Annotated in this window: 55 protein-coding genes and 2 pseudogenes (2 of these 57 only partly in view); 34 read left to right on the top strand and 23 right to left on the bottom strand. The window is 68.6% G+C overall.

Going from position 1 to position 56,609, the window contains the following annotated elements:
• On the bottom strand, positions 1-490 hold the 5' portion of the coding sequence (locus ABZV91_RS00890) for a DUF308 domain-containing protein (protein WP_355233567.1). The gene continues 158 nt to the left of window position 1, outside the view; 490 of the gene's 648 nt are visible here — the first part of the coding sequence; its start codon is at positions 488-490; the stop codon falls past the left edge of the window.
• A 280-nt stretch (positions 491-770) separates the two neighbouring features.
• Here ABZV91_RS00890 and ABZV91_RS00885 point away from each other — a divergent pair, with 280 nt between their 5' ends.
• Positions 771-1,988: a TerC/Alx family metal homeostasis membrane protein gene (locus ABZV91_RS00885; RefSeq protein WP_355233565.1), complete on the top strand. Its 1,218-nt coding sequence runs from the start codon at positions 771-773 to the stop codon at positions 1,986-1,988.
• 62 nt (positions 1,989-2,050) lie between these two features.
• Here the strand turns inward: ABZV91_RS00885 and ABZV91_RS00880 are convergent, their stop codons facing one another.
• Together ABZV91_RS00880 and ABZV91_RS00875 are read right to left on the bottom strand one after the other, a co-directional pair.
• The gene (locus tag ABZV91_RS00880) at positions 2,051-2,680 is read right to left on the bottom strand and encodes a 1,4-alpha-glucan branching protein (RefSeq protein ID WP_355233563.1); all 630 of its coding nucleotides are present in this window, start codon (positions 2,678-2,680) and stop codon (positions 2,051-2,053) included.
• Between the two features lie 18 nt (positions 2,681-2,698).
• Entirely contained in the window at positions 2,699-3,841 is a 1,143-nt protein-coding gene (locus tag ABZV91_RS00875) for a hypothetical protein (RefSeq protein ID WP_355233561.1), read from the bottom strand.
• Positions 3,842-4,069: 228 nt separating this feature from the next.
• On the opposite strand from ABZV91_RS00875, the gene ABZV91_RS00870 reads away from it, so the two are divergent.
• The 3 genes from ABZV91_RS00870 (at position 4,070) to ABZV91_RS00860 (ending at position 7,251) form a co-directional block, all read left to right on the top strand.
• Positions 4,070-5,272: a site-specific integrase gene (locus tag ABZV91_RS00870; RefSeq protein ID WP_355233559.1), complete on the top strand. Its 1,203-nt coding sequence runs from the start codon at positions 4,070-4,072 to the stop codon at positions 5,270-5,272.
• Positions 5,273-5,341: 69 nt separating this feature from the next.
• Positions 5,342-6,397 (top strand): low specificity L-threonine aldolase, encoded by a 1,056-nt coding sequence (locus ABZV91_RS00865; protein WP_355233557.1) that lies wholly within the window; start codon positions 5,342-5,344, stop codon positions 6,395-6,397.
• A gap of 353 nt (positions 6,398-6,750) precedes the next feature.
• Positions 6,751-7,251: a hypothetical protein gene (locus ABZV91_RS00860; RefSeq protein ID WP_051164593.1), complete on the top strand. Its 501-nt coding sequence runs from the start codon at positions 6,751-6,753 to the stop codon at positions 7,249-7,251.
• Positions 7,252-7,837: 586 nt separating this feature from the next.
• Here ABZV91_RS00860 and ABZV91_RS00855 read toward each other — a convergent pair.
• Positions 7,838-8,383 carry a helix-turn-helix domain-containing protein gene (locus tag ABZV91_RS00855; RefSeq protein WP_355233615.1) on the bottom strand — a complete coding sequence of 182 codons (546 nt, stop codon included), beginning with the start codon at positions 8,381-8,383 and terminating at the stop codon, positions 7,838-7,840.
• A gap of 111 nt (positions 8,384-8,494) precedes the next feature.
• Between ABZV91_RS00855 and ABZV91_RS00850 the strand changes: the two genes are divergently transcribed.
• A complete protein-coding gene (locus ABZV91_RS00850) occupies positions 8,495-9,760 on the top strand; it encodes an alpha/beta fold hydrolase (protein ID WP_355233555.1) in 1,266 nt (421 codons plus the stop codon).
• A gap of 25 nt (positions 9,761-9,785) precedes the next feature.
• Here the strand turns inward: ABZV91_RS00850 and ABZV91_RS00845 are convergent, their stop codons facing one another.
• Positions 9,786-10,556 (bottom strand): glucose 1-dehydrogenase, encoded by a 771-nt coding sequence (locus ABZV91_RS00845; RefSeq protein WP_355233553.1) that lies wholly within the window; start codon positions 10,554-10,556, stop codon positions 9,786-9,788.
• Between the two features lie 363 nt (positions 10,557-10,919).
• On the opposite strand from ABZV91_RS00845, the gene ABZV91_RS00840 reads away from it, so the two are divergent.
• A complete protein-coding gene (locus ABZV91_RS00840) occupies positions 10,920-11,711 on the top strand; it encodes an SDR family NAD(P)-dependent oxidoreductase (RefSeq protein WP_355233551.1) in 792 nt (263 codons plus the stop codon).
• A 27-nt stretch (positions 11,712-11,738) separates the two neighbouring features.
• Here the strand turns inward: ABZV91_RS00840 and ABZV91_RS00835 are convergent, their stop codons facing one another.
• The gene (locus ABZV91_RS00835) at positions 11,739-14,372 is read right to left on the bottom strand and encodes an ATPase (protein WP_355233549.1); all 2,634 of its coding nucleotides are present in this window, start codon (positions 14,370-14,372) and stop codon (positions 11,739-11,741) included.
• Positions 14,373-14,438: 66 nt separating this feature from the next.
• On the opposite strand from ABZV91_RS00835, the gene ABZV91_RS00830 reads away from it, so the two are divergent.
• Positions 14,439-14,795, top strand: a complete 357-nt coding sequence (locus ABZV91_RS00830; RefSeq protein ID WP_355233547.1) for a VOC family protein — start codon at positions 14,439-14,441, stop codon at positions 14,793-14,795.
• 64 nt (positions 14,796-14,859) lie between these two features.
• Positions 14,860-15,318 carry a DUF1801 domain-containing protein gene (locus ABZV91_RS00825; protein ID WP_355233545.1) on the top strand — a complete coding sequence of 153 codons (459 nt, stop codon included), beginning with the start codon at positions 14,860-14,862 and terminating at the stop codon, positions 15,316-15,318.
• Between the two features lie 392 nt (positions 15,319-15,710).
• Here ABZV91_RS00825 and ABZV91_RS00820 read toward each other — a convergent pair whose 3' ends face one another.
• Entirely contained in the window at positions 15,711-16,088 is a 378-nt protein-coding gene (locus tag ABZV91_RS00820) for a helix-turn-helix domain-containing protein (RefSeq protein WP_355233543.1), read from the bottom strand.
• 90 nt (positions 16,089-16,178) lie between these two features.
• Between ABZV91_RS00820 and ABZV91_RS00815 the strand changes: the two genes are divergently transcribed.
• Positions 16,179-16,997, top strand: a complete 819-nt coding sequence (locus ABZV91_RS00815; protein ID WP_355233541.1) for an NAD(P)H-binding protein — start codon at positions 16,179-16,181, stop codon at positions 16,995-16,997.
• Between the two features lie 178 nt (positions 16,998-17,175).
• On the opposite strand, the gene ABZV91_RS00810 is transcribed toward ABZV91_RS00815, so the two are convergent.
• Complete coding sequence (locus tag ABZV91_RS00810) at positions 17,176-17,613, bottom strand: MarR family transcriptional regulator (RefSeq protein WP_355233539.1); 438 nt, start codon at positions 17,611-17,613, stop codon at positions 17,176-17,178.
• 81 nt (positions 17,614-17,694) lie between these two features.
• Here ABZV91_RS00810 and ABZV91_RS00805 point away from each other — a divergent pair, with 81 nt between their 5' ends.
• The gene (locus ABZV91_RS00805; RefSeq protein ID WP_355233537.1) at positions 17,695-18,960 is read left to right on the top strand and encodes an epoxide hydrolase family protein; all 1,266 of its coding nucleotides are present in this window, start codon (positions 17,695-17,697) and stop codon (positions 18,958-18,960) included.
• A 540-nt stretch (positions 18,961-19,500) separates the two neighbouring features.
• Here the strand turns inward: ABZV91_RS00805 and ABZV91_RS00800 are convergent.
• The 3 genes from ABZV91_RS00800 to ABZV91_RS00790 all read right to left on the bottom strand — a co-directional run bounded on the left by ABZV91_RS00800 (position 19,501) and on the right by ABZV91_RS00790 (position 21,898).
• On the bottom strand, positions 19,501-19,956 hold the full coding sequence (locus ABZV91_RS00800) for a DUF4440 domain-containing protein (protein ID WP_355233535.1): 456 nt from the start codon (positions 19,954-19,956) through the stop codon (positions 19,501-19,503).
• A gap of 22 nt (positions 19,957-19,978) precedes the next feature.
• Positions 19,979-21,088 carry an NADH:flavin oxidoreductase gene (locus ABZV91_RS00795; RefSeq protein ID WP_355233533.1) on the bottom strand — a complete coding sequence of 370 codons (1,110 nt, stop codon included), beginning with the start codon at positions 21,086-21,088 and terminating at the stop codon, positions 19,979-19,981.
• Between the two features lie 246 nt (positions 21,089-21,334).
• Complete coding sequence (locus ABZV91_RS00790; RefSeq protein WP_355233531.1) at positions 21,335-21,898, bottom strand: NAD(P)H-dependent oxidoreductase; 564 nt, start codon at positions 21,896-21,898, stop codon at positions 21,335-21,337.
• Between the two features lie 154 nt (positions 21,899-22,052).
• Here ABZV91_RS00790 and ABZV91_RS00785 point away from each other — a divergent pair, with 154 nt between their 5' ends.
• Both ABZV91_RS00785 and ABZV91_RS00780 read left to right on the top strand, forming a co-directional pair.
• Positions 22,053-22,790: a TetR/AcrR family transcriptional regulator gene (locus ABZV91_RS00785; RefSeq protein ID WP_355233529.1), complete on the top strand. Its 738-nt coding sequence runs from the start codon at positions 22,053-22,055 to the stop codon at positions 22,788-22,790.
• A 489-nt stretch (positions 22,791-23,279) separates the two neighbouring features.
• Positions 23,280-24,605, top strand: a pseudogene (locus ABZV91_RS00780) (family 1 glycosylhydrolase).
• 45 nt (positions 24,606-24,650) lie between these two features.
• On the opposite strand, the gene ABZV91_RS00775 reads toward ABZV91_RS00780, so the two are convergent.
• Complete coding sequence (locus ABZV91_RS00775) at positions 24,651-25,715, bottom strand: MFS transporter (protein WP_355233527.1); 1,065 nt, start codon at positions 25,713-25,715, stop codon at positions 24,651-24,653.
• On the opposite strand from ABZV91_RS00775, the pseudogene ABZV91_RS00770 reads away from it, so the two are divergent.
• The 4 genes and pseudogenes from ABZV91_RS00770 to ABZV91_RS00755 form a co-directional block, all read left to right on the top strand.
• Positions 25,715-26,152, top strand: a pseudogene (locus ABZV91_RS00770) (thiolase domain-containing protein); the annotation flags it as partial. The gene ABZV91_RS00775 and the pseudogene ABZV91_RS00770 overlap by 1 nt on opposite strands.
• 23 nt (positions 26,153-26,175) lie before the next feature.
• Positions 26,176-27,771, top strand: a complete 1,596-nt coding sequence (locus ABZV91_RS00765) for an AMP-binding protein (protein WP_355233525.1) — start codon at positions 26,176-26,178, stop codon at positions 27,769-27,771.
• Positions 27,768-29,027: an FAD-linked oxidase C-terminal domain-containing protein gene (locus ABZV91_RS00760; protein WP_355233524.1), complete on the top strand. Its 1,260-nt coding sequence runs from the start codon at positions 27,768-27,770 to the stop codon at positions 29,025-29,027. The genes ABZV91_RS00765 and ABZV91_RS00760 overlap by 4 nt, the downstream gene beginning before the upstream one ends.
• A 58-nt stretch (positions 29,028-29,085) precedes the next feature.
• A complete protein-coding gene (locus ABZV91_RS00755; RefSeq protein ID WP_355233522.1) occupies positions 29,086-30,288 on the top strand; it encodes an AI-2E family transporter in 1,203 nt (400 codons plus the stop codon).
• A gap of 25 nt (positions 30,289-30,313) precedes the next feature.
• Here ABZV91_RS00755 and ABZV91_RS00750 read toward each other — a convergent pair whose 3' ends face one another.
• Positions 30,314-31,009: a WHG domain-containing protein gene (locus ABZV91_RS00750; protein ID WP_355233520.1), complete on the bottom strand. Its 696-nt coding sequence runs from the start codon at positions 31,007-31,009 to the stop codon at positions 30,314-30,316.
• Between the two features lie 117 nt (positions 31,010-31,126).
• On the opposite strand from ABZV91_RS00750, the gene ABZV91_RS00745 reads away from it, so the two are divergent.
• Positions 31,127-32,845, top strand: coding sequence for a GMC family oxidoreductase (locus tag ABZV91_RS00745; RefSeq protein ID WP_355233518.1), 1,719 nt, complete (start codon positions 31,127-31,129; stop codon positions 32,843-32,845).
• A gap of 8 nt (positions 32,846-32,853) precedes the next feature.
• Here the strand turns inward: ABZV91_RS00745 and ABZV91_RS00740 are convergent, their stop codons facing one another.
• Complete coding sequence (locus tag ABZV91_RS00740; RefSeq protein ID WP_355233613.1) at positions 32,854-33,651, bottom strand: thioesterase family protein; 798 nt, start codon at positions 33,649-33,651, stop codon at positions 32,854-32,856.
• Positions 33,652-33,787: 136 nt separating this feature from the next.
• Between ABZV91_RS00740 and ABZV91_RS00735 the strand changes: the two genes are divergently transcribed.
• On the top strand, positions 33,788-34,369 hold the full coding sequence (locus ABZV91_RS00735) for a TetR/AcrR family transcriptional regulator (RefSeq protein ID WP_355233516.1): 582 nt from the start codon (positions 33,788-33,790) through the stop codon (positions 34,367-34,369).
• A 5-nt stretch (positions 34,370-34,374) separates the two neighbouring features.
• Here the strand turns inward: ABZV91_RS00735 and ABZV91_RS00730 are convergent, their stop codons facing one another.
• Complete coding sequence (locus ABZV91_RS00730; RefSeq protein WP_355233514.1) at positions 34,375-35,016, bottom strand: hypothetical protein; 642 nt, start codon at positions 35,014-35,016, stop codon at positions 34,375-34,377.
• A gap of 139 nt (positions 35,017-35,155) precedes the next feature.
• On the opposite strand from ABZV91_RS00730, the gene ABZV91_RS00725 reads away from it, so the two are divergent.
• A complete protein-coding gene (locus ABZV91_RS00725; RefSeq protein ID WP_355233512.1) occupies positions 35,156-36,742 on the top strand; it encodes a GMC family oxidoreductase N-terminal domain-containing protein in 1,587 nt (528 codons plus the stop codon).
• Positions 36,743-36,964: 222 nt separating this feature from the next.
• On the opposite strand, the gene ABZV91_RS00720 is transcribed toward ABZV91_RS00725, so the two are convergent.
• The 4 genes from ABZV91_RS00720 to ABZV91_RS00705 form a co-directional block, all read right to left on the bottom strand.
• A complete protein-coding gene (locus ABZV91_RS00720) occupies positions 36,965-38,164 on the bottom strand; it encodes an alpha/beta fold hydrolase (RefSeq protein ID WP_355233510.1) in 1,200 nt (399 codons plus the stop codon).
• A 419-nt stretch (positions 38,165-38,583) separates the two neighbouring features.
• The gene (locus ABZV91_RS00715) at positions 38,584-39,615 is read right to left on the bottom strand and encodes an alpha/beta hydrolase family protein (protein WP_355233509.1); all 1,032 of its coding nucleotides are present in this window, start codon (positions 39,613-39,615) and stop codon (positions 38,584-38,586) included.
• Between the two features lie 40 nt (positions 39,616-39,655).
• Positions 39,656-40,681, bottom strand: a complete 1,026-nt coding sequence (locus ABZV91_RS00710) for a transcriptional regulator (protein ID WP_355233507.1) — start codon at positions 40,679-40,681, stop codon at positions 39,656-39,658.
• Positions 40,682-40,866: 185 nt separating this feature from the next.
• Complete coding sequence (locus ABZV91_RS00705; RefSeq protein WP_355233611.1) at positions 40,867-41,742, bottom strand: helix-turn-helix transcriptional regulator; 876 nt, start codon at positions 41,740-41,742, stop codon at positions 40,867-40,869.
• A 359-nt stretch (positions 41,743-42,101) separates the two neighbouring features.
• Here ABZV91_RS00705 and ABZV91_RS00700 point away from each other — a divergent pair, with 359 nt between their 5' ends.
• The 4 genes from ABZV91_RS00700 (at position 42,102) to ABZV91_RS00685 (ending at position 44,188) form a co-directional block, all read left to right on the top strand.
• Positions 42,102-42,395, top strand: coding sequence for a hypothetical protein (locus ABZV91_RS00700; RefSeq protein WP_355233505.1), 294 nt, complete (start codon positions 42,102-42,104; stop codon positions 42,393-42,395).
• A 123-nt stretch (positions 42,396-42,518) separates the two neighbouring features.
• A complete protein-coding gene (locus ABZV91_RS00695) occupies positions 42,519-43,022 on the top strand; it encodes a DUF2599 domain-containing protein (RefSeq protein ID WP_355233503.1) in 504 nt (167 codons plus the stop codon).
• 17 nt (positions 43,023-43,039) lie between these two features.
• The gene (locus tag ABZV91_RS00690) at positions 43,040-43,699 is read left to right on the top strand and encodes an NAD(P)H-binding protein (protein ID WP_355233501.1); all 660 of its coding nucleotides are present in this window, start codon (positions 43,040-43,042) and stop codon (positions 43,697-43,699) included.
• 123 nt (positions 43,700-43,822) lie between these two features.
• A complete protein-coding gene (locus ABZV91_RS00685) occupies positions 43,823-44,188 on the top strand; it encodes a hypothetical protein (protein WP_245563992.1) in 366 nt (121 codons plus the stop codon).
• Between the two features lie 75 nt (positions 44,189-44,263).
• Here the strand turns inward: ABZV91_RS00685 and ABZV91_RS00680 are convergent, their stop codons facing one another.
• Complete coding sequence (locus ABZV91_RS00680) at positions 44,264-45,151, bottom strand: helix-turn-helix transcriptional regulator (protein ID WP_355233499.1); 888 nt, start codon at positions 45,149-45,151, stop codon at positions 44,264-44,266.
• Positions 45,152-45,233: 82 nt separating this feature from the next.
• Positions 45,234-45,452 (bottom strand): DUF397 domain-containing protein, encoded by a 219-nt coding sequence (locus ABZV91_RS00675; RefSeq protein ID WP_355233497.1) that lies wholly within the window; start codon positions 45,450-45,452, stop codon positions 45,234-45,236.
• A gap of 331 nt (positions 45,453-45,783) precedes the next feature.
• Here ABZV91_RS00675 and ABZV91_RS00670 point away from each other — a divergent pair, with 331 nt between their 5' ends.
• From ABZV91_RS00670 to ABZV91_RS00660, 3 genes are all read left to right on the top strand, one after another.
• Positions 45,784-46,581 carry an SAM-dependent methyltransferase gene (locus ABZV91_RS00670; protein WP_355233495.1) on the top strand — a complete coding sequence of 266 codons (798 nt, stop codon included), beginning with the start codon at positions 45,784-45,786 and terminating at the stop codon, positions 46,579-46,581.
• A gap of 254 nt (positions 46,582-46,835) precedes the next feature.
• Complete coding sequence (locus ABZV91_RS00665) at positions 46,836-47,090, top strand: hypothetical protein (protein ID WP_355233493.1); 255 nt, start codon at positions 46,836-46,838, stop codon at positions 47,088-47,090.
• A 119-nt stretch (positions 47,091-47,209) separates the two neighbouring features.
• Positions 47,210-47,644 (top strand): CBS domain-containing protein, encoded by a 435-nt coding sequence (locus tag ABZV91_RS00660; RefSeq protein ID WP_355233609.1) that lies wholly within the window; start codon positions 47,210-47,212, stop codon positions 47,642-47,644.
• Positions 47,645-47,647: 3 nt separating this feature from the next.
• Here ABZV91_RS00660 and ABZV91_RS00655 read toward each other — a convergent pair whose 3' ends face one another.
• The gene (locus ABZV91_RS00655; RefSeq protein WP_355233491.1) at positions 47,648-48,067 is read right to left on the bottom strand and encodes a pyridoxamine 5'-phosphate oxidase family protein; all 420 of its coding nucleotides are present in this window, start codon (positions 48,065-48,067) and stop codon (positions 47,648-47,650) included.
• Between the two features lie 157 nt (positions 48,068-48,224).
• Between ABZV91_RS00655 and ABZV91_RS00650 the strand changes: the two genes are divergently transcribed.
• From ABZV91_RS00650 to ABZV91_RS00635, 4 genes are read left to right on the top strand one after another with little or no spacing between them, the layout of a single operon-like run.
• Positions 48,225-49,523 (top strand): aminotransferase class V-fold PLP-dependent enzyme, encoded by a 1,299-nt coding sequence (locus ABZV91_RS00650; RefSeq protein WP_355233489.1) that lies wholly within the window; start codon positions 48,225-48,227, stop codon positions 49,521-49,523.
• Positions 49,520-50,797, top strand: a complete 1,278-nt coding sequence (locus tag ABZV91_RS00645; protein ID WP_355233487.1) for a heavy-metal-associated domain-containing protein — start codon at positions 49,520-49,522, stop codon at positions 50,795-50,797. Before ABZV91_RS00650 ends, ABZV91_RS00645 begins: the two co-directional genes overlap by 4 nt.
• The gene (locus ABZV91_RS00640) at positions 50,794-52,269 is read left to right on the top strand and encodes a decarboxylase (RefSeq protein WP_355233485.1); all 1,476 of its coding nucleotides are present in this window, start codon (positions 50,794-50,796) and stop codon (positions 52,267-52,269) included. The genes ABZV91_RS00645 and ABZV91_RS00640 overlap by 4 nt, the downstream gene beginning before the upstream one ends.
• On the top strand, positions 52,266-53,585 hold the full coding sequence (locus ABZV91_RS00635; RefSeq protein WP_355233483.1) for a pyridoxal-phosphate dependent enzyme: 1,320 nt from the start codon (positions 52,266-52,268) through the stop codon (positions 53,583-53,585). Before ABZV91_RS00640 ends, ABZV91_RS00635 begins: the two co-directional genes overlap by 4 nt.
• A gap of 9 nt (positions 53,586-53,594) precedes the next feature.
• Here ABZV91_RS00635 and ABZV91_RS00630 read toward each other — a convergent pair whose 3' ends face one another.
• Complete coding sequence (locus tag ABZV91_RS00630; RefSeq protein ID WP_355233481.1) at positions 53,595-54,278, bottom strand: phosphatase PAP2 family protein; 684 nt, start codon at positions 54,276-54,278, stop codon at positions 53,595-53,597.
• A gap of 92 nt (positions 54,279-54,370) precedes the next feature.
• Between ABZV91_RS00630 and ABZV91_RS00625 the strand changes: the two genes are divergently transcribed.
• The 4 genes in view from ABZV91_RS00625 to ABZV91_RS00610 are tightly spaced (at most 60 nt apart) and all read left to right on the top strand, a layout consistent with a single transcriptional unit that may run on beyond the window.
• A complete protein-coding gene (locus tag ABZV91_RS00625) occupies positions 54,371-54,877 on the top strand; it encodes a DUF6191 domain-containing protein (protein WP_355233479.1) in 507 nt (168 codons plus the stop codon).
• Complete coding sequence (locus ABZV91_RS00620) at positions 54,763-55,386, top strand: TetR/AcrR family transcriptional regulator (RefSeq protein WP_355233477.1); 624 nt, start codon at positions 54,763-54,765, stop codon at positions 55,384-55,386. The genes ABZV91_RS00625 and ABZV91_RS00620 overlap by 115 nt, the downstream gene beginning before the upstream one ends.
• A gap of 60 nt (positions 55,387-55,446) precedes the next feature.
• Positions 55,447-55,674, top strand: a complete 228-nt coding sequence (locus ABZV91_RS00615; RefSeq protein ID WP_355233475.1) for a hypothetical protein — start codon at positions 55,447-55,449, stop codon at positions 55,672-55,674.
• Between the two features lie 23 nt (positions 55,675-55,697).
• Positions 55,698-56,609 carry the 5' portion of an SPFH domain-containing protein gene (locus ABZV91_RS00610; protein ID WP_355233473.1) on the top strand. The gene runs 195 nt beyond the window's last position, so the window shows 912 of its 1,107 coding nt (coding positions 1-912); its start codon is at positions 55,698-55,700; the stop codon falls past the right edge of the window.

Here is a 56,609-nt window from a genome sequence, read left to right as displayed (position 1 = left end):
CCGCGACCAACGCCAGCGTCGCGATATCGTCGAACGGCGCGATCGCGACCACCAGCCCCGCGGTGAGCGTCGCCAGACCGAACACTTCCTGTTTCCCGCTGCCGGTGATGGCGTCGTCGTCCCACACCCCCGCCACCGCGTGCGCGATCCCCCGCACCGCCCATGCCAGCCCCAACCACATGGCCAGCAGCAGCGTCCAATCCCCCGCCCGGAAACACAGCATCGCGGTCACCAGCGACGCCACCGCCGCGACCAGCAGCAGCAGCCGCGGGAACCGCCCCAACCGGCTGCCGAACGCCACCGCCGCGAGCGTCACCGCACTGCACAGCAGCGAGAACATGAACAGATTGCCGACCGTGCTCAAGGATTTGTCCGGCCAGATCACCGTGGCCACCCCGATCACCACCGAACAGACCCCCATCGCCAGCACCGTCTGGCGGACACCGCGACCGAACACCGGAGCGGCGTCCGCTTCCTCGTAGGTCGGCATAGCAAAATGATATGGGTACGGACCGCGGATCGCCGCGCGGTTGCCGGGAGTGTCCGTTCAGCCCCCTGACACCGCCGTGACCAGCGCACCGTCCGCACCCCGCGGACAATCCCGCCCTGGGAGCCGTGTGGGCGATGACAGTGCCAGGCCTGGTGTGCCGCCGCGACCACGCCCGCCCCGCACCCGCAATAACCCCGACGCCACCTGCGGAGGCCCGGTAGTCCGTGGATCCGGGGCTACAGTCGCCCCAGCACCACCACGCGACCGTCAGGAGGCCGAGGTGACCGTTCCCGCGCTGGCATGGGCGTGCGCACTCGCACTGATCGCGGGCCTGCTGCTGTTCGATTTCTACTTCCATGTCCGTACCGCGCACACGCCGTCGCTGACCGAGGCCGCGATCTGGTCGGCGGCCTACGTGGGTGTCGCCGTCCTGTTCGGTTTCGGGGTGTGGGTTTTCGGTGGCACGACCATGGGTGTCGAGTACTTCGCCGGATACATCACCGAAAAAGCGCTGTCGATGGACAACCTGTTCGTCTTCCTCATCATCTTGACCACCTTCCGGGTGCCCGGCGCGGCCCAGCAAAAGGTGCTGCTGGTCGGGATTGTTTTCTCGCTGGTGGTCCGCACCGGATTCATTTTCGTCGGCGCCACCCTCATCAATCGTTTCGCCTGGGTGTTCTACGTGTTCGGCGCCGCCCTGCTGATCACCGCCGGGAACATACTGAAACCGGAGAGCGAGGACAGCCACTCCGGGGACACCGTCGTGCTCCGCCTGGCCCGCCGGTTCCTGCACACCACCGACCGCTACGACGGCGACAAACTGGTCACCGTCGTCGGCGGCCGCCGACAACTCACCCCGATGCTGCTGGCCATGGTCGCCATCGGCGGCACCGACGTGCTGTTCGCGCTGGACTCGATCCCCGCCATCTTCGGCCTCACCCAGAACGTCTTCCTCGTCTTCACCGCCACCGCCTTCTCCCTGCTCGGGCTGCGCCAACTGTTCTTCCTGCTCGAAGGCCTGCTGGACCGACTGATCTACCTCGGTTTCGGACTGGCCGCCATCCTCGCCTTCATCGGCGTCAAACTCGTTCTGCACGCGCTGCACCAGAACACTGTGCCGTTCATCAACCACGGGGAACCGGTGCCGGTCACCGAGATCTCCACCGCGGCCTCGCTCGGAGTGATCATCGTCGTGCTGCTGGTGACCGTGGCGGCCTCACTGCTCAGCCCCGCCGGACGCGCCCAGACCGCGGTCGCCAACGCCCGCCGGCACGCCTCCCGCTACCTCGACCTGGGCTACGAAGCCGATCAAACGCTGCGCGAACGCACCTACGCGAAGATGACGGCCGAAGAGAATACGATCGCCGCGCTGCCACGCAAATACACGCGGCGTATCCGGGAGGGCGAATCCGAACTCATCACGTTGCTCGAACGCGCCCATATCGTCCACGCCGATCGAGTGGCGCGCACCGAAGCCGGACTGCCACTGCGCATGTGAGGAGGCGGGGACGGGCGACCGAAGCGGGACGGGCACGGCCATACTTTTTCCCGGCCGGACGGTCAGCGCAGTTCCGACAGAACCACACTGCGCACGGTGCTGCCGTCGGGTGCGGTCCACGGCGCGACCACCTGCCCCGAACGCAGAACCGGCTCCGAGCGCCCCAGCACGCGGTGCACCCGCAGCTGCCCGGCGGCGACGGTGATATCGGTACCCACGGGATTCTCCGCGGCCGACACCAGCGCGGAGCCGCGGACGGGCAGGCCGGCCGCGGCGACCAGCACACTCGGATCAGGGGTATCGCTGTCGGTGCCGTGCTGAGCCCGCGCACCGCCGGCCAGCAACGCCACCATCCGGTCGACGGCCACCGGGTCCCGGGTGCCGTCGTAGATCCAGCGGGTCCCGAGCACTCCGTGCTCCGCGGTGCCGAGTAGGGCCTCCGCGTCGGTGCCGAACTCCGCATCGCGATAACTCAGGGGCACGAAATAGGTGATCGGTTCGGCGCCGCCGGTATCGGTCACCACCAGGAACTCGATACCCACCGCCCCGGCCGGGTCATCGAGCCGGAACCCGCCCACCCGCCGCAGCTCGTCGGCTCTGCCGGGACCGGAGTACCAGGGGCGGCTCGGGAGCCAGCGGCCGAGCAATTCCAATTTCGACGGTGCCATGGTCGTGCGGTGGATGAGAGCCATACCCGAGATTGTGCTACGTCAGACGGCGTCGCCGGCGGATACCGGTGCCGAATCGGGCCGGGTTCCGCGTTCGGCGAGCAGATCGTCGAGCTGACGTTCGGCGCGTTCGGCACGAGCAAGGGTCTGGGTGCGGGCGTGCTCCAGGGCTTCCATCCGTTGCGCGGCCTCCGCGCGTGCTTTCTCCAGCCGGTCGTCCGCGTCGGCGCGCGCGGCCGCGAGGTCCGCTGCCGCGCTCCGGCGCACTTCGGTGAGTTCGGCGCGCAGGGTGTCGGTGTCGGTGCGCAGGCGTTGCAGTTCGGTCCGCATCTCCTGGGCGGTCTGGGCGCGTTCGGCGGCGGATTGTTCCGCGCGTTCCAGGGCGCGTTCGATATCGGCGGCGCGCTGGACGGCCAGGTCGCGTTCGGCCGCCGCGGCCGATTCGCGCTGGGCGCATTCCCGGCGCATCCGCTCGATCTCGGTGTCGGCGGCGCGCTGAGCGCGCGATATCTCCTGGTCGCAGTGTTCGCGCAGGTGTTGCGTCTGCAGTTCGAATTCCGCGCGAGCGGCACGGATCTCGTCCTCGGCGGCACTGCGCGCCGCGAAGATATCGTCGGCGGCGCGGGCGGTGGCTTTTTCGACCTCGCGCAGGGCTTCGTCGCGGTCCCGTACGGCCGTGGCGGTGCGGGTATCCGAATCGGCGATACGGGCCTCGGCGTCTTCGGCGGCCCGGGCCGCGTCCTCGGCGGCGTCCTCGGCGCGGATGCGAGCGTCGTAGGCGTCGCGGCGCGACTGTTCGGCCGCGGCGGCGGCCATTTCGGCTTCGGCGATGCGGCGCGCCGCATCGGCTTGCACCGCTTGGACCTGCGCCTCGGCCGCGGCCGGGTCGGCGAGGGTGTTCATTTCGGAGACTGCGGCGGCCAGGGTCGCACCGAGTTGGTCGGCGAGGGTGCGGAATTGGATGAGCAGTTCATCGGCACGTAGTCGCGCGGTGGTCACCGGACCCTTGTGCGTCACGGTGACGTTTTCCGTGGGTGCCTCCGCCTCCTGTTGAAGGCGTTGACGTTCGCGCCACGCGCGCCAGCGGGTGTGGTCGGGAAGGTCGCAGTATTCCGAGGGCCGACCGGGGCCGGTGGGCTTGGCGAGGGGGCGGGTGCAGCCGGGGTAGTTGCAGACTGTGGGCACCCGGGAATCGTAGCGTTGTTCCGTTTGGCAACTACGTATTTACACGAAACGAAACAGGGTGGGTTGTTCTACGAGGGTCGAATGGCTCGAAATCTCTAACCGCCGATAAGTGAACATTATCGGCGGTTAGGACGGTAGACTGCGGCGAGACCATCCGGCGTGCACAACGTTTCGTTACGTTAGCGCCAACCAAACGTTTTACGTGACGCAATTACCGAGGGGTTCACAGTGTCCGAATCCGATACCGATCTCGCGCTACCCGACACCGTCCGCACCGAACTCCGGCGCGGCGTCACCAGCGTCCTCGTCGACACCGCCGCGCTACAGCAGGTCCGCGAACGCTTCGATACCGAACAGGCCACTGCGCTCGGCCGCTACCTCACCGCCTCCCAATCCCCCAACACACTGCGCGCCTACCGCACCGACTGGATCGCCTGGGCCGCCTGGTGCGCCACCGAGAATCGATGCGCGCTGCCCGCCGACCCGCTCGATATCGCCGTCTACCTCGCCGCCGCCGCGGACGCCCGCACACCCGAGGGCCGCCACGCCTACGGTCCGGCCACCCTGGAACGGAAATCCGCCGCCATCGCCGCCGTACACGCCGCCAACGGACTGGCCGCACCCACCCGCAGCGATGTCGTCCGCCTCACCCTGCGCGGTATCCGCCGCACCCGCCGCAGCCGGCCCAACCGGAAACGGCCGATCCTGCTGCACACCCTCGGCGAACTCCTCGACGGCCTCCCCGCACCCGGCTGGCCCGGCGAACCGGCCCGCCGCCGGGACACCCTGCTGCTACTCCTCGGCTTCGCCGGCGCACTGCGCCGCAGCGAACTCGCCGGGCTGCGGATCACCGATATCCACTTCGGCACCGACCACGGCACCGGAGAACCGCTGCTGCTGATCCAGCTGCCCACCACCAAAACCGACCCCACCGGCATCACCGAACAACACGTCGCGCTTCCCCGCGGCCGGCAGGCACACACGTGTCCCGTCTGCGCGTGCGCCGACTGGATGCGCATGCTTGCCGTGCACACCGACAACCCGGCGAGCCTGCGCCCATGGGTCGAGCGACAACCCGCCACCGACCCGCGTATCCACCGCTGCCACGGCTACCACCCCGACCCGCGGCTACGACCGGACCAACCCCTGTTCCCCGCGATCAACCGGCACGGCGGACTCGGTACCACAGCCCTGTCCGGGCGCGCGGTCGCCGAGATCGTCAAACGCTATGCGGCACGCGCGGGACTGGATCCCGCACTGTTCTCCGGTCATTCCCTGCGCGCCGGGTTCGCCACCCAGGCCGCGCTCGGTGGCGCCGCCGATCGCGAGATCATGCGGCAGGGCCGATGGAGCAACCCGCGCACCGTGCACCGCTACATCCGTACCGCTGATCCACTCGCCGACAACGCGGTCACCAAACTCGGTCTCTGACAACGGCCCACGGGCACAACGCAACAGCCGCCGGCGCCTCCCCCGACCTCAGCCGAAGGACACCCGACCATGACCGACACCGCCGCACCCCAACGGATATTCACCAGCGACAACACCGTCGGAGCCTCGCCCGAGGTCGTCGAGGCCCTCACCGCCGCGGCCGCCGGACAGTATCCGCCCTACGGCGCCGACGACTACACGACCAGTGCCCGCGCCCGCTTCGCCGAGATCTTCGAACGCGAGGTGGACGTGCTGCCCGTCTCCACCGGGTCCGCGGCCAACGCCCTGAGCCTGGCCGCTCTCACCCCGCCGTGGGGCAGCGTGCTGTGCCATCGCGACAGCCATATCAACACCGACGAGTGCGGCGCCCCGGAGTTCTTCACCGGCGGAGCGAAACTCGTCGGGATGGCCGGCAGGGACGCCAAGATCGACGTCGAGCAGCTGGGCGCCGCCGCCCGCCGCAGAGCCGGTGACGTGCACAGCGTGCAGCCGTCGGTGGTCAGCATTACGCAGGCCACCGAGACCGGGGCCGTGTACACCCTCGAAGAGATCCGGCACCTGGGCCTGCTCGCCCGCGACGCCGGTCTACGCGTCCACATGGACGGGGCCCGCTTCGCCAACGCCGTCGCCGCCCTGGGCTGCACGCCGGCCGAACTGACCTGGCGCGCGGGGGTCGACGTCCTGTCGTTCGGGGCCACCAAGAACGGCGCCATGACCGCCGACGCCATTGTCGTCTTCGACCGCACCCACACACCCGAACTGTCCTTCCGGGCCAAGCGCGCCGGCCAGCTCACCGCCAAGATGCGCTTCCAGTCCGCTCAGCTCGACGCCTACCTCACCGACGGGCTGTGGCTGCGCAACGCCGCGCACGCCAACACGATGGCCGCCCGTCTGGGCGCCGGGCTCGCGGCGGTGCCCGGTGTCGATCTGCTGCACGCCGTCGAGGCCAACATCCTCTTCTGCCGCCTCCCTCAGCAGCTCATCGACCGGCTCTCGGCGGCGGGATTCGCCTTCTACCACGGCCGCTGGGCGCCGGGCGTCTGCCGCTTCGTCACCTCTTTCACCACCACCGAACGCGATGTCGACGCGCTCCTGGCGGCGGTGCACCGCCTCACCGCCCGATGACCCGAGCTCCCGCGGGGGCGCCGTCGGCCGGCCCGATGAACGCGGAGGGTGTCGTTCCGCGGCGAGTGCGCCTACCCGGCGAGGGCTGCCCAGCGCCCCCTCCGGGGCCCGCACAACGGATCCGGTGCCGATGACGGTGAGGTCTCGGTATGGCATCCGCCGATGTCGCGGGTGAGCATATCGGTCGGCGTCACGCGGGGGTCGCGTCCGATAACCGCGATATACCGCCCTAGCTGGGCTTTTACCACGAAATTTTGTCCGAAGGTGATCTCGGGTCCCGCGCCCGACTGTGCGAGGATATGAGCGCTCCACGAGTCAGTCCGTTTCAAACCCCCCTTTGGAAGGATGCTCAGATGGCGCAAGACACCAGCACTGCCACCCGTTCCAGCAACGGAAGCAGTCAGCAGGAAATCCAGAGCCTGGACATGCTGCGCATGGGCCTGGACGAGATCCGGCAGGAATGCCAGAACGCGCGGCAGTACGCGCAGCAGGCACAGAACATCGCGCGGCAGGTGCAGCAGCAGGCCCGTCAGGTCCAGCACCAGTCGCAGATCGCGCAGAACCAGGCCAACCAGGCCAACAACCAGGCGCAGCAGGCCCGCCAGCAGGCGATGCAGGCGCAGAACCAGGCGCAGCAGGCGCTGAGCGAGGCCGATCGGGCCCAGGCTCAGGCCCAGCAGGCCCAGAGCGAGGCCAACCAGGCCGCTCAGCGCTGTCAGTCGGCCCAGGACCAGTCGGACCAGGCCGCCCAGCTCGCCCAGCAGGCCGAGGACCAGTCCAGCCGCTCCCAGGATCGCGCCATGCAGTGGGAGCTGCAGTTCCACCAGGTCCGCCAGCAGATGCGTCAGTTCTAACGAAACCGGGCATCCGGCCGGGCGAACGCCCGGTAACCGGAGCCTGTCGGGACGGGGTCCGGTGAACAGACCAGTTCACCGGACCCCGTACTCGTCTGCGGGGTCCGGAAACTCGGCTGTCGGAGAGAGTGTTTCGCGCCGGCTACCGCACGACGACAGGCGGATTCCGGAATGGGTAATCGAAAGAACTCACAGTTTCTATTTTGATAATCGTGGCGTGTCGCGGCGCGGGTTGTGAAACACATGGTGTCGGTGCTGGTCGCGACGGGCCGTGTACTCCACGCCGGTTCGGGTTTCTGCTGCCTCGATGATGAGGGTCGGCGGTTGATCGCGGCGTGGCGCCGGGGTTACCACCGGCTCGGGTTCTCGGTTCAGGTGGTGACGGTTCGCCGGCCGGGAATGTTTCCGGCAGATCCGATCGATGTGCCGGCGAGCTGGTGGCTCATCTCGTCGAGCAGTCGGAGAGCGAGGATCTGTCGTCCCCGAGTGAGTACCGGGTGCGGCGTGCGGCGGTCCGCGCATCGGACCGAGATCGCGGGTCGTCGGCGCGAGGGAGGCCGAGGGTGCCGGGCGTGTTCGGTGTGTGTCATGGCTCGCCTCCGGCACGGACGGGCTCGGAGGCCAGCGGGAACAGGATCGGGCTGAGCAGGTATGGCTCGCGGTCCGCGGTCGCCGAGTGGGCCACCCGGGGTGCGATCACGGCGCGGAGGTCGGCGATAAACGCGGCGAGTTCTTCGCGGTCGAGCCAGATCGAGTGCTGGCGGTAGCCGACCAGGTCACCGGCCGGGTCGGCGTTGTCGCTGTCGAGGTAGGTCTGGAATTCGGCGAGCAGGGTCGCCATCGCCACGGCGAAGATACGTCGATGGTCCTCGGCGGACGCGGACGTGGCGGTGTCGGCGTCGATCACCGCGCGTTCGCGGCGCAGCCGGTAGCTGCGTTCCATCGCGCCGCGGACACGTCGTTCGCCGGCGAGGTCGAGAATGTCGTATTCGGCGAGCAGGTCGACATGGCGGTACACGGTGGCCTTCGAAACGTCGGGCATACCTGCGCACAGCTGCGACGTGGTCATGACACGGCCTCCGGACAGGGCGTGCACGATCCGCAGCCGCACCGGGTGCGCGAGCAACTCCATGGGGTTCACATGCCAATGTTCTCAATTCTGCTACCGTTTGCAAAGTTGAGAATGTTGGAGTGTCGGCCCCTCCCTGGTGCGGCCGGCGCGATCGAGGGAGGATCGGTTCGGATGACGGCGACGACCGCAGAACAGACAGGCATCGAGGTGGTCGAACTGTTGCGGGCCGATGACTTCGCGGGGGTGCACGAGAGGTTCGCGGCGCATCTACAGGCATTGGTGGCGGCCGAGAGCCCGCACAACGCGTGGGATTCGGTACAGCAGCGGCACGGGCGAGTCACCCGGGTCGGCGACGCGGTCGGTGAAGCGGGGCCGTCGGGCACGACGGCGGTGCGAATCCCCGTCCACCTCGAACGCGGGGAGCTGACGATCGAGCTGGTCGTCGATGATGCGGGTCGATTGGCGGGGCTGCAGCTGACACCGCCCGCCGAACCCTGGCAGGCGCCCGCCTACGCCGACGAGACGGAATTCGAAGAACACGATGTGACACTCGGCCCCGACCCGGTCACCGTGCACGGAACCCTCAGCACGCCGAAGCGATCGACCGGATGCCCAGCCGTAGTCCTGCTGGCCGGTGGCGGGCCGTTCGACCGCGACGAAACCGCCGGCTCGAACAAGCCACTGAAGGACATCGCCTGGGGTTTGGCCGGCCGTGGCATCGCGGTGCTGCGATTCGACAAGGTCACCCACACCCACCGCGACGTGGCTGCCCGCATGGACGGATTCACCATGACCGACGAATACGTGCCGCACACGGTGGCGGCCGTGAGTGCTCTGCGCGCGCATCCAGCGGTGGATCCTGAGCGGGTGTTCGTACTCGGGCACAGCATGGGCGGCAAGGTCGCACCCCGTGTCGCCGCGGCCGAACCCGCGGTCGCAGGGCTGATCCTGATGGCCGGCGACGCCGAGCCGATGCATCGGGCGGCGGTCCGGGTCACCCGGTACCTGGCCTCATCGAACCCCGGCAACGCGGCCGCCGCACGCCGGGCGATCGAAACCCTCACCCGGCAGGCCGAATCGGTCGACGCCCCCGAGTTGTCACCCGCGACACCGGCCGGCGATCTGCCGCTCGGACTATCCGCTGCGTATTGGTTGGATTTGCGGGACTACGACCCCGTCGCGACAGCCTCAGCGGTCGGCAAACCGATGCTGATCCTGCAGGGCGGTCGTGACTACCAGGTCACCGTGGACGATGACCTCGCCCGCTGGCGGGCCGGGCTGGACGGCCGTCACGGGGTGACCATCCGCGTCTACGACGCCGACAACCACTTGTTCTTCCCCGGCACCGGCCCCTCCACACCGGCCGAATACCTCCCGCCCCAGCATGTCGACCCACAGGTCGTCACCGATATCGCCACCTGGCTCACCACCACATGATCGACCAGCAGCGGCGCCGGAGACTCTAGACCATGACCGCGGGGACCGCGGTGATCAGACCGCCGTCCACCAGCAGATCCTGGCCGTTGATATAGGACGCTTCGTCCGACGCCAGAAAGGCAACCGCGGCGGCGATATCGGCCGGGGAACCCAACCGGGCGGCGGCCACCGACGAGATCGCGGCAGCCTTCGCCTCCGCCGACACCTCGGCCCGATACGAAGGAGTATCGATATAGCCCGGGCTGATCGAGTTGACCCGGATACGGCGCGGCGCGAGCTCGGCGGCCAACGTCTGCGCCAGATTCCGGACAGCCGCCTTGGTCGCCGAGTACAACGCCGCCGCCGGCACCCCGCGGTGCACCGCCCACGACGAATTCACCACGATCGCACCATGATCGGGAACCAGCGGCAGAGCCTTCCGGACGGTGAAGAAAACGCCCTTGAAGTTCGTGGCGACCACCTGATCGAAGTAATCCTCGGTGATCTCGGGCACCGGACGGAACGCGGCGGTCCCGGCATTCGCGAACACGACGTCGAGCCGGCCGAAGCGGGAACGCGCCGTCTCCACGAGCGCGTCGAGGTCGGCCGGTTCCGCGACATCACCCCGCACCGTGACCAGACGATCACCCGCGTCCAATTCCGCCGCTGCGGCGTCGAGGGCCGCCCGGGCGCGGCCGGTGATGATCACCCGCGCGCCCTCGTCGAGCAGGCGGCGCGCGGTGGCCAGACCCATACCGCTGCTGCCGCCGGTGACGAGCGCGGTCCTACCGTCGAAACGAGAGCGAGCACTGGACATCGAGAAACCTTTCCCACGGAGCGAATGGTTCGATGAACATCGAACCGGACGAGAACATTCCGGCTCCGCTCACGCCCCCGCCACCCGAGCCACCGCCGGCTCCGCACCGTCACGAGCCCACCGCTCCGACACCCGCCCCACGAAGCCGCGCTCTCCGGGAAACCGTGCAGCGGCAGCACCTCCGCGACCACACCTCGAAATCCAGCCCTCGGGCGTGCACCGTCCGCAGCTCCGCCGTGCTCATCGCCGCATGCTGGCCAAATCCCACCCCGGCTGCTAGACACCTGTATGGATGATTGTCCGTGGAACGGCGCCGGTGCCGGTCACGCGACCCGGCACCCGAGACCGACGAAGGAAACACTCATGAGCACAGACCACAGCGTCGCGGTCGTCATCGGCGGAGCCTCCGGAATCGGCTGGGCCACCGCACAACTCATGACCGGACGCGGCGACACCGTCGTCATCGCCGACCTCGACGGCGACGCCGCGACCACCCGAGCCGCCGAACTCGGCGGCGCGACCAGCGCACAGCAGGTACAGGTCACCGACGAAACCAGTATGCGCACCCTCTTCGACACCGTCACCACACAACACGGACCCATCGACACCGTCGTCGACTGCGCCGGGATCTCCCGCCCCGGCACCCTCGCCGACCTGTCCCTCGCCGACTGGAAAGCCACCGTCGACGTCTGCCTCACCGGCGCATTCCTCACCGTCCGCGAAGCCGCCCGCACCCTCCGCGACAACGGATCGATAGTCCTCGTCGCCTCCCTCAACGGCCGCCGGCCGGGAATCGGAATGGGCGCCTACTGCTCCGCCAAAGCCGGCGTGCTCATGCTCACCGAAGTCGCCGCCATGGAACTCGGGTCGCGCGGGATCCGCGTCAACGCCGTCAACCCCGGATTCGTGCACACACCGCTCACCCACGGCGCCACCCTCGTCCCGGGACTCGTCGAGGAATACATCGACAACACCCCGCTCGGACGAGCCGGCACACCCGCCGATATCGCGCAGACGATCGGATTCCTCACCTCCGCCGCGGCCGGCTGGATGACCGGCGCCGCCATCGACCTCGACGGCGGCGCCCACACCCAGCGCTACCCGGACATCATGGCGCGAATCGCGGATATGGCGAGCGGCACCAGCACACCGTGACCGGCTCAACCCGGCCTACCACCGGCATCAACGACCCCCGGGCACCGTGCAACCGAGCTCCACCCACTGGGCCGCACCCGCCGCGGCGGAACTCCCACCCGCCAGAAACAGCGTGCGGGCCCGCTGATACCCACACCCCGCCGCCTCGAAAACGGCCGCCACCGCCGGCAACAACTCGGTGCCGCCCTCCGCCACAGCAGCGGCACGATCGACGATCGCGCCGGCCACCGGATCACCGGCCACCACCGTCCGGGCCGTCACCAGATGCCCCCGCGCCGACGGATCACCGGCCAGCACCGCGGCCTCGGCACGTAACGCGAAATACCAGTGCCGCCACACCCAGACGACCCGCTGATCCATCTCGTCCGGCTCGGCCGCCAACCGCGCCAGCGCCGCACCGGCCCGCCCCTCGTGCAACAACACCACCGCATCGAACACCGCGCGGTACGCGGCCTGCTGTTCACGCGTCACCCCGAGATCGGTCGCCACCGCCAGCCACTCGGCCCGGGCCGGACCGTCACCGCGCAAACCATGGACCATCGCCACCGCGGCCGCCGCCGGAGCGAGCGCCGGAGCATGCCCACGCCCGGACAGCGTCCACGCGTCGAAGAAACGGCCCGCCGCCGCGAGTACACCTTCCACCCGCCCCGCCAGCGCATCCGCGACCAGCAACCGCGACGTCGCGAAATCACCCCGCTCCGCCAGCAACGGCAACCCCCGCAAGTGCTCACCCCACCGACGGGCCCCCACGAGATCGCCGACACCGAGACACGAATCGGCCGCCTCCGCCAGCGCACTCACCCACTCCAGCGCACTCCCCGGCGACACCGGCACCCCCGCCAGCGACTCCACCCGCTGCCGGGTCGTCGCGGCCGCGGCGAACGTACCACCGGCCCACAACTGCGCCGCCGCGAGTGCGTCCAGCGCCGCGCTCTCCACCAGCCGATCCCCGGTCCGCGCCGCCAGCTCCACCGCACGCTCGGCCCGGCGCAGCGTCGCGGCCACACTCGACCCCGGCTCCGCACCTCCCGCGGCACCGGTATCGGCCGGCACCCCACACTCCGCCAGCGCCACCGCCGCTTCCGCGGCGGCGTCCCCACCGGCCAGCTCCCGTGCCTGCGACAGCGACAGCGCGGCCGCGGCCGTCGGCGGGGACTCGGCGAACGTCTCCGACATCCGATAGACGGTGATCGCGGCCGTCGCCAGATCCGTCGCCGCCGCGGCCGCGTCACCGGCCTCCCGCGCGACCTCCGCGGCCGCCCGATACAGACGGAACATATCCGCACCGTCCATCCGGCAACCGGCTGCCGCCGCGGACGCCCGCAACGCCGAACCCGCCGCCGCCGGATCAGCGGCGAGAGCGGCGGCCTGCTCCCAGCGGCGCTGGGACTCACCCACCAGATTCCGAGCGAAAGCCAGCTCCGCCAGCGATAACGCCAGCTCGTACGCGGACTGCCGGTGCGCGGAATGCTTTTCCGCCCAGCCCAGCGCCGCGCGCATATCATCGGCCACCGCATCGAAACCGGCTCGCCACGCCCCCGTGGTATCCGCCCGTGCCAGCACCGCACCCATCTCCGTGCACCACTGCAGATGGCGGGCGAGAACCTCGGTGAGTTCACCGGCCTCGTCGAGCCGCTCGGTCTCGTACTGCCGAATCGTCGTCAACACCCGATACCGGGTACCGGTCGCGGACAGGACAGCGCTCAGCAGACTCTGCTCGGTCAGCCGTGCCAGGCCGTCCGCGACCGCCGCCGGCGCCAACGGCTCGTACCCGGCCACCCGGACGGCATCGGCCACGGTGAACGGCGCGACGAACACCGCCACCCGCCGCAGCAGGCACCGATCCGGCTCCGCCAGCAACGCCTGACTCCAATCCAGCATTGCCCGCATCGACCGATGCCGGTCGTCGGCGCGACGCCCACCGACCAGCAGACGCAGCGGATCGGCCAGGCTCGCGGTGAGCCCGTCCAGACCGAGCGCGGGCAGACGCGCGGCCGCCAGCTCGATCGCCAGCGCCGAACCATCCAGCCGCCGGCAGATCTCGGTGACCCGGTCCAACTGTTCCGGACCCACCGGCCAACCCAGCGCGGACGCCCGATCCAGGAAGAGCGTCACCGCGTCCGACCCGCCCGCCGCCGGGACGGCCGGCTCACCGACCGACAACGGGGGAACCACGTACACCTGCTCGAACGGCACCATCAGCCGCGCCCGGCTGGTGACGAGCACCGTCACGTGCGGGCACCGGACCAGCAGCCGTTCGACGAACGGCGCCACACCCTCCCGCACATGCTCACAATTGTCGAGCACGAGCAGCATCTCCCGATCGGCGAGTGCGGTGAGCACCGAATCGTCCAAGCTCCGGCCCTGCTGCTCACCCAGACCCAGCGCCCGCGCCACGGCCGCACCTGTCATCTCCGCGTCGGTGACCGGGACGAGATCCACGAACCACACGCCGTCGGCGAACTCCCCGGCCACCTCCGCGGCGACGGCCAGCGCCAACCGGGTCTTGCCCACGCCGCCCGGCCCGAGCGCCGTCACCTCACGGTTCGCCACAACGGCCGCGTGCAGGGCGATGCGTTCCGCCGCACGGCCGATGAACGACGTCAACGGCGAAGGCAGCACCGAGGTGGTGGTCTCCGTGGTGCGTTCCGTGGTCGGCACGGATGTGCCGGCACACGTTCGACCACCCGGCCGCCGTCCACCGACACCGACCCACGAGGAGTGACCATGAGCGCCGAAGCGACTTTCGGGATCAAGACCGTCCTGCATCCCGTCTCCGATCTCGAGAAGGCCGAAGCGGTGTACACCGCGCTGCTCGGCATCCCGCCGCAGACCAAGGGCACCTACTACATCGGTTACGACACCGGCGGCCAGCACATCGGCCTCGTACCCGGTGGCGGACCCCAGGGGATGACTGCTCCGGTGGCCTACTGGCATGTGCCGGATATCGAGACCCAGCTCGCCGCCGTCACCGCCGCGGGTGCCACCGTGCGTGAACCCATCCGCGATGTCGGCGCGGGCCGGCTCGTCGCCACCGTCACCGATATCGACGGCAATGTGCTGGGCCTGATCCAGGACCGCTGACCCGGCCCACCCGTAGTCACCGACTCGACCCGTCTCACCCCCCATACTCACGGAGGAACATCACATGACCACGCCGAAGAAGACCACCCGCACCGCGACCGTCGCGTTCTCCGCCGAGGAGCAGGCCGCGATGAAGGAACACGCGCAGGAACTGAAGACCGCCGCCCGCCGCGGCTCCCGCGCCACCAAGGCAGACGCCGAGCGCGACGTGCTCGCCAAGATCGCGGAGATGGCGGAGGACGACCGCGCCCTGGCCGAGCGGATCCACGCCCTGGTCAAGACCAGCGCACCGGCGCTGTCCCCGAAGCTCTGGTACGGCATGCCGGCCTACGCCAAAGACGGCAAGGTCGTCTGCTTCTTCCAGAGTGCGGCCAAGTTCAAGGCCCGCTACGCCACTCTCGGGTTCAACGATTCGGCCAACCTGGACGACGGGACCCTGTGGCCGACCGCTTTCGCGCTGGCGAAGCTGACTCCGGCCGACGAGAACCGGATCGGGGAACTCCTCGCCCAATCGGTGAGCTGAGCGGGCCGGGGCCTCGCGTTGTCGATCCATGCGAGGCCCCGGAACAACGGGCGGGCCCAGCCGGGGGAACGATGGTGTGACCGCGAGGCGCTCCCCCTCGTCTGTGTCTTCTTTGAGTGTGCGGGTTCTTGTGACATGAGCGATTGATGATAGAGCATCATAGTTAGATGCGCATATCTACATATCAATCTATTCAACTGAGCGCTGCACTTCAGGGCTGCCGCTACCCAAGGCTGCACTCCGCATCCGAACAGCCGACTCGTTCCGGGCCGATCACCTTCGACGCGCACGAGCGCAGGCCTCTGCCCTACCCCACCGTGCAGTCAGGCCCGGTGGGTTCCCCCTCCCCGACTCCGGCGAGGGCTGCGCCGTTCGTCGAATCGAGTACAGCGCTAGGCGCTCTTCTGCCGGGCGTCGTACTCGCGGCGCGCCGCCTCGACCTTGTCCAGGTTGACCGACCACTCGGCCAGGGTGGCGAACAGGGGCGCCAAACTCCGCCCCAGGTCGCTGATCTCGTACTCGACCCGCGGCGGGACACCCGGGTAGTAGGTGCGCACGACGAGGCCGTCCCGCTCGAGTTGACGCAACCGCTGGGTCATCACCTTGGGTGTGATGGTGGTGATCCGCCGCTCGAGTTCGACGAACCGCTGCCGGCCGAATTCGTTCAGCGCCCAAAGAATCGGCGTAGTCCACCGGCTGAAGACGATATCCACGACCGGGGCTATCGGACAGGCGAGTTCGGGATCCATCTCAGCTGTGGCCTCTATCACAATTCCCTCACTTTCCCCTAGGTACCTACTAGCAACAGGAAAGTACCGTCTGCTCATCCGAAAGACCAGTCGAGAACGGGAGTTGACGCAATGATCGTGGTGACAGGAGCGACAGGGAATGTGGGCCGGCCTCTGGTAGAGGCGTTGGCGGCGGCCGGGGAACAGGTCACCGCAGTCTCACGGAAGAAAGCGGAAGTACCGGCCGGAGTCCATTTCCGGCAGGCGGATCTGATCATCCCGGAGAGCATCGAGGACACGCTGCGTGGCGCGGATTCGCTGTTCCTGCTCACCGCCGCGGATTTCCTCGCGGCCGGCGATATCGACGCCGTCGTCGAGGTGGTACGCCGGGCCGGCGTGCGACGGGTGGTGCTGCTGTCCTCACAGGGTGTCGGCACCGAACGCCACTCCCCCCATCTGGAGCACGCGATCCGGCAGTCGGGCCTGGAGTGGACCGTGCTACAGCCGGGGAACTTCGACTCCAACGCGCTGCAATGGGCCCACGGCGTCCGGACCCGACGCGAGGTGACCGCGCCCTTCGGCGATATCGGCCTCCCGGCCGTCGATCCCGCCGATATCGCCGCGGTCGCCGCGCTCGCCCTGAGCGAACCCGGGCATGAGGGAAACACCTACACACTCACCGGGCCCGTCGCGATCACACCTCGTCAACAGGCCGCGACGATCGCGCATGTATTGGGCGAACCAGTCCGATTCACCGAACTGAGCCGGGATCGGGCGCGCGAAGAGATGTCGCAGTACATGCCCGCGCCGGTGGTCGAAGCGACACTCGGAGTGCTCGGCACGCCCACGGAAGCCGAACAGCGGGTCTCCCCCGATATCGAGCGACTGCTGGGCCGGCCCCCGCACACCTTCGCCGACTGGGCCGAGCGCAATATCGCGGCGTTCAGGTAGCGATCGTACGGCGCCGGTGTGACGGCCTCACGGGAGACGAGTGCACGGTGGCGGAGTCGCCGCGGCCGTGCACTATCTCGGCTCTGGTACGTCACCGCGCGGACAGCATCGATGCCGATCTCGCCCGGCTCGGAGTCGACCGGGCGAGACAGCCGGCTCGTACCGGCATACCGCGGTGTCACCCTTCTCGGTTCAGCTGCGCGAGCCGGGTGAGGGCGGGCAATGCGGCGGCGAGTGCCCGCCGGTGCGCCGGGCTCAACTCGGACACCCTCGGCGCCAGATACCGGGCCCGGTCCTCGTGCCGGGCTGCCCGCACTCGCCGACCTTCCTCGGTGAGGTGCACGATCACGGCCCGGCCGTCGGCGGGGTCCCGGCGGCGCTGCACCAGACCGTCACGCGCCAAACGCGCGACGAGCTGGGTGATGCCGGGTTGGGTCAGCTGCTCGGTGACGGTCAGGTCGGTCAGCCGCGACGGACCTCGGTGCGCGAGGGTGTCGAGCACCGACAAGGTGGTGAACGGCAGCTTCTCCCGTACGGGGATGCGGATGTAGGCACGGTTGAAGTCCTCGATCACCGCGGTGAAGGTGCCCACGTCGAAAGCGTCGCTGTCATCCACCCGCGCAGTATATCCGGCTTTGCATAAGCTGCTTAAATAAGCTACTTATGTAGTCTGGGATCCTACGGCGCAGGAGGCCAGATGAGCGACAGGAACCGCGAGAGCCGGGCATTCCCTCTGATACCGACCGACATCCACGTCCCGGACAGCGTGCTCGCCGACCTGCGGCGCCGACTCGCTCTCACCCGCCTCTCCGACGATGCCGGCAATGAGGACTGGTACTACGGCGTGCCGCGCGGCTATCTCCAGGAGCTCGTCGACTACTGGCGCGACGGCTACGACTGGCGCACGGCGGAAGCCGAGATCAACACCTTCGAGCACTACGAAATCGACATCGACGGGGCGCCGATACATTTCATGCGCCGACCCGGCGTCGGCCCGGACCCGACACCGCTGATCCTCACACACGGCTGGCCCTGGACGTTCTGGCACTGGTCCAAGGTCGTCGACATGCTGGCCGATCCCGGGGCGCACGGCGGCGATCCGGCCGAGGCCTTCGATGTGATCGTTCCCTCGTTTCCCGGCTTCGGCTTCTCCAGCCCGCTGACCGACCGCCCGGACCTGAACTTCTGGAAAGTCGCCGACCTCTGGCACACGCTCATGACCGAGGTCCTGGGCCACGAGAAATACGGGGCCGCCGGGTGCGACGTGGGTGCGCTGGTCACGGCGCAGCTCGGCCACAAGTACGCCGACGAGTTGTATGCCATCCATATCGGATCCGGGCTCAAACTCACCCTGTTCAACGGCGATCGCGCCTGGGATTTCAGCGGCGGGCTGCCTGTTCCGGACGACCTCCCCGACGAGATACGCGCCCGGATCGTAGAACTCGACAGCCGTTTCGCCGTCCACCTGGCAGCCCACCTCCTCGCCCCCAGCACCCTGGCCCACGGTCTGTCCGATTCCCCGGCAGGCATGCTGGCATGGATCCTGGAACGCTGGTGCAAATGGAGCGACAACGGCGGTGATATCGAGACCGTGTTCAGCAGAGACGACCTGCTCACGCACGCCACGATCTACTGGGCCACCAACACCATAGGCACCTCGATACGCCTCTACGCCAACCACAACCGCTACCCCTGGACGCCTTCCCACGACCGCCTTCCGGTCGTGCAGGCTCCCACCGGGATCACCTTCGTCGGCTACGAGAACCCGCCCGGCATCGGCACCGCCGAACGCATCGAACACTTCCGCGCCAGTGACCGGGCCGAGTGGTACAACCACGTCAACCTCACCGTCCACGACCACGGCGGTCACTTCATCCCCTGGGAGATACCCGGAGAATGGGTCGGCGATCTACGTCGCACCTTCCGGGGGCGGCGCCGACCCGCGGCTACTGGAATCCATTGAGGTCCGCCGTTTCCGGGTTCCGGTAGTAAACGCCGAAAATCGGTGTAGCCGATGGTGATCGCGGCAGGTGAGGACCCCGAGAGCGCGGATCGATCAGGCAGTGGCAGCGTTCAGTCGGTCTCGGTAGATCCGAAGTGCCTTGCGGGCGGCGGGTGGACCGCCCTCGCCGACGGTTTCAGCGGCGGCCAGTAGTGCCTGGTGAACGTCCGGTGGTGCGGTGACGTGCAGGCTGTAGCCCTGGCCGCGTCGTATTTCCCGGCCTTTGTTGCAAGCCCTGGCGCTCGGCAGCACCGAGCTCGGCGAAGCGGCCGGCCAATCGGCGGGCGACATCTCGATTCGGACCGAGCATGGTTCGGCGACGCTGGTGTGTGCGGGTCGTTCGGCCCGACCGGGCAGCAGGTCGGCCGGCGCGGTGCGGATCGCGAGCCTGCTCACCTGGTGTCGGCGGGCCAGAGCGGCGATCCTATGCGACGCCGAGGGTTGGCGGCATCGACTACCGCGTATGAGGTGTGCCCTACGCGAATAGGGCATGAACTGGATTCAGTTCGTTAGAGGTGCATCCATGATCGGCGTGTTCTGGGCCCCCGCGAGCCACCATCTGCCATCCTTCTCGACCAGTAGATACATGGCGATCTCGGAGAATCCGCCCGCTTCGGCGGCGAGCCTGCGAATCTGGGTCAGCACGACCCCTGACGCGGGCGAAGTCGCGCCGACAACTTCGAAATGTGACGGCGGCGCAACCTTTGCGTTCATCAAGCGGCGGTGGATGGCGTTCAATTCGGAGTAGCCGGCGACCGACGCACCATATGGACTGCCCCACATCACATCTGCCGCGAAAGCGGCGTCGTAGCCGTCCGGGTCGCCTGCTGCGCCTGCCTGTTGCAGCCCTTCGGCGAACCGCGAGGCTACCTCGTGAGCCGTGGTTGCGCGCGATGGATCACCGAGAATAGGTCGGGTTTGCATTCTGCCTTGCTCCAATCCTTCGATTATCGTCACCAAGAGATCGGTGGACCCGCGCTCAGCGGAGACTTCCGAGGAGGCCCCCGTGGAAGGGGGTGAGTTCGTCGATGCGGCCGGCCAGGATCTTCTCCAGCCACTCAGGGTCTCCCAGCAGGGCTCTGCCGACCGCGACGAGGTCGAACTCGTCGCGCTCCATGCGGTCGAGCAGCTCGCCGATGTTCGTGGCTTCGCTTGGTGACATCTGGGGGAACTCGGTGCTGAGGCCCACCGAGCCGACGCTGATGGCGGGTTTTCCGGAAAGCTTCTTGGCCCAGCCCGCCAGGTTCAGGTCGGAGCCCTCGAACTCGGGAAATAGGAGCCGCCGGGTGGAGCAGTGGAAGGCGTCGGCGCCGGCGCCGGCCAGCAGGCCGAGCATGGTCTCCAGTTCCCGTGGCGTGTCGACTATCCGCGCCTGGTAGTGGTTCACCTTCCACTGAGACAAACGGAAGGAGATCGGGAAGTCGGCGGAGACGCTGTCCCGGCAGGCGGCCACGATCTGGGCGGCGAAACGGGTACGGCCCACGATGTCGCCCCCGTAGGCGTCGGTGCGCCGGTTGGTGTGGGCCCACAGGAACTGGTCGATCAGATAGCCGTGGCCACCATGGATCTCGACGCCGTCGAAGCCCAGCGCCTCGGCAGTCGCCGCTGCCGTGGCGTATGCGGCGACCACATTGTCGATATCCGCCCGGGTCATCTCTCGGCCGGAGTTCGTGCCGTCCAGAGCGATGCCGGAGGGGCCGATCCGCGCGGCGTCGGGGATCGGCGGATTGCCGACGGTGCGATCCATTCCGACGTGCCACAACTGCGGCATGATCCGGCCTCCCGCCTGATGGACGGCCTCGGCCACGGCCGACCAGCCCGCCAGGGCCTCGTCGCCGTAGAAATGCGGGACCCGGGCGCTGTTGCCTGCTGAGTCGTGGCCGATATAGGTGCCCTCGGTGATGATCAGGCCGATACCGGCGGCCGCCCGTCGGGCGTAGTACTGCGCCACGTCGTGGCCCGGCACACCTCCGGGGGAAAACTCGCGCGTCATCGGCGCCATCACGACGCGGTTGGGCAGCGTGAGGCTGCCCAACGAGAAAGGACGGACCAGAATGTCCCGGGTACGTTCGAGGGGATTCGTGGGCATCGGTGTTCGCTTTCGATAGAGGCCGACCGTGCTGCGACGAAGGATTCAGGCCATGCGGTCGGCGGCTTGAGCGTAGGAAACCGGGCGTTGACCGGAGTTCTGCCTCGGTCGCTGACAGGAATCCGGGGCAGTGGTGTCGAGGTCGCCCCCGGTTGGGGAAACCTGCTGCGAGGATCTGCCGTCCGTCCAGCGCCGCGAAGAAGAAGCGCGGGAGGTCGCTCGGCGTCGTTCATCGCTGAGGCGATGTCAGACGGCGTACGGGCGGACGCGTCTGGCCTCGCGCAGGGACTGCCCCCACCAGCTGAGCTGATCGAGCACGGCTTTTGCTGCGGCGTCGCACCCGGGGTCGGACGGCTTGCCGTCGACACCGAAGACCTCACCGTAGTTGTGGAAGCTGACGGTGTTGCGGATCGTGACCGCGTGGAGTTCGGCGAGCACGACACGAAGATGCTCAACGGCGCGTAGCCCGCCGGCCAGACCGCCATAGGAGACGAAGCCGACCGGCTTGGCGTGCCACTGCTCGTTGTGCCAGTCGAGGGCGTTCTTCAGCGACGCGGGGAAGCTGTGGTTGTACTCGGGCGTGACGATCACGAAGGCATCAGCCTGGGCCAGCCGCGGGGACACGGCGCCCAGCTGTGCCATGACCTCGTCGGAAGGAGCCTGCCCGAACGCCGGGAAGACAGTCGGCAGAGGCGTCTCGACGAGGTCGACCAAGTCGGCCGTCATGTCCTCGCGCTGAGCGATATGTCCGGCGATCCAGTCGCCGACGACCGGCCCGAACCGACCATCCCGTGTGCTGCCGATGATCACTGCGGTGCGCAGGATGTCGGTAGTCGAGTCAGTCACGAAAACCCCTCGACCATGTGTACGCTGTATCCATAAAATACAACGTACACATGGCGGTGTACGTTGTCTACTAACGCTACGATGTACGCAGCAGCATTCGGCGGAAGGAATCCCAGCGATGACCTCCCAGGAGAGACAGTCGGCAAGCGAGGACAAGGACCCCGTCTCGATATGGGAGCGCATCGAACGGCCGACGCCTACTCCCCGCGCGACCCTCACCCCCCGACGGCTCGCCGAGGTCGCTGTCGCTATCGCAGACGCCGAGGGACTCGACGCGGTCACCATGCGCCGCCTGGCCACCGAACTCGGTGTCGCCCCCATGGCCGCGTACCGCTACGTCACCGGCAAGGACGAGCTACTCGAGTTGATGGTCGACTTCGTCTACAGAGAGCTGGGTCTGCCCGACAGCACGGACGGCTGGCGCGCGACCATACGGTCCGTCGCCCTGCGCATAAGGGAGGTCTTGCTGGCGCACTCCTGGGTGACGCGGGTGGCGTGCGGCGCGCCGACCCCGAACCAGTTGGCCGTGACGGAGGCGGCCCTCGTAGCGCTCGACGGCCTCGGGCTCGACGTGGACACCGCCATGGCGGTCTACAGTACCGTCACCGCCTATGTGCACGGCGCGGTCGACTCGGAGGTCAGGCTGGGTCAGATGCTCCACGTGCGCGGCTGGTCCACCCGCGAGGAGGCCCGCGCTGGTCTGGCCACACACATGACCTGGCTCGTGAACACAGGCCGTTACCCGATGTACGCGCGCTATATCCACGACGCCAACCGTAAGGACGACGTCCAGTGGCAGTTCGAGATCGGTCTGGAATCTGTTCTCGATGGCATCGCGGCGCGCCTGGCGATCTGAGGACATCTCGGGGACCGGTCAGACCAAGGCCCGCTACAGAGACACCCTCGCGGCGCCCGCAGCGTATCGGTTCGATTTGCGGGACTGGATCCGGTCGCGACAGCCACAGTGGATCGTGCTGCTCAACCCGTCCTTACAGGCACCCGGCATCGATGTCGACCTCGATCGCCTGTTCGGTCCGGGCCTCCAGATGTCGATTAATAGTTGAATGCGCATATCCAGATATCGACAGATTTACTTTGATGAGTGGGTGTGGCGACCGAGGACATTGTGCGGTCCCGGCAGGACGAGTGGTCACCGACACTGGGGGCCGGGTGACCACAGCACGTGTGTTTTCGGATGGACACGGCCCCCGGCCACCCTCTACTCCCCCACCGCCTGCGGGCGAGACCGCTGCGGCGGATACGAACGGTTCGGCCCGGATCCCGTGCCGCGCCGCTACTCTGGTGCGAACGCCGCGAGACGAACAGAGGACAGGAGACCGATCCGATGGGTCCGGTGAACCGTCGCCGATTTCTGACCACCAGCGCGGTAGCAGCCGGCGCTGTCGTCCTGGGAACGGGATCGGCCGGTGCGCGCCCCGCTCCCCCGGTCGAGGTCGCTCCGCTGGGTACCGACTTCCTGTGGGGTGTCGCCTCCTCGGGATTCCAGTCCGAAGGGCATGCGCCGGACAGCAACTGGACCCGCTATATCGCGGCGGGGAAAACCGAGGACCCGTATCTCGACTCGGTCGATTTCTACTCGCGCTACCGGTCCGATATCGCCCTGGCCGCACAGCTCGGGGTGCGCGCCTACCGGATCGGGATCGAGTGGGCCCGAGTACAACCGCGGCCGGGCGAATGGGACGAGGACGGTTTCCGGTTCTACGACGAGGTCGTCCGGGCTATTCGCGCGGCGGGTATGCGGCCCATGCTCACCCTCGATCATTGGGTCTACCCGGGCTGGCAGGTCGACCGCGGCGGGTGGCGGCGCGCCGGAATGGTCGAGGACTGGCTGGGCAACGCCCGCCGGGTCGTCGACCGGTACGCCCGGCACGAACCGCTGTGGATCACCTTCAACGAACCCGCCGCGTACCTCATGAACGAGGTACGCCACGGTGGGATCGGTGTCACGGATATCCCGGCGATGCAGGACCGGTTGGCCGACGCCCACAATGCGACCTACGACCACATCCACCGAGTATAGCCGGGGGCGATGGTGAGCAGCAATGTCGCCTACATCCCCACCGCCGAAGACGCCGTGAACGGAGCGTTCATCGGCCGGGTCGGGGCGAAGCTGGACTACATAGGGATCGACTACTACTACGGGTTCTCCCCCGCCGACGTCCTCGCGCGGATACCCGACCCCAGCAGGATGTGGACACTGCCGCTGCAATCGGAGGGGATCTACTACACGCTCGACCACTATGCGCGGCGATTCCCCGGCAAGCCCCTCTACATCGTGGAGAACGGCATGCCGACCGAGAACGGGCGCCCACGAGCGGACGGCTACACCCGCGCCGACCTCCTGCGCGACACCGCCTACTGGCTACAGCGCGCGGCGGCCGACGGTATGAATGTGATGGGGTACAACTACTGGAGCCTCACCGACAACTACGAATGGGGTTCCTACACACCGAGGTTCGGGCTGTACAGCGTCGACGTCCTCGGCGACTCCACCCTCACCCGCCGGCCCACCGACGCTGTGGCCGCCTATACGGCCATCACCCGGCACGGCGGAGTTCCCGGCGATTACCGGCCGACCCGGGTGCCGGCCACCTGTTCGATCGTGGACGGACTCACCAGCTGCACCGATCAGGTCACCGTACCGCGCTGATCCGCGTACGGTGACCTGACCGGTCCGGGCATATCGCCGGAGTGCTCAGCCGACCTCGACCGGCCGCGCCGCTGTACCGTCCGGTTTCGCCGTCGGTCCGGTCGCGTCCGTGCCGAGCGATCGCCAGCGCGAGACCGCGAACGCGATCACCGCCGACATCGCGGACAGCCCGGCGATCAGATACAGGCCGGTGTCGTCGCTGCCGGTGAGATCCTTGACCCAGCCGAAGATATAGGGTCCGGCGAAGCCACCGAGATTACCGACAGTGTTGACCAGCGCCAGACCCGCCGCCGCGGCCGCGCCCGCGAGAAACTTCGTCGACATTCCGAAACAGAGCGGGATCCCGGAGCACAGGCCCATGGCCGCGAGGGCCACACCGACCAGGATCCCGTACGGCGAATCGACCCAGATGGCGACGAGAATTCCGGTGGCGCCCAGCACCGCCGACCCGGCGACATGCAGCGGGACCTCGTCCTTCGCCCGGGAATGCCACGCCCAGAACAGAGTGAACAGTACCGCGCAGCCGTAGGGTACGGCCGTCAGCAGGCCGACCTCGACCACCGAATAGGTGACGTCGAACCGGTTCTGGAAGCCGTCGATGATCGTGGGCAGGAAGAAACTGATCGCGTACAGGCCGTAGACCAGGCCGAAATATCCCAGGCCCAGCAACCACACCTTGCGGTTGCCGAGGACGCCGCGCACGCTGTGGCCCGACCGGGTCTCCTCGGGGTCGGCCGCGACATCGGCCTCCAACAACTCACGTTCGGCCGGGGACAGCCACGTGGCGTCCGCGGGACGGTCGGGCAGGACGAACAGGCAGGCCAGGCCGAGCAGCACCGCGGGTAGCCCGGTCACCAGGATCATAAACCGCCAGCCGTCGAGTCCGAACAGTCCCTCACCGCTCTGCACCAGCCACGACGCCAGTGGCGAGCCGATGGTCGAGGACAACGGGATGCCGACGAGGAAGAGCGCGAAGGCCTGGGCCCGGTCACGCTGGGCGAACCAGTAGGTGAGATAGAGCAGGATGCCGGGGGTGAAGCCCGCTTCGGCCACGCCGAGCAGGAAGCGCAGGCAGTACAGCATGGTGGCGTTCTGGACGAACGCGGTCATCCAACGATGTTTTCGCGGTCGCCGACCGTGCCGATCCGATCGCCTTCGACGGGGCACGCCGGGCATTCGCCCGCGCGCTGGGTGATGCCGGAGTCGGGTTGGACGGGCTCGATCTGATCGAGACCCACGATTGCTTCACGCTGGCGGAGCTGATCCAGTACGAGGCGTTCGGGCTGGCCGAGCCGGGCAAGGGTGCCACGGTGCTCGCCGAGGGGATCACCGAGCGTGACGGCCGGCTGCCGGTGAACGTCTCCGGCGGGCTCAAATCCAAGGGGCACCCGGTCGGTGCGACGGGTGTGTCCCAGCACGTGATGGCGGCGTTGCAGCTGACCGGCGAGGCGGGTGCGATGCAACTGCCGAAGGCGGATCGGGCGGCGGTGTTCAATATGGGCGGGGCGGCGGTGGCCAACTACGCGTCGGTGCTGGAGGTCGCGTGATGGGGACCCCGTCGACTCGGGCGATGAATCTCGCGCATCTGCTGACCCAGACCGCGCGCCGCTTCGGCGACCGGGACGCCCTCGTCCACGGGGACATCCGCTGGACGTGGCGGGAACTGGACGATCGGGTGTCGCGGCTGGCGGCGGAATTGCGCGCGCGGGGGATCCGGTCCGGCGACTGCGTGATGCTGCACAGCCCGAATCATCCGGAGTTCGTGCAGGCGATGCTGGCCACCTGGCGCGCCGGAGCGGTACTGGCCCCTACGAACTTCCGGCTCACGGCCGCCGATGTGGCGGTGATCGCGGGCGTCTGTACACCGCGACTGCTGCTGGTCCACGAGAGCCTGACCGATCAGGTGCCCGAGATCGCGGCCGCCGGGGGGCTGGACTGCGGCACGATGACCATCGCCGGCAACGGCCCGGACGCGGTCGCCGCGATACCCGCGGACGGGCCCCGGCTGGGCGACCAGGACGTCACGGTCGGGCAGCACGCCTGGTACTTCTTCACCTCCGGGACCTCGGGAACACCGAAAGCGGCCGTGCTCACCCATGAACAGATGGGTTTCGTGACGCTCAACCACCTCTGCGATCTGATGCCGGGCACCGGCGTCGGCGATGTCTCGCTCGCGGTGGCGCCACTGTCGCACGGCGCCGGGATCCATCTGCTGCCACAGATCGCGCGCGGCGCGCGCACGGTCATTCCCGTCGCCGCGGGACTCGACGGCGACGAGGTGTGGCGGCTGGTGGAGCAGGAACGGGTGAGCAATATGTTCACCGTGCCGACCATCCTCAAAATGCTCGCCGAGCACCCGGCCGCGCGGGTCCGCGACCATTCCTCGCTGCGGTACGTGATCTATGCCGGGGCGCCGATGTACGTCACCGACCAGGAATACGCGCGCGCCGTGCTCGGGGACGTGCTGGTGCAGTATTACGGCCTGGGCGAGGTCACCGGCAATATCACCGTGCTCCCGCCGGACGCCCACGACCATCCCCGGCCGGCGGGCGTGGAGTTCGGGACGTGCGGGTTCCCGCGCACCGGTATGCAGGTCAGCATCCAGGCCGAGGACGGCGCGGAGATGCCCGCGGGCGTACCGGGAGAGATCTGTGTGGCCGGACCGGCTGTCTGTCACGGGTATCTCGACAATGCGGCCGCGAACGAATCGGCGTTCCGCGACGGCTGGTTCCGCACCGGCGATCTCGGCATGCTCGATGACACCGGCTACCTGTACGTGACCGGCCGGGCCTCGGATATGTACATCTCCGGCGGTTCGAACATCTTCCCGCGCGATATCGAGGAGAAACTGCTCCAGCACCCGGATGTGGGCGAGGCGGCGGTCCTGGGCATGCCGGATCCCAAGTGGGGCGAGATCGGCGTGGCGGTCTGTGTCGCCCGGCCGGATACCGCCGTCGACGGCGACGCGGTGCGCGAGTTCCTGCGGACGAAACTGGCGGGTAACAAAGTGCCGCGGCATGTCGTGGTCTGGCGGGAACTGCCCAAATCCGGTTACGGCAAGATCGTCAAACGCACCTTGCGGGAGATGCTGCTGACGCAGGGCTGGCCACCGGCGGCCGAGGAGCCGGGAGCCGATACCGAGGTGAGCGCGGGAGCCGCTCGATGACGGCCGCGGTCGATCGGCGGACGGATTTGATGCGCGCGCTGGGCGGACTCGCCGGCGACATCGTGATCGACGACCCCGGGATCGTTGCCGCGTACCGGCGCGACGAGTCGCGGTTCACCGAGGCCGGCATGCCCTTCGCCGTGCTCACCCCGCGCAGCACCGACGAGGTCGCCGCCTGTCTGCGGGCCTGCCACGAACTCCGGGTTCCCGTGGTCACCCGCGGGGCGGGCAGCGGGTTGAGCGGTGGCGCGAACGCCGTATCGGATGGGGTGGTGCTGTCGCTGCACCGGATGAACGCCATCCTCGCGATCGATCCGGTCGAACGGCTCGCCGTGGCCCAGCCCGGGGTGGTGACCGGGGAGCTGCGTGCGGCGGTCGCCGCACAGGGGCTGCTGTATCCGCCGGATCCCGGGTCGGTGGCCTTCTGCACGCTCGGCGGCAATGTCGCCACCGGCGCGGGCGGAATGTGCTGTGTGAAATACGGGGTGACCGGCGACTTCGTGGAAGCGCTGGAGGTCGTACTCGCCGACGGGCGGGTACTGCGGACCGGCACCCGCACCGTGAAGGGCGTCGCGGGGTACGACCTGACCGGGTTGCTCGTGGGGTCGGAGGGGACCCTGGGTGTGATCACCGAGATCACCGTGCGGCTCGTTCCGGCGCCCGGACCGGCCGCGACCCTGGTGGCCTCCTTCGCCGATCTGGCCGCGGCCGGGTCCGCGGTGGCCGCGATCACCGCGGCCGGGGTGTCGTGTTCGGCGGTGGAGATCCTGGACCGGACCACCCTGCGGGCCGTGGACGCGCACGCGAAGATGGGGTTGGGTGAGGCCGCGGCGATGCTGCTGGAGGCACGGCGGCTCGCGCTGCCGGCCCTGGAACGCCTCGGTGACTGGCTGCTCGACGACGTCTGTGTTCCGCGGGCGGAAGTCGTGGCACTGATCGAGGCCGTGGAGCGGGTCGCCGCGGAGACGGGCCTGACGATCGGCGTGTTCGGCCACGCCGGCGACGGGAACCTGCATCCGCCGATCATCTTCGACCGCGGCGACGCCGATTCGGTCGCCGCGGCCACCGCCGCCTTCGACGCCGTCACCGCGGCCGCGCTCGCACTCGGCGGCACCATCACCGGAGAACACGGGGTGGGCCGCCTCAAGGCGACCTGGCTCACCCGTGAACTCGACCCGGTCAACGCCTCGATCCAGCGTGAACTGCGTCGGACGTTCGACCCCCGCGCCATCCTGAACCCCGGCGTGGTGCTGTGACCCGTTCGGCCCGGACCGGTGCGATGCCGGACCGGGCCGGGCGTGCGAGACTGGCCGGGTGAACGGGGAGAAGGAAGTCCGCGCCGACCGTACTCGCTCCACCAGTGCCACGCGGCCTCCCGATCGGGGGGACGTCTTCGGTTCCGGCGTGTTGTGGCTGGCCAAATGGGCGGTATGCGTTGTCGCCATCGCGGCCGGGGCCTGGGTTCTGGGGTTCCTGGCGGCCCGGCTGTGGGTGGTCCTGTTGCCGGTGCTGCTCGCGATCGTGGTTTCCACGGTGCTCTGGCCGCCCACCCGCCTGCTGGTGAAAGCCGGGTTGCCGCCGGCCGCGGCGGCCTCGCTCACGCTGATCGGTTTCATCGGCGTGCTCGCGGGCGGTATCGCGTTGATCGTGCCCTCGGTCGTGGATCAGGTACCCGAACTCTCCGACAAGGCCACCACGGGTATCAACACGGTCCGGGACTGGTTGCAGGGCCCCCCGTTGAACATCCGCGACGAACAGCTGAACTCGGCCGTCGACGCGGTGGTGTCGCGCGTGCAGTCCAGTGCCGAACAGATCGCCTCCGGTGTCTTCACCGGAGTCAGCACCGCCACCTCCGTGCTGGTCACCATTTTCCTGGTGCTGATCCTCAGCTTCTTCTTCGTCAAGGACGGGCCGAAATTCGTTCCTTGGATGCACAAGTTCACCGGCGGGCGCAGCGGCCGGCATTTCGAGGAAGTGCTGGTGCGGGTCTGGGATGTGCTCGGCGGATTCATCCGCACCCAGGCGCTGGTCAGCTTTATCGACGCGTTCTTCATCGGGCTCGGGTTGGTACTGCTCGGCGTGCCGCTGTGGGGTGTGCTCACGGCGCTGACCTTCCTGGGCGGGTTCATTCCCATGGTGGGCGCGTTCGTCGCCGGTGCGCTGGCGGTGCTGGTGGCGCTGGTCGGTAACGGGTTCACCACCGCGCTCATCGTGCTCGTCATCATCATCGCGGTACAGCAGCTCGAGGGGAATGTGCTGCAACCGGTCCTGCAGAGCCGCACGATGAAACTGCACGCGGTCGTGGTACTGCTGGCGGTCACCGGGGGTGGCACCCTGTACGGCATCACGGGAGCGTTCCTGGCGGTGCCGGTGGTCGCCGTGGTGGCCGTGGTGGTCCGCTACATCAGCGAACAGATCGATGTGGCCGTGGCCGAGGCGGATCCGGCCGCGGATGTGGCCGCGGATCCGACGACGCCGGAGGCGGATACCGACAAGGCCGCGGAAGCCGGCCGGTAGCGTCGAGCGCGTGGCTCCGGCTCGCTCACGCGACGCCGAGCAGGGATTCCAGCCCGGCGATATGGGTTTCGAAGACCTGCGCGCGGTCGGTGAAAGTGCCCGCGCCGTACATATCGAAGACATCGAAACTCACGGCGCCGAACAGGGCGCACCAGACGGTGAGGCCGCGCGCCAGAACCCAGTCCGGCACCTCGAGGCCGAATTCGGCCCGTATCCGGACGAAATCATCGGCGAGCGGGCCCATGAGCGGCGGCCGGCCCGTCGTCGGGGGCGTGAGCAGTCCGCGGCGGTGGGCCGCGGCGAAAAGGCCCATCAGCGTCACGATCACGCGGGTGCCCGGGGTGACCGTGCGATCGGCCGGGGCGGCGTACCCGGGGACCGGGGTACCGAACAGCAGGCCGTACCAGGCGGGTTCGGCGAGCGCCCAGGCGCGGACGGTACGCGCGGTGACCCGGAACCGCTCGATCGGATCGTCTGGTGCGGCGGCGAGCGCGGCGTCCACGGCATCGCCCAGCGCGTCGTAACCGTCGACGACCAGCAGGGTCAGCAATTCGTCCCGGCTGCGGACATAGCGGTAGACCGCGGAGGAGACCACGCCCAGGTCGCGGGCCACCGCGCGTAACGACAGGGCGGCGGCGCCGTCGGTGGCAAGATGTGCGCGCGCGATCCGCTTGATATCGATCATGGTCTGGGCCCGGGCGCGGGCACGGGGAGTGGTCATAGGACCACCCTGGCCAATTGAGAGAGCACTGTCAACAGTAGTGAGCATTGCTCCGGACGCGCTGTGTTAATGTTACCGCAAGTCACTGCTGACCATCCGAACCCAAGGAGAAGTCCCATGTCCGAGGCGGCCACGGATTTCGATGTCCTCATCGTCGGCTCCGGGTTCGGTGGCAGTGTCACCGCCCTGCGGCTGATCGAAAAGGGCTATACCGTCGGCGTCCTGGAGGCCGGCCGCCGCTACGCCGACGACGAGCTTCCCAAGACCAGCTGGGATCTGCGCAAATTCCTGTGGGCGCCGAAACTCGGCTGCTACGGCATCCAGCGCATCCACCCCCTGCGCAATGTGCTCATCCTCGGCGGGGCCGGCGTCGGCGGCGGATCCCTCAACTACGCCAACACCCTCTACGTACCGCCGGAGCCGTTTTTCCAGGATCCGCAGTGGCGCGATATCACCGACTGGCGCGGCGAACTCACGCCCTACTACGAGCAGGCGAAGCGCATGCTCGGCGTAGTGCAGAACCCGCATATGACCCCGGCGGACGAAGTCTTCAAACAGGTCGCCGAGGATATGGGCGTCGGCGACACCTTCGTCCGGACTCCGGTCGGCGTGTTCTTCGGTGAGCCCGGCGAAACCGTGGACGATCCGTACTTCGGTGGTGTCGGCCCGGCCCGCACCGGATGCCTGGAATGCGGCGACTGCATGGTCGGATGCAAGTTCGGCGCGAAGAACACCCTCGTCAAGAACTACCTGTATCTGGCCGAACGCGCCGGGGCACAGGTGGTGCCGATGACGACGGTGACCGAACTGCGGCCGCAGCCCGACGGGAGCTGGGTGGTCTCGGCGCAGCGCACCGGCGCCTGGGTGCGCACACAGCGCACCACCTACACCGCCCGCCAGGTCGTGGTCGCCGCGGGCACTCTCGGCACCCAGCGCCTACTGCACGAGATGCGCGACCGCCGGGTCCTGCCGGAACTGTCCGATCGGCTCGGCCTGCTCACCCGCACCAACTCCGAATCGATCGTCGGCGCCGCGACCAAGAAACTCACGCCGGGCCAGGACTTCACACGGGGCGTCGCGATCACCTCGTCGATCCATCCCACCCCCGACACCCATATCGAGCCGGTGCGCTACGGGCGGGGTTCCAATGCGATGGGCTTGTTGCAGACCCTCATGGTCGACGGTGGCGGCCGGGTGCCGCGCTGGCTGCGCTTCCTGGGTACCGCACTACGTCATCCCCTGCTGCTGCTCAGCTTCCTGAGCGTCCGCAACTGGAGCGAGCGGACCATCATCTCGCTGGTGATGCAGCACCTGGACAACTCCATCACCACCTACACCACCCGCGGACTCTTCGGCCGCAAACTGACCAGCAAACAGGGGCACGGCGAGCCGAACCCGACCTGGATCCCGGCCGGCAACGAGGCCACCCGCCGGGTCGCCGAACACATCGGCGGCACCGCGGGCGGTACCTGGGGCGAAGTGTTCAACATCCCGCTGACAGCGCATTTCCTCGGCGGTGCCGCCATCGGCGCCGACCGCCACAGCGGGGTGATCGACGCCTACCACCGGGTCTTCGGCTACCCGACCCTCAGCGTGGTGGACGGCGCCGCGGTCTCGGCGAACCTGGGGGTCAATCCGTCCCTGACCATCACCGCGCAGGCCGAACGCGCCGCCGCGTACTGGCCGAACAAGGGCGAACAGGACCCTCGCCCCCCGCAGGACGCGCCGTACCGGCGGATCACCCCGGTGGCGCCGAAATCCCCGGTGGTCCCGGAGTCGGCACCCGGCGCGCTGCGGTTGCCGATCACGCCGGTGACCGATCCGGCCGCGAGCTGAACCGGGCCTCAGCCCTTGAAGTAGACCAGCTGATGGCTGGTCGCCAGCAGCGTGCCGTCGTGACCCCACAGATGCGCGATCTGATCGAAGTGGCCGTGCCCGAAGCGGTTCGCGCGGGCGCGGCCCAGCAGATATTCGGTGCCCTGGGCGACCAGTTCTTCGGCGGTGGCGTGGAAATAGACGGTGAGCGAGATGGTGCCGGCCGGTAGATAGCGGCCGCGCCGCAGGAAGACCCGGGGATAGAACGCGTCCGACATGGCGGTGAGCGAGGCGAAATCCAGCGGCCGGGCCGGGGTGTCGCGCAGCCACAGGGTGCTCACCGAATCGGGGTTCTCCGAAACCTCGGCGCTGGGCTCGACCTCAGGGATCGCGCCGGCGACGAACCGCAGATCGTAGTTGCGGCCCCAGGCGATGAAGTCGGGGAAGATCTGCGGTACCACGTCGTCGGCGTCCGGCGCCGGCACCGACGGCATGCTCAGCTCGAGGTCCGACCAGGTGTCGCGACGGATACCGAAGACCGCGGTCGCGGTGGTGGTGACCGTGCCGTCCTGGGTGAGTTCGAGCTGCCAGTGCTGATTCGTGCGATTGGTGCGGACCGGCCGTGCGGTGATCTCGAAGGAGCCGTCGGCAATGGGGCCCGCGTAGTTCACCGTCAGCGACAGCGGATCACCGATCCGTTCGGGGTGCCGTTCGATCGCGCGCAGCAGCGCCGCCGCGGTGACGCCGCCGAATGGGCCGACCATATTGGCGTAGTCGGGGCAGGTGTGACCGGCCAGCTGGTGCGCGTCGGTGTACTCCACGGCGATGGCCGTATCGAAGGGATGGGTCAGCGCATCGATCCCGGTCAACGAATCCTCCAGCAGAATTGGGCCGCTCTCCACGGCGAAACGATAATAAGTATGACAACATACATAGTAATCAGCGGGCAAGAGGGAGCAGCGCATGCCACGACCGAAGGATCCCGAGGGGCCCCGGGCGGCCATGATCGACAGCGCGATATCACTGATCCGGCGGCGCGGAGTCGCGGCGGTCTCGTTCACCGACGTACTTCAGGCCAGTGGCGCACCGCGCGGATCGGTCTACCACCACTTCCCCGGCGGCCGGGCACAGCTGATGGCCGAGGCCACCGAGGCCGCGAGCAGCCGGGTGACCACGGGAGTCACCAGGGCACTGACGGCGCCCCAGACCTCGGCGGCCCTCCGCGCACTCGCCGATATGCTGGCCCGCGGCCTGGACAAACACGACTACGCGCTCGGCTGCCCGATCGCCGCCGCCGCACTCGGCAACGAACCCGGCGCCGTCGCCGCCGCCGGATCGGCGTTCGAGACCCTGCGCGAGCTCGTCGCCGGGAAACTCGTCGAGGACGGGGCCCCGCCGGAGCGGGCCCGCTCGATCGCGCTACTGGTGATCAGCGCGCTGGAAGGCGCGCTGATCGTCGCCCGCACCGAACGTGGACCGGCCGCACTGGACACGGTGGTCGAGGAGTTGAGCGAGATCTGCCGGGCCGCGACCGGCGACCGATAGACAGCTCACTCCACCGCGCGGGTCTTGATGGCGTCACGCGAGATGAACACGTCGTATTCGCCGGGTGTCGCGATCACCGCGTTACCGTAGGCCGCGCGGACGAACGGCGAAGTGAACCAGCGGTTCTCGCTCATATCCTCGAAGAAATCGCGATCGCCGCCGTTGAGGAAGATGTGGTTCTGCCGGGTGGCCACCCCATCGAGCCGCTGCCCGTACAGGCGCGAGACCTTGTACCCGGAATGGAAGCCCAGGGCGTTGACCCACGGCTCCAGCTCCACCAGCTGCGCCTGCAGTACCCACATATCGCCCTCGACCCGGTGCGTACTGCGCTCGGTGGTGCCACCGTCGGTGTCGAACAGCGTCAGCTGTACCTCGAGCTGGTGTTCCGCCCCGGAAACCGGCGCCACCACCACATGCGCCGCCCGCACCTCCCCTGTCAAGCCCAGATAGGTCTGGACGAGTGTGGCGATCCACAGCACCAGCGCCGCGGCGACCAGAAGTAGCGCGCCACCGGCGCCCCGTGCGATGAGAGCCCGCGGCCCCCTCTTGCGCAATGCGAACAACGCCGAAACCAGCAGCGCCACACCGAGGATGATCGCGAGGATCGAACCGGCCTGCAGCACCCCGAAATCCACCGGGTAACTCATGCGCAGGTTATACCCCGGCGGCGCGCGAAGTCACCCGCGAACGCAGTTTTCCGATCGGTCCGCGCGCTGCCGCGAAGTCGCCTCGCGGCCGGCGCCGCTCTCGTATGTTGGCGGGTACACGAGATCGAAAGGTGCGAAGGTGACAGAAGTCAGTGCGGACTATGTGATCGTCGGCTCGGGATCGGCGGGAGCCGTGCTCGCGAATCGGCTCAGCGCGGACCCGGGCCGCTCGGTGATCCTGCTCGAGGCCGGCCCTGCCGACAAGGACAAACTCATCCACATACCGGCCGCCTTCGCCAAACTCTTCCGTACCCCCTACGACTGGGACTATCTCACCGAACCCCAGCCGCAGCTCGGCGATCGGCGGATCTACTGGCCCCGCGGCAAGACCTTCGGCGGCTCGTCCTCGCTCAACGCCCAGATGTGGGTGCGCGGCTTCCGCGCCGACTACGAGGAGTGGTCGGTGGCCGGAGGTCCGGAATGGGGCTTCGACCGGGCGGTCGAACAGTTCCGTTCGATCGAGGACGTCGAGGGCGCGACCGCGCCCGACCACGGTACCGGCGGCCCGCTGCACATCTCCCGCCAGCGCAGTCCGCGCCCGTCGACCGCTGCCTACCTGCGAGCGGTGGCCGAGCGCGGTTACCCCGTGGAGGAACCGAACCTGCCCGAACCGCAGGGGTTCAGCCAGACCATGGTCACCCAGTACAAGGGGAAGCGCTGGAGCACCGCCGACGCGTTTCTGCGGCCGGCGCTGAAACGGCGCAATCTCGAGGTGTACGCCGAAGCGACCGCGACCCGGGTCCTGTTCGACGGGGATCGCGCCATCGGTGTCGAGTACGCGCGCGGCGGCCGCATCCACACGGTGACGGCCCGGACCGAGGTGGTGCTCTGCGGCGGCGCGATCAACAGCCCGCAACTGCTCATGCTCTCGGGTATCGGCGATCGCGCCGAACTCGAACGCCACGGGATCGCGGTCCGCCACCACGCGCCGGAGGTCGGCGCCAACCTGCAGGACCATCTGGTCACCGGACTCGGTTACGGCGTGGACACCGATTCCCTGTTCGACGCCGAGAAACCGGCCCAGCTGATCAACTACCTGGTGCGCCATCGCGGCATGCTCACCTCGAACGTCGGGGAAGCGTACGGATTCCTCCGCAGCCGCCCCGAGCTGGAACACCCCGATCTCGAACTGGTCTACGCGCCCGCGCCGTTCTACCACGAGGGGCTGGTCGAGCCGACCGCCCACGGCGTCATCCTCGCCGCCGTCCTGGTGCGCCCGCACAGTCGCGGCACCATCACCCTGGCCTCCGGCGATCCGCTGGCCAAGCCGGTGATCGATCCGAAGTACCTCTCCGATGAACAGGGCATCGACCGCGCCGCGTTGATGACCGGGCTGCGGTACTGCGCCGAGATCGCGGAGACCGAGGCCATGCGCGAGGTGCTGGGTCCGCTCTGCTATCCGCCGGACGCACCCGCCGACGGCGCTTCGGAAGCCACCCGCGCGCTGGCACTCAACGGCTATTCGCACACCCTCTACCATCCGGCCGGTACCTGCCGGATGGGCTCGGACGAGAACAGCGTGGTGGATCCGCAACTGCGGGTGCGCGGTGTGCGCGGACTCCGGGTCGCCGACGCCTCGATCATGCCGGTACTGGTGCGCGGACACACCCACGCGCCGAGTGTGCTCATCGGCGCCCGGGCGGCCGATTTCCTCACCCGCGGTTAGACCGCGGCGCCACCGGCCCGGGCGCGGTACCGGGCCGGTGGCGGCCCGCCGGATGAGCTGTGCGGTGGGCTCACCCGGCGGGCGTACTGCCGCCGCGCGGACGAGGGGACACCGGTTGTGAGGCGGACAACCGGTGCGACATCCGCGGCGGCCGTGTGCGCTCCGAGCCGACCGGTGGAGTCGGGCCGGCCGGGCTCCGGAGCGCACTCGTCTACGCGCCGGTCACAGCTTGCCGCCGCCGCCGATCAGCCACGGATTGAAGGTGCACTGCAGCGCCGGGAACCGGGCGGGGTCGAGCGCCCGCAGCGCGATGGACAGCGCCCGTGGGGAGTACATCACCGTCAGGTGATCCGAGAGATCCTGTTCGCAGCCGTCTTGCAGAGTGATGTTGCGGACCGTCGCACCGGGGCCCGGGTGCAGGAAGGTCAGATCGTAGGGGGTGGTCACCTCGTCGTAGCGCGTGCCCACGACGGTGTAATCCACGCCCGGCACCGTATCGCCGCCGGCATTGAGTTCGTCGACGAAATCCGAGCCGACCGTCTGCTGGATACCGGAGTGGCCGACGAAGATCTCGATGAAACCGAGGACATCGATACCGAAATTGTTGATGGCCCGGCCCAGCGCCCCGATACCGTCGAGAGTGGTCCCGTGATGGGTGGCGCCGAAGGTGATCAGCTTGTCCACTTTGTCCGCGCCACCTTCGAACTTCGTGTACCAGTTGGCCATCGAACCGCCCTGCGAGTGGGCGATCACATCGACCTCCGCCGCGCCCGTCGCCGCGAGCACCCGGTCGACGAAAACAGCGAGCTGTCTCGCCGAATCCTGGATGTACCCGGTGCCCATGGTGCCGGGCAGCACCGACCCGACGCCCCCACCCTGGACGAAGTTCGACCGACCGTAGTTGAAGGTGAAGGTGCAGAAGCCCGCCTCCTTCAACGGCTGCCCCATGAAAGCGAACCCGTTGTAGGCGTTCATCCAGGTGCCGTGGACGAGCAGTACCGGATGTGGATGTTCGGCGGTGGGTTTGCAGTTCCAGTCGTTGGCGCCCGGAGGTGCCGCGTCGCCGTGCGCCAGCCCGTAGCCGAAGGCGGCCAGCCACGCGGTCTGCGACGGTCCGTAGCCGACGGTATCGGAGGCGTATCCGCCCGACAGACCGGAGCTGCTGCCCGAGCCGCCGTAGCAGTCTCCGGACCCGTTACCGGACCCGGCGCCGCTGCCGGAGTGACAGGCCGAGCCGCTCGCACTGCCGGTGCCGGCCACCGGTTGCCCGGTGCGGCCGGCCGCGATATAGGCGGCGAGATCCTGTTCGGTCGGCGCCGGCGCGGGCTCCGCCTGCGCGCCGGTACCGGCGAGTCCGCAGACGAGCACCGCGGCGGCCAGCACCACCGCCGACCGCAGCCGGGCAGGTTTCAGTCTTGTCATCGGGGGCCTTCCTGGAGAACATCACTGTCCGATTCGCCTGCCGCCGTGCTCTTTTCCGGCAGGCGAGCTGCGCCGACAGTACGGGCGCCGAAACCGTTTCCGGCAGAACACAATCAGGAACTGGAGAACTCACGAACCACGGATAACGGATTTGGCGGCCATCACAGAGCGATGCACTCCGGGGTTTTCCGGCGGAATACTTTTTCGACGATCCCGGATCGGCGCGTTCGGGTGTATTCCGCCACGGTTGGATCGGCACGATGCCGTGAATTTTCTCCCCACGGCCGGGCATTCGACCGCGCCCACCGGCCCTCGCCCTGAAGGCCGCCACCCGGCACCGGATTCCACACCGGACGCGCCGCGGCGGCCGGGGACCCGCCGGCCCATATATCGAAAAGCTCGAGGACGTGTCCCTCGATTCACGAATTCTGCGGAATTTCCAGAGCAGCGCTCAGCGTGGGCCAGCTACGATGCAATTGCACTTCGAAATCCGGCCAGGAATGCGTTCCCGCGGGGAGATAATCCACCACGGCGGGAATATGGAGCTCGGCGAGACGGCCGGCGAATCGTTGCGTGCACAGATGAGCGCCCGATTCCAGCAGCGAACCGCCCCCGAGCAGAACCGCCAGAATTTCCGGGCTGTCCCCGATCGACATCAGCGCGGCATCGCTGGGGGAACCGTTGGCCACCGACACATAGATTCGGGTGCCGCGCAATGTGTCCGCGCCCAGCAGACTGTCGTGGGCGAGCCACTCCGGCGACGCGGGCGGGCCGAACAGATTCTCCGGATTGCCGCCACGCGAGGCCACCGTCATGGTCGTCACCGCCCGGCCCAGCTGATCGGAGGTGGAGTAGCAGCCGCTCATCCCGGCGACGCCCCGGTAGAAACCCTGATGCCGCTGCGTCAGCATCATCGCCGCCTGCGCGCCCATGGACACACCGGCGATCGCCCGGGTTCCGTTGGAGCCCAAGTACTTCTCGACAATGGGGGGTAGTTCCTCGGTGAGAAAGGTCTCCCAGCGGTTCAGGCCCAACGCGGCGTCCACCCGGAGCCAGTCGGCGTACATACTCGCCGTCCCGCCGGTGGTCAGCACCACGTCGACCGGCTTGTCGGCGAAGAATTCGGCCGCGCCGCCCTTGGTCAGCCAACCGGAGGTCGGGCCGCCGTCCACGCCGTCGAGGAGATACAGGGTGGGCCGCGGCGCCGGACCGGAGCCGATCAGGGTGTCGATCGCGATCTCGCGGCCCATGGCGGCCGACCGGATGTGCAACCGGATCCGCCGATCGGCGAGCACCTGCACGCGCAGCAACCGGCCGCCGGGCTCCTGTGCGCTCGTGGCCGGGCCGGCCGGCACGGGAGGCGGCGGGTCCGCCGCGGCCGCCGGCGCCACCGCGGTGGCGAGCACGCCCAGTACGGCCAAGGCGGAAACGACCGAGAACCGTGCTTTCATCTCATACCTCGCAGCAACGCTCACGCACCCGGCTCAGCCATCACGCGGCTCCCGGTGCGCCCGGACGGGACCGCGGACCCGCCGCGGCGAGCGGACGCGGCAGCCGGTGCACTCGCATGGCATCCGCCACCGTGCCGTCCCGTTCGGGGGTCGCATCGTCGGTTATCCGGTACAGGCCCGGAGGTTGCCCGCCGGCCCGGAGCCGGGCCAGGACGTCATGGGTGCGGCCCGCCAGTTCCGGCACCTCCGCGGTGGCGCCCGCGGCGACCGTTGCCATGGGACGCACCTCCGCGGCCTCGGCCACCAACTGCAGCACCTCGGCGCTCATCAGGCCCGCCGCGGTGCGATCGTCCGGGCCGGATCGGTCCGTTTCCAGCGGGATCAGCACCGTACCGCCGTCGGCACGCAGCAGCGACAGCGCCCGCGATCCCAGCGGAGTGCCCAGCGCGGCCTGTACCCGGCGCAACTTCCGGCGCGCCGCCGAATCCGCGGCGGGGCCGCCGCCTCGCTCCTCGGCGTGCGGCGGGAGCGCCAGCGCCACCACCTGGTAGGCCGGCGCCACCCGGAAACCGGACCGTTTCGCCAGTGCGGCCACGCCGTGCCCGCTCAGCAAGGCGGCCACCATGGTCTGCGCCGAGGTCTGATGCTCCCGCGCGACGACCCGGTGCTCGTCCAGATACGCCGCCGCGGCGGCGGTGGTCACCACCTCCACCACCCGGACCAGCAGCCGGGTCCCGTCCACCATGGCCTCGGCCCGCAATGCCGCGGCGGCGATCCGCTCGGCCAGGAATTCCACTGCGTCCCGGGCACATTCGTGGCAGGCGGTGAGCACGGTTTCCAGTGCCACCCCCTCGCGCGCCCAGCGCACCGCCGCGGTCACCACCGCCGGTGGCGCGGCGGCGGGAGCGGCGGGTTCGGGCGCGAGAACTTCGGCGATATCGGCGAGACAGCGCCGCACTGTTGTGGCCACATCCGCGGTCGCTCCGAAACGGTCGGGGCGCCGCAGATGCGCCACGAGTTCGGTTTCCAGATCCGTGCTCCCGGAATCGGCTCTACTGCCCACCATAACTACCGAACAGTAACCTCTCTCGCGGCCGGTCGATACGATCTACCGGGACTCCGGAGAGTTCATCAGCGGCCGGCCCGCGCTTTGGGTTCGATCACAAGACGGTAACGAGTTGCCCCCGGGGAACGCAAAACTCGGGCAATTCGGTGCGACGACCGGCGAACCGCCGCGGGCACCGAGACCGGTCAGCGCCCGGCGCCGCCCGGGTCCCGGCGGGCGGGCTGATCCATGATCCGAGGCTGGCGCCGGCGCAGAGCCGTCAGCAGGCCCGGCGTGTACTCCGGCGGCGCCGCGTGCACCGACAGTTGATTGGCGACCGCGCGGTAGGCGTCCAGGTCCGCCTGCTTGTCGAGATAGAGAGCCCCGGTGAGCTGCTGCAAATAGACGATATCGGGAAGATCCGCCTCGGCGAACCGCAGATAGGTGAACGCACCGTCGGCCAACGCCGGGCCGCCCACGTGGTCGGCCAGGATCTGTACCGTGATGTGCGGCTGCCGGGCCGCGGCCAGCAGCCGGTCCATCTGCGCACCCCATATCCTCGAACCGCCGATGCGGCGGATCAGCGCGGCCTCCTCCACGATCAGCCACAGATGCGGTGGATGCGGCCGGTCGAGGATGTGCTGGCGGCGCATCCGCAGTGCCACCCGCCGTTCGATCGCGTCCTCCGGCTCCCCCGGATGCGCCAGCGTCAGCAAGGCGCGCGCATAGTCCGGCGTCTGTAGTAGCTCCGGCACGGCGCGCGGTTCGTAACAGCGGATCACCTGGGCGGCCTGCTCGAGACCCAGGTACATATCGAACCATTTCGGCAGCCAGTCGTTGTCGCGGTGCCACCACCCGGAGGTATTGGCCTGCCGGGCGAGTTCCTGGAACGCGTCGAGCTCCTCGGAATCGGTCACCCCGTACAGCTCGAGCAGATCGACCAGATCACGTTCGCGGATACTGGTGCGGCCCAGCTCGAGTCGGCTGATCTTCGAATCCGATCCACGGATGTGATCACCGGCCTGCTCCCGGGACAACCCGCTGGCCTCGCGCAGCCGTCGTAACCGGCCACCGAGCACCATCCGCAGCACTGTCGGCCCACCGTCGGTCGCGGCTCGCGCCGTGAACGCCGGGCCGGCCGAGGTCTCCGCCTCCAACGCCGATCGCATTCCAGAAGCACCCATTATTCGAGTTTCGCATGGGAGCGGTGCCGGAGACCAAACGAAACACCCGTGGCGTGAACGACATTCACCGGAGAGCAGACCCACGAGCGGACTCGCCGAATCGGGTGTTGCGACGCGAGTCATCCCCGCCGTCCCGCTGCGGAAGCACGACCCCCGGGCGTGAACGTGGTGAACCGCACCGAGCCCGGGACGCGGCCTGCTGTGAATTCCCCAGACCCGCAACCGGAACATGTTCTCAGCAATGGTGCGAACTTACTGTGGCACACAACGGCGCCGACGGGGACGCCTGGAAGGAGACGCGGATCTTGGATGCCACGACACCGGCCACTGCCGAACGCGACGACATCGCCCGCGACCGCCTCACCCGCCGGATCACGGTGTACTTCGACGACAGCGCCGCGGGCAGCACCCTCGTTCTGGAGTACGCGGCGACCACTGCCGAAGCCTGGGAATTCACCTCCGCCGCATTGCACGCGGGACTCACCGTGACGGTGGACAACAAGATCAGGCCCGGTCTGCGCCGACTACCCTGTCACAGTTTGTGGCGCTGAGCCGCCGGCCGGGCGCGGCGCGCGCCGCACTCATCGGTACATCCGCGCCCTAGTGGCACGACCCTCTAGGCTCGGAGGCAGCCGGCGCGACGGGCGGGCCGGCTCCGAGGCGCAGGAGCGAGTATGCCGATCGAATCCGCGGTCCGCGCGGCCGGCGTATTGGCGATCCTCTCGGCGCTGGCCGCCACCGGATGCGCCAGTTCGAACTCCCGTATCGGGTCCGGCAGTGCGCCCGCGGCCACCACGACGACCACGATCACGGCGCCGACGGCCACCACCCCGACGACGCGCCCCACTCCCACGGTCGATCCGTACGCCGGGCAGCCCCTGATCGATCACCTCGAGTGGACCGAGAACGCCGACGGTCCACGACTCAGGGTCCACCCGACCCGGGCGGGCCGCGACACCACCTTTCCCGGATCCGACCTCCGTGCCTGGCGGGAGATCCGTACCGCCGACCCGGCCGCCGACACCCCGGGCATGTGGGATCAGTTCCGCTGCCACTGGGAGTGGGCCCGACTCATCGCCCCGGACAAACCCACCTGGAATCTCGAACCCTGGCGGCCGCCGGTGGGCTACGACGCGACCGTCGACGCCGCCTGCAATCCCGGTGGACCCGAACGCTGATCACGAAAGGACCTCGTATGCGCATCGTCATCGCCGGTGGACACGGCAAGATCGCCCTCCTGCTCGCCGAACTCCTCACCGGCCGGGGACACAGCGTCATCGCGTTGATCCGCAATGCCGCTCATGCCCCCGAGGTGTACGCGACCGGCGCCGAATCCGTGGTCCTGGATCTGGAACAGGCGGTGGTGACCGACCTGGCCGCGACCGTCCAGGGGGCGGACGCAGTGGTTTTCGCGGCCGGCGCCGGGCCGGGCAGTGGTGTCGCCCGTAAGTACACCGTCGATCGCGACGGCTCGGTCCTGCTCGCCGAGGCCGCGGAACGGGTGGGGACCCGCCGCTTCCTGCAGGTCTCGGCAATGGGTGCGGGACTGGCCCCGTCCGCCGGCACCGACGAGGTGTGGGCCGCTTATATCGACGCCAAGAGCCAGGCCGAGGACGATCTGCGCGGCCGTGACCAGGACTGGACAATCCTGCGCCCCGGCCGGCTGCTCGACTCCCCCGGTACCGGTTCGGTCACGCTGGCGCCGCCGCGGCTGGACCGGGGAGATATCCCGCGCGCGGATGTGGCCGCGGTACTCGCCGCACTGCTCGAGGCGGACCATACTGCCGGGCGCACCCTGGATCTGGTCACCGGCAGCACACCGATCGAGGCCGCGGTCGCCGCGTTGGCACGCTGATTCCCGGCACCGAAAACCGTTCAGAGGCAGGTAATCGATCGTGCAGATGTACTTGCATTTGAAAGCACCCGAGACCTAGACTCTTCCCACACCGCTATACAGGGGAAAACAAGGGGAGGCCGCGTGAGTGAGCCGACGACACCATTCGCCAGTGGCTTACTGCCGCACCTGCGGGAGAGTCCGGCGAATCCGACCCGATTCGCAACTACTCCAGCAAGAATCGATCCCGCCCCGATCGGCAAGCCGGCGAACGGTATTGATATGACGACATTCGGCCTCCACAGCGGCCACCCACTCGGCGATTCGACGCGCGAGAGCGCCGTGGAATTCGTTATCGACGCAATCGAATCCACCGGTGCGGCGACGCGTGACGATTTCGACATCGATCAGATCGTCACCACCGCCCACGCGTTGGCGGACGACTGGGATTTCCGGTCGCTGCGGCCGGATACCTTCTGGCGCGTCGCATCCACCTTCATCCGGGCCTGACGCAACTCCGCCCCGCTTGCCGTCTCGGTATCGAGACGGCAAGCGGGGCGGCGCCTTTCGCTACACGACCCGGCCTCACAGGCCTTTCGTATAGTCCGCGATGATCTTGCGTGACTCCTCCGGCGGCGCTGCCTGCACACTCAACCGGTCCATCACCGACAGGTACAGCGCCAGATCCTCACGCCGGTCCAGGTACAGCGCGCTGGTCAACTGTTCGAGGTAGACGATATCGGGAAGCTCGGTCTCGGCGAAGCGGAGAATGGTGAAAGAGCTTCCCGCGGCAGCATGTTCGCCCGCGGAGAAGGGGACCACCTGGATCGTCACATTCGGCAGCCGGGTCAGATCCAGCAGATGTTCCATCTGCGCCCGGTGCACTTCCCGGCCACCGACAGGGCGGTGCAGTGCCGCTTCGTCGAGTACCGCCCAGATGACCGGCGGGTCGGCACGATGCAGGATTTCCTGCCGGCGCTGACGGAACGCCACCCGGCGATCGGTATCGGAATCCTCATAACCGAGCGTTACCACCGCGCGGGCGTAATCCGGTGTCTGCAACAGACCGGGCACGAGGTGCGATTCATAGGTACGGATCTTGCTGGCGGCCTGCTCCAGACCGAGGTACGTGCCGAACCAGGGTGGCAGCAGATCGCCGTAGCGGTGCCACCATCCTGGTTCGTTCGCTTTACGCGCGAGTTCGAGAAAGCTCTCCCGCTCTTCCGGATCGTCGACGCCGTACAGCGTCAGCAGATCCCGGATATCCCGCTCTTTGAAACTCGTCCGGCCCAGCTCGAGCCGGCTGATCTTCGCATGGGAACCGCGGATGGCGTCACCCGCGGCTTCTCGGGTGATCTTCTTGCTCTCGCGCAGTTTGCGTAACTGGCCGCCCAGAGCGATACGTAGAACCGTGGGGCCGCGTTCCGCCTCGACGGATTGCCTACCACCACGGTTCTCGGGCTCTGCGATCATGGAGTCGTCTCCGATTTCGGGTTAACCCACGGTGCGCCGCTCAACGGATCGGGCGCACCACGCCGACGGCCCATGTTACCTCTCAACCCGCCAGATCGTCGAACTCTCCGGCTTTGGCGCCCAGCAGAAAAGCCTCGATCTCCGGGCGCGTGTAGAAGATCACCCCACCGTCGGGGAAGCGCGAGTTACGCATGGCCACCAGATCGTTGGCCGCCTCGGCGAACTCGACACAGTTCCCGCTCGGGTTGCTGAAGGTGCTCTTCCGCCAGGCTCCGATCACCTGGTTCGTTACTTCCGACATAGGACCCACTCCTTGCTCATGGTCGCTGACGCCACTGTCGCATACCGTCGGTCCTTACAGATGCAAACGCAGGTGTTCTTGCATCTGCACCGACATCAGGACGATAGCACGAAGTTCGCCACGCCGCGTTCACAGACCCCCGGCACCGGCGACCATGCCCCTGACCTGCGCTCGAACGCCGGAGGCGGAGTCGTCTCGCACTGCGCCGAGTGACGGGACCGGCCGCGGCGAGTCTTGTACTGTCACAGTGGACATCGGTGTCACCAGCAGTCGGGCCCACCGCCGGCCTCCGCGCCGGCGCGCTCCGACCATGACCGCCCAGGAGTCCGCCATGTCCGACGAGCACAGGCCCGCGATCCGCACCGATATCCCGCACTCCGCCCGCATCTGGAACTACTGGATGGGCGGCAGGGACTACTACGAGGTCGATCGCATCGCCGGTGACGCCGGGATCGCGGTCGATCCGGAGATCACCACCATGGCCGTCCGATCCCGGCAGTTCCTCATCAGAGCCGTGCGATTCCTGGCCGCGGAGAAGGGAATTCGCCAATTCCTCGATATCGGCACCGGCCTGCCGACCATGCAGAACACGCACGAGGTGGCCCAGCGGATCGCGCCGGAATCCAAGATCGTCTACGTCGACAACGATCCACTCGTCCTCGCCCACGCTCGCGCGCTGCTGGCCGATACCACCGACGCGGGGGTCACCGTCTACCTGGACTCCGATTATCACCGTCCCGAGCTCATCGTCTCCGATGCGCGCCACGTCCTCGACTTCACCCGACCGGTGGCCGTGATGTTCATGGGCGTACTCGGCCACGCCGAGTCCTTCGCGGAGATGCACCGGATCGTGCACACGGTGCTGGAGGCCACCCCGTCCGGCAGTTACCTGGTCCTGTGGGACGGCACCGACGACAGCGCGGCGTATGTGACGCTGTGCCGTAACTACACCGACACCGGCGGCGTGCCCTATACCCCGCGGCCGCGGTCGGAGATCCGGGCCGTCTTCGACGGTTTGACACTGGTGGAGCCCGGCGTCGTCCCGATCGACCGGTGGCGTCCGGACACCCCGGGCGACGAATCCACGCCGCCGGTCTCCGCGTACGGCGGGGTGGCCCGCACACCGTGAGGGCCACCGCCGGCCCGCAACCGGATGGGACGCTCGGTGCGCGGCGGAAGGCGCAGTGCCCCAGCACCGATCGCCGCGGACGACACCGGCGACACGGTTCGCGCGAGTTCGTCTGTTGTTTGCAGATGTACTTGCATTTGTAAGTGACGGCGGCTTAGACTCAGGCGCACAGGAGGGGCGGTCCACAGCATTTCCTCGGCTGATTCGCCGGCCGGAGCTGTCGCCCCGCAACGTCGCATGTGAGGGGCAACCGAATGATCCAACCATTCCGAAGTCCCCATCGGAACGCCGTGGGCGCCGCCGGCGGCGGTCATTCGCTCGGGCACCACCCGGAACCGCTACGCCGCTACGCGGCGCCCGAAGCCGGTACCGACTGCAATTCCGAGCCGCCGGTACTCACCTATCGGCAGGCACGCGAGATCTTGCACATCCACGATGTGCACGGCCCCCAGTGTCGCCAATGGCTGGCTGCCGCCGCCTATCTCTCCGCGGGCCTCGACGACGAGTAGCCGGGCGCCGGCCCAACCCACCGCACGAACCCGAAAAAGAGCGGTCGATGCCGATTCGTGCTGGCGTCGGCGGCTCGGGCGCGAGATTCTGGAATCCCGCGCTCGAGTGGATGGTGACCATGCGAATCGCCGAGATACTGCGCAACAAGGGCAGCGCCGTGACAACCGCGCGTCCGGATCTGGATATCCGCGCGCTGCTCGCCCTGCTGGCCGAACACAACATCGGAGCCGTGGTCGTCTCTTCCGACGGTCGCCGGATCGCCGGAATCGTCTCCGAACGCGATATCGTCCGCGCCCTGTACCGGCACGGCGCGGCACTGTTGGATTCCCCGGTCTCGCGGATCATGTCCACCGAGGTCCGGACCTGCGCCCCCGACGACCACGTCGACGGGCTGCGCCGGATCATGACCGATCACCGGGTCCGGCATCTGCCGGTGGTATCCGGCGGTGAACTTGTCGGCATCGTGAGCATCGGTGACGTGGTCAAGAGCGCCATCTCCGAACTCGCCACCGAACGTGAACAGCTCGTCGAATACCTCCAGGGCGGCTACTGATCGTCAACCGAGGTCGGCGGACAACCAGCGCTGCGGCCGCATGAACACGACCACGTGCTCACCCAGTTCGGCCGCGGCGTAGGACAGGTACTCGTCCACTCGCTCGGGCGGCAGATAGCGCGCCACCATCTCACGATGCCGGTCGTCGGTCATCGGTTCGACCCGGGTGACCGGGCCCTCCACGCTGACATAGCGGACGGTCGGCTCGACACGCTCGGCCAGCAAACTGAACCGTCCCGCCGCCCGGATCCGCCGCATCTTCTCCGACTCCGGCCCGGTGAGCACCCAGAGCTCCCCGCCCGGCTCGTACCGGTACCAGATGGGCACGGTGAGCGGACCACGATCCGGACCCGCCGATACCGAGAGCGCGCCGATATGCGGCTCGGCCAGAAAGGCCTGACGTTCGTCGAGGGTGAGTGGCATACCCGCACCCTAACGCGGGTCACCGACATCTCCGGGGACCGCGCCGCGCATGCGCGGCGCGTGCGAAACCGGCTGCGCACCAAGCGCACTGGGCGAACTTTCCGACAATGAGTATCGTTGTTCGCAGTCCGGATGGATCGGCGGAAGGAGCGATCACATGGGATCACCCCTGCGCCGACCGGATCGTCCGCCCCACTCCGCCGGGGCTCCCGCACCGGTGCACCCGGCCACGGGATTACTCCCGCCGGAGGTCCGGGCGTCCTTTCCGGCCCTGGACGGCATCCGCGAGACCTACCTGGACAGTGCCGCCACGACGCAGAAGCCGCAGGCGGTGATCGACACCGTTCGCGACTATCACGCGACCGCTACCGCCAACGCCGCCCGCGGCACCTATCCCTGGTCGACAGCGCTCACCCACCGCATCGCCGAGGTACGCGCCGCGACCGCGCGTTTCGTGGGCGCCGCCCGGTCCGACGAGATCGTCTTCACCTCCGGCGCGACCGCGGCACTCAATGCCGTCGCGCTGTCCTGGGGGCTCACCGCGCTGGCCGACGGCGACGAGATCCTCTACAGCCCGCGCGACCACGCCGCCAATATCGCACCCTGGTTCCTACTGCGCGACACCCTCGCGCGCTTCGGTACCCGGATCGATCTCGTGCCCTACCGGGTCACCGCGACGGGGCAGGCCGATACCGCCGATATCGCCACGAAGCTGAGCCCGCGCACCCGGCTGCTCACAGTGACGCATCTGCATCATGTATTCGGCGCCTGCACCACTCTCGCCGAACTGCGCGATCGGATTCCCTCGCGAGTACGCCTCTGTTTCGACTGCAGCCAGAGCGGCGGCCACCTCCCGGTGGATGTCACCGCGCTGGGGGCCGATTTCGCGGCCTTCGCGGCGCACAAGATGTTCGCGGCGCCGGGCATCGGCATCCTGTACTGCCGGCAGCGGACACATGCGCGACTTCGGCCCTTCCTGCCCGGCGGCGGCACCGACGCGGTACTGACCGCCGCGGGGTTCGACACCGGCGAAATGCCCGGCCTGCTCGAGGGCGGTACCGCCAATATCCCCGGCATCCTTTCCCTGGGCACCGCACTCGAGGTGCTCGAGACCTACGGCATGCGCGCCGTCGCGGCGCACAACCGGGCGCTCACCCGGCGGCTGATCCATGGGTTGCGGACGGTGCCGGGGCTGACGTTCCTGCCGGGACCCGCCCACGCCCGGGAGGACGACGGATACGGAATCGTCTCGTTCACCCTCCGCGGGATCACGGCGGCCGATCTGGGTTTCGTTCTCGCCGAATACGGCTTCCTCGTCCGCACCGGCGCCCACTGCGTGCCCGAGACCAGGGGCGATCCCGAATCGGTGCGGGTCAGCACCCATGTCTACACCTGCCTCGACGATATCGACCGCTTCGTCGACCGCGTCCGGACCCTCGCCGAGGAGCTGTCATGAGCACGGAGATCAGCGCATCCACCGACACCACCACCCGGTACGACCGGCGGGCCACCGCACGGATCCTGGCCGGACTCGCCCGGCCCGGGCTGTTCGCCGCCCACCGGCCGGCCGGGACGATGCGGTTCGAGTACACCGCGACCGAACTGCGCCCCGAACCGGGCAGTCATCTCACGTTCTCGCAACGGCTGTACCTGGAGCGGTTCATGCGACCCTGTCCCGCCGACGCGGTCACCTCCGCCTCGCACCGGATGACCTGGGTGGACAGCGCCGGGATACCCAATACCGGGTTCTACCGGGACGACGGGCCGGGCCCGGTCGTACCGATCGCCGCCCGGGAAACCCTGCTCGCGCTCTGGCGGTCGATCGAGGAAAATACCGGCCTCGCCGATCGGATGGCGCGCCTCGACGCGACGGCGCTCGCCGTTCTGGCCGGCACGACCACCGACCACGAACCCCTCGACATCTTCCGGGTCGGAGTGGAATCCGCGAGCCGGGCGCTGGCCCAGCACGCGCTCATCGCGGCGCAGACGCCGTACCGGACGCCCGGTGAATTCGCGTGCGGACTGCGCGATTCCGGAATATTCACCGCGGTCGCCACCCGGTGGTTCTGGGAACTGCAGGCGTCGACCTATCGACGGGGGATGATCCCGGTGAGCCTGCGCGCCGAACCCGGCGGGTCGGTGCGCTACACAGCCGAGTCGATCGCCACGCTGCGCGCGATGAAGGAGGCGACCATCACCGACGCGCACCGGGTGATGGCCCGGGCGACCACCGAGGAGGGGCTGACCGTACCCGCGGCGATCGCCCGGTATCACGACGATCTGGATCTCATCTCACGGCAGTACGCCCTGCTCCCGCCCGGGGAGCAGCCGTCCTGCCCGGCCGCGGTCGTCCACCGTGACAGCGGTGCGAACTACAGCGTGCTCACCGAGGTGGTGCGGCGCTTCGTCGAGGTGTTCACCGACCTCGTCCCGTGTTGCGAACCGGTGGCGGTAGCGGCGCGGGAGGATATCGGCGCCGGCCCCGCGGCGGCGGAGGACCGCGTCTTCTACGTGCCCGATATGACCTGTAAACACTGTGTGCGCACGATCGGCGGAGTGCTGGAGTCGATGGATATCCGGGTCGTGGACATCGACCTCGACAGCAAGCGGGTCGTGGCGGAATTCCGCAGCCCGCGCAACCGGGCCCGCGCCTTCGAGGCATTGCGCGACGGCGGCTACAACCCGGTCGGCGAACGGCCTGAACCGCTACGCCCGGGAAGCCCCGGATGACGGTGCGGCTGCCCCCGGAATCCACCGGGCCGCCCGCCCTCCCGGCGCGCTGGGATCGGCTCGTCACAGCGTTCCTCGCCGATCGCGGTGCGCTCGACGAGGTGCTGGTCCGCTTCGGGACACCGGTGCATCTGCTGTTCCCGCAGGTATTCGCACGTAATATCGACCGGCTCACCGCGGTACTCGACGACTCACCCACCGGTTATCGCCTCTGCTACGCGCACAAGGTGAATCGGTCCCGGGCCTTCGTACGCACAGCCGCGGCGCACGGGATCGATGTGGACGTGGCCTCGGCCGGTGAGCTGGAATCGGCGCTGACGGCCGGATTCGACCCCGGCCGGATCGAGGTGACCGGGCCCAAAGGCGAGGCGTTCCTCCGTGAGCTGGTGGGCACCGGGGCGACCGTGAATGTCGACAACGAATGGGAACTGGGCAGGCTGGCCGATCTCGCCGAGCGGTCCGCGCCGGTCCCGGTCCTGCTCCGCGTCAGCGGATTCGCGGGGTCGCAGGTGAGCCGCTTCGGGATCCCGGTGCACCGGGTGGATCGCGCGCTGGAGGTGCTGGCGCGGCACCGGGATCGCCTCCTGTTCCGCGGTACGGCATTCCACCTCGACACCGGTGATACCGCCGAACGGGTACGCGCCGCCGAGACCTGTCTCGCGCTGCTCGAACAGGCGTACTCCGCCGGACTCGCGCCGTCGGTCCTGAACATCGGTGGCGGACTACGCCAGGTGTTCACCGCCGACGGCGCCCGGTTCGACGATTACGTGCACCGGCTGCGTGCCGCGCTCGCCGGTCACGGCACCCCCATGAGCTGGGGCAACAACACGTTCGGTTATCAGGTCGACGGCGGCGCGGTACGTGGGACACCGGTCTTCCACAAATACGCCAACACCGTGTCCGCCGCCGAGATGCTGGCCGGTTTCCTGGCCGCGCCCCTCGCCCGCCACGGCGGCCGCAGTGTCGCCCGGGTCGCCGCCGACAATTTGCTCGACATCTGGCTGGAACCGGGTAAAGCGCTCGCCGACCACGCCGGAATCACCGTCGCGCGGGTCGAATTCGTGAAGGAGGCCGCCGACGGCAGCGTGCTCGTCCACCTGGACATCAGCCGGGACACGGTGACACCGGCCGATCAGGAGGTGATGGCCGACCCTCTCCTGATACCCGGTGACGGGGCCGCGCCGGATGGCCCCCCGGTCGGGGTCTTCCTGGCCGGTCGGCTCTGTCTCGAAAGAGATCTCGTCACCACGCATACGGTCCGGCTGCCCTGGCTACCGCGCCCGGGCGATCTGATCGTCTTCCCCAATACGGCGGGGTATCACATGGATCTGTCGGCGGCCGCGGCCGCCATGCATCCTCCGGCGGAGAAAGTGGCGGTGACCGGACACGACGGGCGTTTCCTCGCCACACCCGATGCCGACTACCGGCCGCCGTCCTCCCCCGCCGACTCCGACGCACCCGAGGTTCCGTGACCATCCACCAGCACATCACCGAACTGATCGGTGACACTCCCCTGCTCCGCCTGGACCCGGCCGTGCACGGCCTGGAGGGGGTGGACCTGTACGCAAAACTCGAATCGCACAATCCGTTCGGTTCGGTCAAGGACCGGGTCGCCTGGGCGATGCTGCGCGACGAACTCGAGACACTGCGCGCGCAGCGCCGGACACTGATCGAGGCGTCCAGCGGCAACACCGCCAAGGCGCTGCGCATTCTCGGCGCGATCCACGGCATCGGGCTGCGCGCCATGACCAACCGGATCAAGGTCGGCGAGGTGCGCGATCTACTCCGGTTGATCGGCACCGAGATCGTCGAACTGCCCGGCCTGTCCGAATGCCCGGACCCCACCACGCCCAACGATGTGTACTCGGCGATCGACGCGGCCATGGCCGCTGAACCCGGCCGGTTCCGGCATCTGTCCCAGTACACCAGCGAGAAGAACATCACCGCCCATCACGACGGCACCGGCCGGGAGATCCACGAGGATCTCAGCGCCGCCGGAATCGAGCGGATCGACTATCTCTTCGGCGGCCTGGGCACCACCGGGTCGAGCCGCGGGGCGGGTAGCTACCTGCGGAAATTCCATCCCGAGCTGCGGACGGTCGCGGTGGTCTCCGAACGCGAGGACTTCATTCCCGGTATCCGGTCGGAACGGGAGATGTGGGAGGTCGGCCTGTTCCAGCCCGATTTCTACGACGAGATCCGCGCCGTGGGATCGGGCCCGGCGATCGAGGCCACGCTCGAACTCGCCACCGGATACGGAATCCTGGCCGGTCCCACCAGCGGCGCCGCCTACGCCGCCGCGCGCGAGGTCCTCGGACGCGAGGGGCGCGGCGGCGCGCGGACCGTCGGGGTGATCATCGTCTGCGACCGGCTCGAGCCGTACCTGTCCTATATCGAGCAGCGCCGTCCGGAACTGTTCGGCCGCGCCGCCGGCCCACCGCCGCCGAGCGCCGCCGAGATCGCCGCGGCACCACTGCTCACCCCCACCGACATGGCCGAACTGCTGCGCACCGCCCGGCCGGTGATCGTGGATACCCGGGGTGCCATGGCCTACCGGGTCGCCCATATACCGGGTGCGATCAATATCCCCGACGACCGCCTCACCGATCTGTTCGCGCACGGGACGCCGTTCTCCCGGGCCCACCCGGTGATCTTCACCTGCCCCACCGGCGATATCTCCCGGCAGTTCGCCGCGACCGCCTGCCGGACCGGCCACACCGCCTACAGCCTGGACGGCGGTATCGCGGGCTGGCGGGCGGCGGGCCTGGATCTGGAACGCGGCGGCTGAACGGCCGGGTCAGTGGCGGGTGTTCCAGGCGGCGGGGTCCGCGGTTCCGGAGCCGACGGCGGTCGCGGAACTGTCCGGGTCCGCCCCCGCATCACCGGCTCGGGTCCGCATCGCCACCCCGACCGCGACCAACAGACCACCGAGTGCCCAGCCGGCGAGTACATCCGTGGGCCAGTGCACCCCCAGGTAGATCCGTGAGAGGCCCACCAGCAGTACGAACACGACCGCCACGGCCGCGACGATCAGCCCGGCGACACGATGCGCGGTCCGCAGACAGAACAGGGCGGCGAGCACGCCCACCACCGCCGCGGACCCGACACTGTGCCCGGAGGGGAAGGCCGGATTGCCGACCTCCACCAGCTGCCCGGCCACCGGCGGCCGGGACCGGCCGATCAGCTGTTTCGAGACGGGCACCACCACGGCCGAAGCCGCGCCCACCCCGGCCACGAGCAGCAGATCCGCGTACGCGCCGCGGCGCAGCAGCACCGCGCAGGCCAGCAGCGCCAGCGTCCACATGGCCACCGATCCCCCGAGATGGGTGATCACCGTGGCGGCCGTGGTCAGCGGATCGGTACGCAGGGTCAACGCCCACTCGTGCAGCGGGCAGTCCACCTGGGCCGTGGCCTCGCCCGCGACCACATAACCGGTCGTCGCGGCGACCACGGCGAACAGCAGCACAGCGAGCACGACCACACGGTTCAGCGTAATCGCCTGCCGGTCGCCGGCCCCGGCTCGGTGGCGGCGAACACGCGGTCACCGCACCCCGGGGCGCTATTCTGAGATTCGTGGATGTCCTGTTCCTCGGTGCGCCCGTCGCCATGTTCCTGCTGGGGGCCGTCGCCGCGCTGCGGTGGGTGTACACCCGCTTCCCGAAGGCCGGGCATTCGACCGGCGAGCGCACTTCCACCCGGCTCGCGGCCGCGGGAGTCGAGGAGCTCACCGCCTTCTGGTACGGAAGCAAACGCGACCAGCTGGACCACCGCGCCGCGCAGACCATGATGCGCGACGAGGAATCCGACGGGGCGCCGCCGCGGGATCGGGTCGACCTCGCCGCCGGCCGGGCAGTGCTCGTGGCCCGGCAATCGGACGCGGCTGCCCGGATCCGACCTCCGGCCCACCTCGGCGGCGCCGTGACCACCCGGCACGGCGGACTACGCGAGCCCACTACTGTGGACGGGTGCATTCAGATCAGCGATCGGACGACAGCGGACCCCGGATCTGGGGTGGCACCACGCTTTCCGAGCGGAAGCAGGCGCGGCGTAGCGCACTGCTCGAGGCCGCACTGGATCTGATCGGTGAATCCGGCGCCGCCGGCGTCACCATGCGCGCGGTGTGTCGCCGGGCCAATCTCACCGATCGATACTTCTACGAGAGTTTCGCCAGCCGCGACGAACTGCTCGATGTCCTGTACCGGCAGATCGCCGACGATTTTCTCGATCCGATGACCGCCTTCGCGGTCGCCGACGACGCTTCGCGGGACCGGGCCCTGTCCGAGGCGCTGGTGGACAAGGTGCTCGAGGATCCACGCAAATCGCGCCTGTTCCTGGTGGAGCCCTACTCGAGCACCGGCCTCGGCCAGACCACCATCGCCGTCATGCCCGCCTTCACCCGGCTCATCCAAGACCATCTCTTTTCCCAGATCGATGATCCGGTCCGCCGCCGTCTCGCGGCCGTCACCATGGCGAGCGGGAACGCGGGCATGTTCTCGGCCTGGCTGAACGGGTCGTTGCGCGCCACCCGCGCGGAGATCGTCGATCACCTCGTCGCCATGCTGGGCGCCTACCGCAGTCTCTACCGGTAGGCCGGGGGCCGCTGGGGACCGTGCACGAAAACCACAGCCGGGCAGAGAGGTCTGGAAGAATTGCGCGACGAAGTGGTGGGATCGACCGGTAAGCTGATCTCGCCGATCCGAGGCCCCGGGACGCTGGGTGAGGTCCTGGTGGCCGTACGTGGGGGGACCGAAGGGTATATCGCGCGCGCCGCCGAGGCGATCCCGGCCGGGAGCACCGTGCTGGTCATCGCTGTCGACTCCGGTCGTATCGCCGACGTGGTGCCCTGGATAGCTCTCACACCGGACCCGGCGCCGTAGCAACACGACGCGAGGAGTCATCCGTGCTGGGTTATCACGTCCCCGACCCCGACGAGGCGATGCTGGTCAGCGGCGCCCAGAGCCGCGACGCCACCCCCTTCCGGGTGATCATCGGACGCGGCACGTGGGTGATGCCGTTCTTCCGCAAGGTGCGGTATCTGTCGCTGGCGATGTTCGAGGCCGAGATCAGCGAACGCTGCGTCACCAAACAGGCCATCGTGCTGCAGGTCCGGGCGGTCATCGCCTTCAAGGTCGCCAACGACACCGCGTCGATCGTGAACGCGGCCCAGCGCTTCCTGTCCGAACAGGAGCAGGAGATGTCGGTGCTGACCGGGCGGATCTTCTCCGGTCATCTGCGGTCCATCGTCGGCTCCATGACGGTGGAGGAGATCATCCGGGAGCGCCAGCGGCTGGCCGACGAGGTCCTCGTCGCGTCGAAAGTGGAGATGAGCAATATCGGCCTGTGGGTCGATTCGTTCCAGATCCAGTCCATCGACGACGGCAACCTCGGCTATATCTCCGCCCTGGCCGCCCCGCACAACGCCGCGGTGCACCGGGACGCCCAGATCGCCGAATCGCAGGCCGCGCAGCGTTCCGCCGAAGCCGAACAGGAATCCTTGCGCAAACAGGCCGAGTACGCGCGGGAGACCGCGATCCTCAAGGCCGGCTACCAGCGCGATATCGACAAGGCCCAGGCCGAGGCCGCGGCCGCCGGACCGCTCGCCGCCGCGCTCGCCCAGCAGGAAGTGCTCGGCGCCCAGGCCGCCCAGGCCCGCAAGGAAGCCGAACTGCGGGAACAACAGTTGCAGGCCGAGGTGGTGAAACCGGCGCAGGCCGAGGCCGAGCGGGTACGGATCCTCGCCGAGGCCGAGGCCGACCGCACCCGGATCCAGGCCGAGGCCGCGGCCTCCCACAATCGCATCGCGCTCGATCAG

The organism is Nocardia sp. NPDC004568 (genome assembly GCF_040609955.1).
Lineage (GTDB): Bacteria > Actinomycetota > Actinomycetes > Mycobacteriales > Mycobacteriaceae > Nocardia.
This window is presented reverse-complemented; position numbering and strand designations above follow the sequence as displayed.

Coding starts and splice junctions, on each gene's coding strand:
- ABZV91_RS00750 (WP_355233520.1), bottom strand. CDS start 31,009: ATGACCACTCCCCGTGCCCGCGCCCGGGCCCAGACCATGATCGATATC.
- ABZV91_RS00705 (WP_355233611.1), bottom strand. CDS start 41,742: ATGGTGCTCGGTGGCCGGTTACGACGGCTGCGCGAGGCCAGCGGGTTG.
- ABZV91_RS00845 (WP_355233553.1), bottom strand. CDS start 10,556: ATGTCCAGTGCTCGCTCTCGTTTCGACGGTAGGACCGCGCTCGTCACC.
- ABZV91_RS00730 (WP_355233514.1), bottom strand. CDS start 35,016: ATGAGTTACCCGGTGGATTTCGGGGTGCTGCAGGCCGGTTCGATCCTC.
- ABZV91_RS00670 (WP_355233495.1), top strand. CDS start 45,784: ATGTCCGACGAGCACAGGCCCGCGATCCGCACCGATATCCCGCACTCC.
- ABZV91_RS00655 (WP_355233491.1), bottom strand. CDS start 48,067: ATGCCACTCACCCTCGACGAACGTCAGGCCTTTCTGGCCGAGCCGCAT.
- ABZV91_RS00660 (WP_355233609.1), top strand. CDS start 47,210: ATGCGAATCGCCGAGATACTGCGCAACAAGGGCAGCGCCGTGACAACC.
- ABZV91_RS00720 (WP_355233510.1), bottom strand. CDS start 38,164: ATGACAAGACTGAAACCTGCCCGGCTGCGGTCGGCGGTGGTGCTGGCC.
- ABZV91_RS00645 (WP_355233487.1), top strand. CDS start 49,520: ATGAGCACGGAGATCAGCGCATCCACCGACACCACCACCCGGTACGAC.
- ABZV91_RS00760 (WP_355233524.1), top strand. CDS start 27,768: ATGACGGCCGCGGTCGATCGGCGGACGGATTTGATGCGCGCGCTGGGC.
- ABZV91_RS00815 (WP_355233541.1), top strand. CDS start 16,179: ATGATCGTGGTGACAGGAGCGACAGGGAATGTGGGCCGGCCTCTGGTA.
- ABZV91_RS00855 (WP_355233615.1), bottom strand. CDS start 8,383: ATGGAGTTGCTCGCGCACCCGGTGCGGCTGCGGATCGTGCACGCCCTG.
- ABZV91_RS00865 (WP_355233557.1), top strand. CDS start 5,342: ATGACCGACACCGCCGCACCCCAACGGATATTCACCAGCGACAACACC.
- ABZV91_RS00830 (WP_355233547.1), top strand. CDS start 14,439: ATGAGCGCCGAAGCGACTTTCGGGATCAAGACCGTCCTGCATCCCGTC.
- ABZV91_RS00880 (WP_355233563.1), bottom strand. CDS start 2,680: ATGGCTCTCATCCACCGCACGACCATGGCACCGTCGAAATTGGAATTG.
- ABZV91_RS00805 (WP_355233537.1), top strand. CDS start 17,695: ATGAGCGACAGGAACCGCGAGAGCCGGGCATTCCCTCTGATACCGACC.
- ABZV91_RS00860 (WP_051164593.1), top strand. CDS start 6,751: ATGGCGCAAGACACCAGCACTGCCACCCGTTCCAGCAACGGAAGCAGT.
- ABZV91_RS00840 (WP_355233551.1), top strand. CDS start 10,920: ATGAGCACAGACCACAGCGTCGCGGTCGTCATCGGCGGAGCCTCCGGA.
- ABZV91_RS00650 (WP_355233489.1), top strand. CDS start 48,225: ATGGGATCACCCCTGCGCCGACCGGATCGTCCGCCCCACTCCGCCGGG.
- ABZV91_RS00715 (WP_355233509.1), bottom strand. CDS start 39,615: ATGAAAGCACGGTTCTCGGTCGTTTCCGCCTTGGCCGTACTGGGCGTG.
- ABZV91_RS00690 (WP_355233501.1), top strand. CDS start 43,040: ATGCGCATCGTCATCGCCGGTGGACACGGCAAGATCGCCCTCCTGCTC.
- ABZV91_RS00825 (WP_355233545.1), top strand. CDS start 14,860: ATGACCACGCCGAAGAAGACCACCCGCACCGCGACCGTCGCGTTCTCC.
- ABZV91_RS00785 (WP_355233529.1), top strand. CDS start 22,053: ATGACCTCCCAGGAGAGACAGTCGGCAAGCGAGGACAAGGACCCCGTC.
- ABZV91_RS00680 (WP_355233499.1), bottom strand. CDS start 45,151: ATGATCGCAGAGCCCGAGAACCGTGGTGGTAGGCAATCCGTCGAGGCG.
- ABZV91_RS00710 (WP_355233507.1), bottom strand. CDS start 40,681: ATGGTGGGCAGTAGAGCCGATTCCGGGAGCACGGATCTGGAAACCGAA.
- ABZV91_RS00675 (WP_355233497.1), bottom strand. CDS start 45,452: ATGTCGGAAGTAACGAACCAGGTGATCGGAGCCTGGCGGAAGAGCACC.
- ABZV91_RS00640 (WP_355233485.1), top strand. CDS start 50,794: ATGACGGTGCGGCTGCCCCCGGAATCCACCGGGCCGCCCGCCCTCCCG.
- ABZV91_RS00745 (WP_355233518.1), top strand. CDS start 31,127: ATGTCCGAGGCGGCCACGGATTTCGATGTCCTCATCGTCGGCTCCGGG.
- ABZV91_RS00695 (WP_355233503.1), top strand. CDS start 42,519: ATGCCGATCGAATCCGCGGTCCGCGCGGCCGGCGTATTGGCGATCCTC.
- ABZV91_RS00765 (WP_355233525.1), top strand. CDS start 26,176: ATGAATCTCGCGCATCTGCTGACCCAGACCGCGCGCCGCTTCGGCGAC.
- ABZV91_RS00795 (WP_355233533.1), bottom strand. CDS start 21,088: ATGCCCACGAATCCCCTCGAACGTACCCGGGACATTCTGGTCCGTCCT.
- ABZV91_RS00665 (WP_355233493.1), top strand. CDS start 46,836: ATGATCCAACCATTCCGAAGTCCCCATCGGAACGCCGTGGGCGCCGCC.
- ABZV91_RS00850 (WP_355233555.1), top strand. CDS start 8,495: ATGACGGCGACGACCGCAGAACAGACAGGCATCGAGGTGGTCGAACTG.
- ABZV91_RS00775 (WP_355233527.1), bottom strand. CDS start 25,715: ATGACCGCGTTCGTCCAGAACGCCACCATGCTGTACTGCCTGCGCTTC.
- ABZV91_RS00735 (WP_355233516.1), top strand. CDS start 33,788: ATGCCACGACCGAAGGATCCCGAGGGGCCCCGGGCGGCCATGATCGAC.